General features: G+C 65.2%; 62 protein-coding genes and 1 tRNA gene (2 of these 63 only partly in view). 39 read left to right on the top strand and 24 right to left on the bottom strand.

The annotated features are described in order from the left end of the window. Both QU595_RS22830 and QU595_RS22825 read left to right on the top strand, forming a co-directional pair. Positions 1-892 carry the 3' portion of a GGDEF domain-containing protein gene (locus QU595_RS22830; RefSeq protein WP_315926237.1) on the top strand. The gene continues 299 nt to the left of window position 1, outside the view, so only the last 892 of its 1,191 coding nucleotides appear in the window; its start codon lies beyond the left edge, outside the window; it ends in the stop codon at positions 890-892. A 77-nt stretch (positions 893-969) separates the two neighbouring features. Further along, complete coding sequence (locus QU595_RS22825) at positions 970-2,181, top strand: GGDEF domain-containing protein (protein WP_315926235.1); 1,212 nt, start codon at positions 970-972, stop codon at positions 2,179-2,181. On the opposite strand, the gene QU595_RS22820 is transcribed toward QU595_RS22825, so the two are convergent. Next, entirely contained in the window at positions 2,165-2,524 is a 360-nt protein-coding gene (locus QU595_RS22820; protein ID WP_315926233.1) for a hypothetical protein, read from the bottom strand. The genes QU595_RS22825 and QU595_RS22820 overlap by 17 nt on opposite strands. Before the next feature lie 270 nt (positions 2,525-2,794). Here QU595_RS22820 and QU595_RS22815 point away from each other — a divergent pair, with 270 nt between their 5' ends. The 6 genes from QU595_RS22815 to QU595_RS22790 all read left to right on the top strand — a co-directional run bounded on the left by QU595_RS22815 (position 2,795) and on the right by QU595_RS22790 (position 7,571). Next, positions 2,795-3,184: a hypothetical protein gene (locus tag QU595_RS22815; RefSeq protein ID WP_315926231.1), complete on the top strand. Its 390-nt coding sequence runs from the start codon at positions 2,795-2,797 to the stop codon at positions 3,182-3,184. A 232-nt stretch (positions 3,185-3,416) separates the two neighbouring features. Then, a complete protein-coding gene (gene sdhC, locus QU595_RS22810) occupies positions 3,417-3,821 on the top strand; it encodes a succinate dehydrogenase, cytochrome b556 subunit (protein ID WP_315926229.1) in 405 nt (134 codons plus the stop codon). A gap of 2 nt (positions 3,822-3,823) precedes the next feature. After that, on the top strand, positions 3,824-4,207 hold the full coding sequence (sdhD, locus tag QU595_RS22805) for a succinate dehydrogenase, hydrophobic membrane anchor protein (protein WP_315926227.1): 384 nt from the start codon (positions 3,824-3,826) through the stop codon (positions 4,205-4,207). A 3-nt stretch (positions 4,208-4,210) separates the two neighbouring features. Next, complete coding sequence (gene sdhA, locus QU595_RS22800; RefSeq protein WP_315926224.1) at positions 4,211-6,046, top strand: succinate dehydrogenase flavoprotein subunit; 1,836 nt, start codon at positions 4,211-4,213, stop codon at positions 6,044-6,046. A gap of 13 nt (positions 6,047-6,059) precedes the next feature. After that, positions 6,060-6,839, top strand: a complete 780-nt coding sequence (locus tag QU595_RS22795; protein ID WP_315926222.1) for a succinate dehydrogenase iron-sulfur subunit — start codon at positions 6,060-6,062, stop codon at positions 6,837-6,839. Between the two features lie 99 nt (positions 6,840-6,938). After that, positions 6,939-7,571, top strand: a complete 633-nt coding sequence (locus QU595_RS22790; protein WP_315926220.1) for a YceH family protein — start codon at positions 6,939-6,941, stop codon at positions 7,569-7,571. 81 nt (positions 7,572-7,652) lie between these two features. Here the strand turns inward: QU595_RS22790 and QU595_RS22785 are convergent, their stop codons facing one another. Continuing rightward, positions 7,653-8,090: an OsmC family protein gene (locus QU595_RS22785; RefSeq protein WP_315926218.1), complete on the bottom strand. Its 438-nt coding sequence runs from the start codon at positions 8,088-8,090 to the stop codon at positions 7,653-7,655. A gap of 195 nt (positions 8,091-8,285) precedes the next feature. Between QU595_RS22785 and QU595_RS22780 the strand changes: the two genes are divergently transcribed. Further along, the gene (locus QU595_RS22780; RefSeq protein WP_315926216.1) at positions 8,286-8,648 is read left to right on the top strand and encodes a YciI family protein; all 363 of its coding nucleotides are present in this window, start codon (positions 8,286-8,288) and stop codon (positions 8,646-8,648) included. Between the two features lie 6 nt (positions 8,649-8,654). On the opposite strand, the gene QU595_RS22775 is transcribed toward QU595_RS22780, so the two are convergent. Both QU595_RS22775 and QU595_RS22770 read right to left on the bottom strand, forming a co-directional pair. Next, on the bottom strand, positions 8,655-9,881 hold the full coding sequence (locus QU595_RS22775) for a Xaa-Pro peptidase family protein (RefSeq protein WP_315926214.1): 1,227 nt from the start codon (positions 9,879-9,881) through the stop codon (positions 8,655-8,657). Between the two features lie 47 nt (positions 9,882-9,928). Next, positions 9,929-11,188, bottom strand: coding sequence for a ubiquinone biosynthesis hydroxylase (locus tag QU595_RS22770; RefSeq protein WP_315926212.1), 1,260 nt, complete (start codon positions 11,186-11,188; stop codon positions 9,929-9,931). Between the two features lie 113 nt (positions 11,189-11,301). On the opposite strand from QU595_RS22770, the gene tesB reads away from it, so the two are divergent. From tesB to QU595_RS22725, 9 genes are all read left to right on the top strand, one after another. Beyond that, on the top strand, positions 11,302-12,177 hold the full coding sequence (gene tesB, locus QU595_RS22765) for an acyl-CoA thioesterase II (RefSeq protein ID WP_315926210.1): 876 nt from the start codon (positions 11,302-11,304) through the stop codon (positions 12,175-12,177). Between the two features lie 214 nt (positions 12,178-12,391). Continuing rightward, a complete protein-coding gene (locus QU595_RS22760; protein ID WP_315926208.1) occupies positions 12,392-12,730 on the top strand; it encodes a P-II family nitrogen regulator in 339 nt (112 codons plus the stop codon). Between the two features lie 95 nt (positions 12,731-12,825). Beyond that, entirely contained in the window at positions 12,826-14,091 is a 1,266-nt protein-coding gene (locus QU595_RS22755) for an ammonium transporter (protein WP_410000558.1), read from the top strand. 136 nt (positions 14,092-14,227) lie between these two features. Next, positions 14,228-14,596 (top strand): phospholipid-binding protein, encoded by a 369-nt coding sequence (locus tag QU595_RS22750; protein ID WP_315926204.1) that lies wholly within the window; start codon positions 14,228-14,230, stop codon positions 14,594-14,596. A 342-nt stretch (positions 14,597-14,938) separates the two neighbouring features. Next, the gene (locus QU595_RS22745; RefSeq protein ID WP_315926202.1) at positions 14,939-16,231 is read left to right on the top strand and encodes an NCS2 family permease; all 1,293 of its coding nucleotides are present in this window, start codon (positions 14,939-14,941) and stop codon (positions 16,229-16,231) included. 258 nt (positions 16,232-16,489) lie between these two features. Further along, the gene (locus QU595_RS22740) at positions 16,490-17,230 is read left to right on the top strand and encodes a porin family protein (protein ID WP_315926200.1); all 741 of its coding nucleotides are present in this window, start codon (positions 16,490-16,492) and stop codon (positions 17,228-17,230) included. Between the two features lie 231 nt (positions 17,231-17,461). Then, the gene (locus tag QU595_RS22735) at positions 17,462-20,104 is read left to right on the top strand and encodes a DNA translocase FtsK (protein ID WP_315926198.1); all 2,643 of its coding nucleotides are present in this window, start codon (positions 17,462-17,464) and stop codon (positions 20,102-20,104) included. A gap of 112 nt (positions 20,105-20,216) precedes the next feature. Continuing rightward, positions 20,217-20,900, top strand: a complete 684-nt coding sequence (locus QU595_RS22730) for an outer membrane lipoprotein carrier protein LolA (RefSeq protein ID WP_315926196.1) — start codon at positions 20,217-20,219, stop codon at positions 20,898-20,900. A gap of 125 nt (positions 20,901-21,025) precedes the next feature. Continuing rightward, positions 21,026-21,832 (top strand): exodeoxyribonuclease III, encoded by an 807-nt coding sequence (locus tag QU595_RS22725; RefSeq protein ID WP_315926194.1) that lies wholly within the window; start codon positions 21,026-21,028, stop codon positions 21,830-21,832. Here the strand turns inward: QU595_RS22725 and QU595_RS22720 are convergent. The 3 genes from QU595_RS22720 to QU595_RS22710 form a co-directional block, all read right to left on the bottom strand. Then, positions 21,807-22,322 carry a GNAT family N-acetyltransferase gene (locus QU595_RS22720; protein WP_315926192.1) on the bottom strand — a complete coding sequence of 172 codons (516 nt, stop codon included), beginning with the start codon at positions 22,320-22,322 and terminating at the stop codon, positions 21,807-21,809. The two genes, QU595_RS22725 and QU595_RS22720, sit on opposite strands and share 26 nt — an antisense overlap. A gap of 7 nt (positions 22,323-22,329) precedes the next feature. Continuing rightward, positions 22,330-22,785 carry a cyclic nucleotide-binding domain-containing protein gene (locus tag QU595_RS22715; protein ID WP_315926190.1) on the bottom strand — a complete coding sequence of 152 codons (456 nt, stop codon included), beginning with the start codon at positions 22,783-22,785 and terminating at the stop codon, positions 22,330-22,332. A 126-nt stretch (positions 22,786-22,911) separates the two neighbouring features. After that, on the bottom strand, positions 22,912-23,595 hold the full coding sequence (locus QU595_RS22710) for a response regulator transcription factor (RefSeq protein ID WP_315926188.1): 684 nt from the start codon (positions 23,593-23,595) through the stop codon (positions 22,912-22,914). A gap of 154 nt (positions 23,596-23,749) precedes the next feature. Here QU595_RS22710 and QU595_RS22705 point away from each other — a divergent pair, with 154 nt between their 5' ends. Then, entirely contained in the window at positions 23,750-24,283 is a 534-nt protein-coding gene (locus tag QU595_RS22705) for a L,D-transpeptidase (RefSeq protein ID WP_315926187.1), read from the top strand. A gap of 37 nt (positions 24,284-24,320) precedes the next feature. Here the strand turns inward: QU595_RS22705 and QU595_RS22700 are convergent, their stop codons facing one another. Beyond that, the gene (locus tag QU595_RS22700) at positions 24,321-24,569 is read right to left on the bottom strand and encodes a hypothetical protein (RefSeq protein WP_315926185.1); all 249 of its coding nucleotides are present in this window, start codon (positions 24,567-24,569) and stop codon (positions 24,321-24,323) included. 132 nt (positions 24,570-24,701) lie between these two features. Between QU595_RS22700 and gcvA the strand changes: the two genes are divergently transcribed. Then, entirely contained in the window at positions 24,702-25,619 is a 918-nt protein-coding gene (gene gcvA, locus QU595_RS22695; RefSeq protein WP_315926183.1) for a transcriptional regulator GcvA, read from the top strand. Here gcvA and QU595_RS22690 read toward each other — a convergent pair whose 3' ends face one another. The 5 genes from QU595_RS22690 to tsaD form a co-directional block, all read right to left on the bottom strand. Continuing rightward, positions 25,620-26,303: a methyltransferase gene (locus tag QU595_RS22690; RefSeq protein WP_315926181.1), complete on the bottom strand. Its 684-nt coding sequence runs from the start codon at positions 26,301-26,303 to the stop codon at positions 25,620-25,622. Between the two features lie 65 nt (positions 26,304-26,368). After that, entirely contained in the window at positions 26,369-26,794 is a 426-nt protein-coding gene (locus QU595_RS22685) for an EVE domain-containing protein (RefSeq protein ID WP_315926179.1), read from the bottom strand. Between the two features lie 17 nt (positions 26,795-26,811). Continuing rightward, positions 26,812-27,108 carry a YciI-like protein gene (locus tag QU595_RS22680; protein ID WP_315926177.1) on the bottom strand — a complete coding sequence of 99 codons (297 nt, stop codon included), beginning with the start codon at positions 27,106-27,108 and terminating at the stop codon, positions 26,812-26,814. A gap of 8 nt (positions 27,109-27,116) precedes the next feature. Further along, on the bottom strand, positions 27,117-28,121 hold the full coding sequence (locus tag QU595_RS22675; protein ID WP_315926175.1) for an NAD(P)H-dependent glycerol-3-phosphate dehydrogenase: 1,005 nt from the start codon (positions 28,119-28,121) through the stop codon (positions 27,117-27,119). Beyond that, positions 28,118-29,233 (bottom strand): tRNA (adenosine(37)-N6)-threonylcarbamoyltransferase complex transferase subunit TsaD, encoded by a 1,116-nt coding sequence (tsaD, locus tag QU595_RS22670; protein WP_315926487.1) that lies wholly within the window; start codon positions 29,231-29,233, stop codon positions 28,118-28,120. The genes QU595_RS22675 and tsaD overlap by 4 nt, the downstream gene beginning before the upstream one ends. A 97-nt stretch (positions 29,234-29,330) precedes the next feature. Here tsaD and hemC point away from each other — a divergent pair, with 97 nt between their 5' ends. From hemC to QU595_RS22640, 6 genes are all read left to right on the top strand, one after another. Further along, the gene (hemC, locus tag QU595_RS22665; protein ID WP_315926173.1) at positions 29,331-30,257 is read left to right on the top strand and encodes a hydroxymethylbilane synthase; all 927 of its coding nucleotides are present in this window, start codon (positions 29,331-29,333) and stop codon (positions 30,255-30,257) included. Continuing rightward, a complete protein-coding gene (locus QU595_RS22660) occupies positions 30,258-30,974 on the top strand; it encodes a uroporphyrinogen-III synthase (RefSeq protein ID WP_315926171.1) in 717 nt (238 codons plus the stop codon). Positions 30,975-31,084: 110 nt separating this feature from the next. Then, a complete protein-coding gene (locus QU595_RS22655) occupies positions 31,085-32,485 on the top strand; it encodes a phage tail protein (RefSeq protein ID WP_315926169.1) in 1,401 nt (466 codons plus the stop codon). Positions 32,486-32,492: 7 nt separating this feature from the next. After that, positions 32,493-34,067: a heme biosynthesis protein HemY gene (locus QU595_RS22650; RefSeq protein WP_315926168.1), complete on the top strand. Its 1,575-nt coding sequence runs from the start codon at positions 32,493-32,495 to the stop codon at positions 34,065-34,067. A 39-nt stretch (positions 34,068-34,106) separates the two neighbouring features. Next, positions 34,107-34,589 carry a TerB family tellurite resistance protein gene (locus QU595_RS22645; RefSeq protein ID WP_315926165.1) on the top strand — a complete coding sequence of 161 codons (483 nt, stop codon included), beginning with the start codon at positions 34,107-34,109 and terminating at the stop codon, positions 34,587-34,589. 14 nt (positions 34,590-34,603) lie between these two features. Next, complete coding sequence (locus QU595_RS22640) at positions 34,604-35,314, top strand: glutamine amidotransferase (RefSeq protein ID WP_315926163.1); 711 nt, start codon at positions 34,604-34,606, stop codon at positions 35,312-35,314. An 18-nt stretch (positions 35,315-35,332) separates the two neighbouring features. Here QU595_RS22640 and QU595_RS22635 read toward each other — a convergent pair whose 3' ends face one another. Both QU595_RS22635 and QU595_RS22630 read right to left on the bottom strand, forming a co-directional pair. Further along, complete coding sequence (locus QU595_RS22635) at positions 35,333-36,574, bottom strand: MFS transporter (protein WP_315926161.1); 1,242 nt, start codon at positions 36,572-36,574, stop codon at positions 35,333-35,335. 194 nt (positions 36,575-36,768) lie between these two features. Continuing rightward, the gene (locus tag QU595_RS22630) at positions 36,769-36,963 is read right to left on the bottom strand and encodes a DUF1059 domain-containing protein (RefSeq protein ID WP_315926159.1); all 195 of its coding nucleotides are present in this window, start codon (positions 36,961-36,963) and stop codon (positions 36,769-36,771) included. Between the two features lie 301 nt (positions 36,964-37,264). Here QU595_RS22630 and QU595_RS22625 point away from each other — a divergent pair, with 301 nt between their 5' ends. The 7 genes from QU595_RS22625 (at position 37,265) to QU595_RS22595 (ending at position 40,994) form a co-directional block, all read left to right on the top strand. After that, positions 37,265-38,527, top strand: coding sequence for a tyrosine-type recombinase/integrase (locus QU595_RS22625; protein WP_315926157.1), 1,263 nt, complete (start codon positions 37,265-37,267; stop codon positions 38,525-38,527). A gap of 160 nt (positions 38,528-38,687) precedes the next feature. Continuing rightward, entirely contained in the window at positions 38,688-39,413 is a 726-nt protein-coding gene (locus QU595_RS22620) for a hypothetical protein (RefSeq protein WP_315926155.1), read from the top strand. Positions 39,414-39,588: 175 nt separating this feature from the next. Continuing rightward, positions 39,589-39,768, top strand: a complete 180-nt coding sequence (locus QU595_RS22615; RefSeq protein ID WP_292837875.1) for a helix-turn-helix domain-containing protein — start codon at positions 39,589-39,591, stop codon at positions 39,766-39,768. Position 39,769: 1 nt separating this feature from the next. Continuing rightward, positions 39,770-39,982, top strand: a complete 213-nt coding sequence (locus QU595_RS22610) for a hypothetical protein (protein ID WP_315926152.1) — start codon at positions 39,770-39,772, stop codon at positions 39,980-39,982. After that, a complete protein-coding gene (locus tag QU595_RS22605; protein ID WP_315926150.1) occupies positions 39,979-40,272 on the top strand; it encodes a hypothetical protein in 294 nt (97 codons plus the stop codon). Before QU595_RS22610 ends, QU595_RS22605 begins: the two co-directional genes overlap by 4 nt. Continuing rightward, positions 40,273-40,539 (top strand): hypothetical protein, encoded by a 267-nt coding sequence (locus QU595_RS22600; protein WP_315926148.1) that lies wholly within the window; start codon positions 40,273-40,275, stop codon positions 40,537-40,539. Continuing rightward, positions 40,536-40,994, top strand: coding sequence for a hypothetical protein (locus QU595_RS22595; RefSeq protein ID WP_315926146.1), 459 nt, complete (start codon positions 40,536-40,538; stop codon positions 40,992-40,994). The genes QU595_RS22600 and QU595_RS22595 overlap by 4 nt, the downstream gene beginning before the upstream one ends. Before the next feature lie 769 nt (positions 40,995-41,763). Here QU595_RS22595 and QU595_RS22590 read toward each other — a convergent pair. Further along, positions 41,764-41,839, bottom strand: a tRNA-Ala gene (locus QU595_RS22590). A 200-nt stretch (positions 41,840-42,039) separates the two neighbouring features. Here QU595_RS22590 and QU595_RS22585 point away from each other — a divergent pair. Beyond that, positions 42,040-42,330 carry a YggT family protein gene (locus QU595_RS22585; RefSeq protein WP_315926144.1) on the top strand — a complete coding sequence of 97 codons (291 nt, stop codon included), beginning with the start codon at positions 42,040-42,042 and terminating at the stop codon, positions 42,328-42,330. Positions 42,331-42,491: 161 nt separating this feature from the next. Here the strand turns inward: QU595_RS22585 and ppa are convergent, their stop codons facing one another. From ppa to QU595_RS22560, 5 genes are all read right to left on the bottom strand, one after another. Then, positions 42,492-43,031: an inorganic diphosphatase gene (gene ppa / locus QU595_RS22580; RefSeq protein WP_315926142.1), complete on the bottom strand. Its 540-nt coding sequence runs from the start codon at positions 43,029-43,031 to the stop codon at positions 42,492-42,494. Positions 43,032-43,180: 149 nt separating this feature from the next. Then, positions 43,181-43,687, bottom strand: a complete 507-nt coding sequence (locus QU595_RS22575) for a GNAT family N-acetyltransferase (RefSeq protein ID WP_315926140.1) — start codon at positions 43,685-43,687, stop codon at positions 43,181-43,183. A gap of 95 nt (positions 43,688-43,782) precedes the next feature. After that, entirely contained in the window at positions 43,783-44,421 is a 639-nt protein-coding gene (locus QU595_RS22570) for a TPM domain-containing protein (protein ID WP_315926138.1), read from the bottom strand. An 8-nt stretch (positions 44,422-44,429) separates the two neighbouring features. Further along, entirely contained in the window at positions 44,430-45,176 is a 747-nt protein-coding gene (locus QU595_RS22565; protein WP_410000557.1) for a TPM domain-containing protein, read from the bottom strand. Between the two features lie 138 nt (positions 45,177-45,314). Then, a complete protein-coding gene (locus tag QU595_RS22560) occupies positions 45,315-45,947 on the bottom strand; it encodes a LemA family protein (RefSeq protein ID WP_315926136.1) in 633 nt (210 codons plus the stop codon). Positions 45,948-46,094: 147 nt separating this feature from the next. Here QU595_RS22560 and QU595_RS22555 point away from each other — a divergent pair, with 147 nt between their 5' ends. From QU595_RS22555 to QU595_RS22540, 4 genes are all read left to right on the top strand, one after another. Next, positions 46,095-46,361, top strand: coding sequence for a hypothetical protein (locus QU595_RS22555; RefSeq protein ID WP_315926134.1), 267 nt, complete (start codon positions 46,095-46,097; stop codon positions 46,359-46,361). Positions 46,362-46,367: 6 nt separating this feature from the next. Then, positions 46,368-47,237, top strand: coding sequence for a pyridoxal kinase PdxY (gene pdxY / locus QU595_RS22550; protein WP_315926132.1), 870 nt, complete (start codon positions 46,368-46,370; stop codon positions 47,235-47,237). Between the two features lie 106 nt (positions 47,238-47,343). Next, complete coding sequence (locus QU595_RS22545) at positions 47,344-47,985, top strand: carbonic anhydrase (protein WP_315926130.1); 642 nt, start codon at positions 47,344-47,346, stop codon at positions 47,983-47,985. Positions 47,986-48,074: 89 nt separating this feature from the next. Further along, complete coding sequence (locus QU595_RS22540; RefSeq protein WP_315926128.1) at positions 48,075-50,129, top strand: M3 family metallopeptidase; 2,055 nt, start codon at positions 48,075-48,077, stop codon at positions 50,127-50,129. A gap of 39 nt (positions 50,130-50,168) precedes the next feature. Here the strand turns inward: QU595_RS22540 and QU595_RS22535 are convergent, their stop codons facing one another. Next, positions 50,169-50,783 carry a TetR/AcrR family transcriptional regulator gene (locus QU595_RS22535; protein ID WP_315926126.1) on the bottom strand — a complete coding sequence of 205 codons (615 nt, stop codon included), beginning with the start codon at positions 50,781-50,783 and terminating at the stop codon, positions 50,169-50,171. A 71-nt stretch (positions 50,784-50,854) separates the two neighbouring features. Between QU595_RS22535 and QU595_RS22530 the strand changes: the two genes are divergently transcribed. Beyond that, positions 50,855-52,138: an MFS transporter gene (locus tag QU595_RS22530; RefSeq protein WP_315926124.1), complete on the top strand. Its 1,284-nt coding sequence runs from the start codon at positions 50,855-50,857 to the stop codon at positions 52,136-52,138. A 100-nt stretch (positions 52,139-52,238) separates the two neighbouring features. Here the strand turns inward: QU595_RS22530 and QU595_RS22525 are convergent, their stop codons facing one another. Next, positions 52,239-53,357 (bottom strand): ABC transporter substrate-binding protein, encoded by a 1,119-nt coding sequence (locus QU595_RS22525; protein ID WP_315926122.1) that lies wholly within the window; start codon positions 53,355-53,357, stop codon positions 52,239-52,241. 134 nt (positions 53,358-53,491) lie between these two features. Further along, positions 53,492-53,732 carry the 3' portion of a DUF6867 family protein gene (locus tag QU595_RS22520; RefSeq protein WP_315926120.1) on the bottom strand. The gene runs 107 nt beyond the window's last position, so the window shows 241 of its 348 coding nt (coding positions 108-348); its start codon lies off the right edge, out of view — the gene reads right to left on this strand; it ends in the stop codon at positions 53,492-53,494.

Here is a 53,732-nt window from a genome sequence, read left to right as displayed (position 1 = left end):
CGGCATGGCCGCATTCTGCTGGTTCTTTCTCGTCAGGCCCGATCTGGTGTGGCGCATCTATTCGCTGAACTTCGCCTTCGGCGGCATCTGCCTGCTGGTGGCCGGTGAACTGCGCGCGATACGCCACAAGACGCCGACGGCTCGCATCCTGCTTGCGCTGACGCTCGTCGAGGGCATGAACTTCATCGTCCGCACCATCGTGTCCATCAGACTGGGCGGCCCGCCGACCGGAGAAACCGCCTTCGGTCATTCCACCTACTGGATGACGGCGCTGCTCACCCACGCCCTGCTGGGCCTGCTGCTGGCCCTCGCGCTGATGGCGGCGGTGGCGCTTGAAATGCTGACCGGTCTCAGGACCGATGCGCTCACCGATCCGCTTTCGCGCATCCTCAACCGGCGGGGATTCGAGGAGCAGGCGGCCAAAGCCTTGGCGCGGGCCGCCAGGTCGGACATGCCCGTCGCGCTGGTCCTCGCCGATCTCGATCATTTCAAGACCATCAATGACCTCTATGGGCACGCCGCAGGCGATCGCGTCATTGCCGATTTCGCCGCGCGCCTGCGGACCGCGGCAGGCGACAACGGCATTGCCGGCCGCATCGGCGGCGAGGAATTCGCCGTGCTGCTGCCGCTCGCCGATCTGGCCGCAGCGCGGCTGTTCGCAGAAGCGGTGCGCACCGCGTTTTCGTCCGGCGCCGTCGACGGGCTGCCGGCGCACGCGCGCGCAACCGCCACCTTCGGCGTGGCCGCGCGCTCCGGTTCGGAAGACCTTGCCGGACTGATGCGGCGCGCCGACGAGGCCCTCTACCGCGCCAAGCAGAACGGCCGTGACAGCGTGCGCCTGTCCTACCAGCGCCCGCAGACCGTCTTCGTCAACGCCGCCCGCCCGGCATGACGTCCGCTTCGCCGAAGCGCCCGTTAACCTGTTCTTGGCGGTCGCCGGTTTAACTGTTCCCGCAAGGGCGGGGCCTCATGAGCGGCGCAAGTTTCATACTGGCAATCAATCTTTTCATGGCGGGATTGCTGGCGTCCGCCTTCATGATCATCGCCGCCCATGACGTGCGGCGCATCTCGGCCCGCTGGCTCGGCTTCGCCTACCTGCTCGGCATGGTCTATTTCGTCATCGAGTTCAGCATTCCTGCGTTCGACGACGCCCGCCTGCCGGTCGTGGCGGCCTTCGCCTCTTTCCTTGCCGCCACCCTCGTCTACAACGCCGGCCTGGCGCACAAATACGATGTCGCACGACCCTGGTGGCCGATGCTGCTCCTCCTGCTCGCCGCCAGTGTCGTCGTCTTTTTCGCGCAGGACCTGCCGCGTCAATCGCTGGCGCGCATGATGGCCTATCAGCTTCCCTACGCCGCCATGCAGCTTGTCGGCGCCGGCATCATCTGGTCCACGAGGCAGCGCCTCGATCGGCTGGACCGGATGCTGATGGGCGTTCTGGTGGCAAGCGCGGCGCAGTTCGCCAGCAAGCCGTTCCTGGCCCACATGCTGGGCGGCTGGGGTGCCGAGCCGCAAGCCTATGTCCAGACCGTCTATGCGATGGCGTCGCAGTCCTTGGGGACCGTCTTCGGTATGACCGTCGCCCTGCTCACGCTCGTGATACTGGTGCGCGACGTGATGTCGGACGCCACGTCGCGCTCGGAGATCGACGCGCTGTCGGGGCTGCTCAACCGGGGCGGCTTCCAGCGCCGCGGCGAGGCGACGCTGCACGATGCGACGCGCCTCCGCATTCCGGTCTCGCTGGTGCTGGCGGACCTCGACCATTTCAAGCTGATCAACGACAATTTCGGCCATGCCGCAGGCGACCACGTCATCGAGACCTTTGCCGGCTTCCTCCGGGATGCAGCCGCCCGCAGCCACGTCGCCGGGCGCATCGGCGGCGAGGAATTCGCCATATTGCTGCCCGGCGCCAACCTGGCCGCCGCCAGGCTGTTCGCCGAGGGCGCCCGCAGCGCTTTCGGCGCGATGTCGATCCGCGGCTTGCCGTCGGACCACCGCTGCACGGCGAGTTTCGGCGTCGCCGAGCTGCAATTGCAGGAAGGTTTCGCAGAACTGATGCGGCGCGCCGACGAAGCGCTCTACAGCGCCAAGAAAGGCGGCCGCGATCAGGTCAGGGCCGCCGGACCCTACGGGCTGGCCATTTCCGGCACCGGCGTGACACGTTTCAACGGCAGGGGCTGAGTTCCGGCATCTCGCCGTCGGAAAGGCCGTACATGTAGCTGCGGCCCTTCACAAAGACCGGCGGCCGGTAGCAGTCGGCGACCAGTCCGCCCTCTGGATAGAGATATTCCACGCGCGGGGCGCTTTCCGCAGCGATGTAGCCGGCCATTTTTCTGGCCTGCGCGCCCTCGCCCACGATGATGCGCTTGTAGCCCGCCGCGCTTTCGACCACCAGGTTTCCGAACGAGTCGGCATAGACATGGTCGTGCTGGCGCGACCAGGCCGAGGCTGGCTGCGCATCCAGCGCAACCCCGCCGGCCACCATCAATGCTCCGAGACAGGCGCTTCTTGCAACCGCACGCATGGCGTTTCCTCCTCGCCCCGGAACAGCACTCCGGCCAGAGCCGCTGCCCGTTCTTTCTTGCCCGGAGAACAGAACCGCCGGCAAACCGTTCCGGTGCCAGAGGCCGCTGTCTTCGATTCGAGTAAATTAACCTTTTATTAACCATTGTTAAGTGGTTTGGCCGCCAGCAGGGCAGCGTTCGCGCAACATGGTTAACCGCCGTGGACAATGCGGCGCCGCCTCTTGATTCCTCGCCGCACCGGCGGCTAGTTTCGACATCTGGAGGCCTTCATGGCTCTATGCCGCACAGCCCGGGCGACACTCGCCCTCCTGTCGCCCATCCTCATAGCCGCCTGCGTGTCGGACCCAGGCCCCTCCGCCTTCAACGACAAGCCGGCGTCGGCATCGCTCACGGCGGGCGCCCCGGCTATCGCAATCGCTCCCGACAAGCCGCAGCCGGGCAGAGCCACCTACAATTGCGCCGATGGCGGCATGATGACGATCGAGAATCTCGGCAGTTCGGTGCGCGTGCTCGGCCCCGACGGCGTCGACGAGGAGCTTCCGGCCTCTCCCGCCAACCAGAACAGCCGATTCGGCGCCAATCACGACGCCATCGTGATCGACGGGCGCGAGGCGCTGGTGATGAAAGCCGGGGCGACGCCGATCACCTGCACGCGATGATTCTTTTCGCCGGCCGCTCCCTGAACTGCTGCCGATATCCGGCCTTCAAACCGATTGAAGCCGCCCGACCTGCCCAACCCGCTCATAAATCAGACTAAATGACGTTTCCGAAACGATTTTCCGGCTTTGACGCAATGCAAAAAGCGTTTTAGAACGCCGCTGTTCGAAGTCGCACCGGCACTTGGCGATGTCGCATTTCGCATCGTTTTCAGGGGCCGAAGCCGGGGGAGCCATGATGTCATCTCCAGCCACCCGAAACAGGCCGTTGTCGCCGCATTTGACGGTCTACCGGCCGCCGATCACCATGACGATGTCGATCATGCATCGCATCACCGGCGGCGCTCTCTATTTCGGCACGCTCCTGGTCGCATGGTGGCTGACGGCCGCCGCCGGCCCGCAGGGCTATTTCGACTTCGTCAACGGCATTTTCGGCTCCTGGTTCGGACGGCTCGTCCTGTTCGGCTACACCTGGGCGCTGATGCACCACATGCTCGGCGGCGTTCGCCATCTGGTGTGGGACACCGGGGCGGGGCTGGAAAAGCACACCGCCTCGAAGATCGGCTGGGCCACCGTCGTCGGTTCGGTGGTGCTGACGCTGGCGATCTGGATCGTCGGCTACATGGTTCGGGGAGGCTGATCATGGCGGACATGCGCACGCCCCTGAAGAAGGTCGAAGGCCTTGGCTCGGCCCATGAAGGCACCGGCCATTTCTGGCGCCAGCGGCTGACGGCGGTCGCCAACATCCCGCTGACGCTGTTCTTCGTCATCTTCCTGATCTCGATGAACGGTGCCGGCTATGCCGAGGTTCGCGCAGCGCTCGCCCATCCGCTCGTCGCGCTTCTCATGATCCTGATGCTGGTCTCCGCGCTCTACCACATGCGCCTCGGCATGCAGGTCATCATCGAGGACTATGTCCATGGGGAGGGCGGCAAGCTGGCTCTTCTCACCCTCAACACGTTCTTCACCATAGCGGTCGGCGTCGCCTCTCTCTTCGCCCTGCTCAAGCTGTCGTTCGGAGGCTGAGCCGTGGCCAGCGAAACCAGGAACCAGGCGGGCTCCGCCTACACTTTCGTGGACCACCAGTTCGACGTGGTCGTCGTCGGCGCCGGCGGCGCCGGGCTGCGCGCCACGCTGGGCATGGCCGAGCAGGGCCTGCGCACGGCCTGCATCACCAAGGTCTTCCCCACCCGCTCCCACACGGTTGCAGCGCAGGGCGGCATCGCCGCCTCGCTCCAGAACATGGGGCCGGACAGCTGGCAGTGGCACCTCTACGACACGGTCAAGGGTTCCGACTGGCTGGGCGACGTCGACGCCATGGAGTACATGGTGCGGCAGGCTCCGGCTGCCGTCTACGAGCTGGAGCACTATGGCGTACCCTTCTCGCGCACCGAGGAAGGCCGGATCTACCAGCGCCCCTTCGGCGGCCACATGATGAATTTCGGCGACGGCCCGCCCGTGCAGCGCACCTGCGCGGCCGCCGACCGCACCGGCCACGCGATCCTGCACACGCTTTACGGCCAGTCGCTGAAGCACCATGCGCAGTTCTTCATCGAATATTTCGCGCTCGACCTGATCATGGATCCGGACGGCACCTGCACCGGCGTCGTCGCCTGGAACCTCGACGACGGCACCATCCACCGCTTCTCGGCCAAGATGGTGGTGCTGGCGACGGGCGGCTATGGCCGCGCCTATTTCTCCGCCACCAGCGCCCACACCTGCACCGGCGACGGCGGCGGCATGGCTGTGCGCGCCGGGCTGCCCTTGCAGGACATGGAGTTCGTGCAGTTCCACCCGACCGGCATCTACGGCGCCGGCTGCCTCATCACCGAGGGTGCCCGCGGCGAAGGCGGATATCTGGTCAATTCGGAAGGCGAGCGCTTCATGGAGCGCTACGCCCCCTCGGCCAAGGACCTTGCCTCGCGCGACGTCGTCTCGCGCTGCATGACGCTGGAAATCCGCGAAGGCCGCGGCGTCGGCAAGAACAAGGACCACATCTTCCTGCACCTCGACCATCTCGACCCCGCGGTGCTCGCCGAGCGGCTGCCGGGCATCTCGGAATCGGCGAAGATCTTCGCCGGCGTCGATGTGACCCGCGAGCCGATCCCGGTGCTGCCGACCGTCCACTACAATATGGGCGGCATCCCGACTAATTATTGGGGCGAGGCGCTGAACCCGACGCCGGAGAACCCCGATCGCGTCACGCCCGGCCTGATGGCGGTGGGCGAGTCCGGCTGCGCCTCCGTCCACGGCGCCAATCGGCTCGGTTCCAACTCGCTGATCGATCTGGTCGTGTTCGGCCGTGCCGCCGCCATCCGCGCCGCCCAGGTCATCGACCGCGACGCCGCGGTCCCCTCGCCCGACAAGGCCTGCGTCGAGCGCATCATGGCGCGCTTCGACCATCTGCGCCATGCCAACGGTTCGACGCCGACCGCCGTGCTGCGCGAGAAGATGCAGAAGGCCATGCAGGAAGACGCCGCCGTCTTCCGCACCCAGGAATCGCTGGAGGCCGGCTGTCGCCGCGTCTCCGAAATCTGGGGCGAGCTGAAGGACCTGAAGGTCACCGACCGCTCGATGATCTGGAACTCCGACCTGGTCGAGACGCTGGAGCTGGAGAACCTGATGGCCAACGCCATCGCCACCGTCTACGGCGCGGAGGCCCGCAAGGAAAGCCGCGGCGCTCATGCCCGCGAGGACTTCGCCGAGCGCGACGACACGAACTGGCGCAAGCACACGCTGGCCCAGGTGGCGCCGGACGGCAAGGTGGCGCTGTCCTACCGGCCCGTCCACACCGAAACGATGCTGCCGGCCTCCGAAGGCGGCATCGATCCGGCCAAGATCGCGCCCAAGGCGCGGGTGTACTGAGGATCGCACGGCAATGGTCGAACTCGCACTCCCCAAGAACTCGCAGATCCGGCAGGGCAAGACCTGGCCGAAGCCGGAAGGCGCGACCAATCTGCGCGAATACCGCATCTACCGCTGGTCGCCGGACGACGGCGAAAACCCGCGCATCGACACCTATTTCGTCGATATGGACGATTGCGGGCCGATGGTTCTGGATGCGCTGCTGTGGATCAAGAACAAGATCGACCCGACGCTGACGCTGCGCCGCTCCTGCCGCGAGGGCATCTGCGGCTCCTGCGCCATGAACATCGACGGCTCCAACACCCTGGCCTGCACCAAGGGCATGGACGACATCTCCGGCCCGGTGAAGGTCTATCCGCTGCCCCATATGCAGGTCATCAAGGACCTGGTGCCCGACCTCACCAATTTCTACGCCCAGCACGCCTCGATCCAGCCCTGGCTGCAGACCGTTTCGCCCGAGCCGGCGAAGGAGTGGCTGCAGAGCCATGAGGACCGGCAGAAGCTCGACGGGCTCTATGAATGCATCCTGTGCGCCTGCTGCTCCACCTCCTGCCCGAGCTACTGGTGGAACGGCGACCGCTATCTCGGCCCCGCGACGCTGCTGCAGGCCTATCGCTGGCTGATCGATTCCCGCGACGAGGCGACAGGCGAGCGGCTCGACAATCTGGAAGATCCGTTCCGGCTCTATCGCTGCCATACCATCATGAACTGCGCGCAGACCTGCCCGAAGGGCCTCAACCCGGCCAAAGCGATCGCGGAAATCAAGAAGATGATGGTGGAGCGGCGGGTATGACCGCAATCGCCACCTTGACTTTGCGTGCCTGCGGCAGCGCTGGTGCCGCAGTCAGGAAGATGGTGGTGGAGCGGCCAGCCTGATACGGTCCGGATTGCCATGACGAGCGAAGACCTTCCCATTCTCACGCCTGCCGAAGCCCGCGTGCTCGGCTGTCTGATCGAGAAGAAGGAACTGACGCCGGACGTCTATCCGCTCACGCTCAATGCCGCGCAGGCCGCGGCCAACCAGAAGACGGCGCGCGACCCGGTGATGGCGTTGGAACAGGTCGAGGTGCATCGCGCGCTGAAGCTGCTCGAACAGAAGGGCCTCGTGCGGCAGATCTTCGCTTCCCGCGTCGAGCGCTACGAACACCTGGCCAGCCAGCATTTCGCCCTCACCACGCCGCAGACGGCGATCCTCGGCCTGTTGCTGCTGCGCGGGCCGCAGACGGCGCACGAATTGCTGGCGCGCGGCGAACGCATGGCGCGCTTTTCCTCGGTCGAGGACCTGCGCGGCGAGCTGGACATGCTGATCGGCAAGCGCCCGCCGCTGGTGGTGGAAATCGGCCGAGGTCCCGGCCAGCGGGAGGATCGTTTCGCGCATCTCCTGTCCGGCCCGGTGGATGTTTCCGCACTCGCGCCGCAGCGGCCGGCGGCAGCCGTGCCCGCGTCGGACCTGGAGGCGCGCATCGAGGCGCTGGAACAGGAAGTCGCGGCCCTTCGCGCGCGCCTCGACGCGCTCGGCGCCTGACCGGCAAGCGCCCTGCCGAACGCAACCTGAAAGACCGAAGGCGGCGAAAACCGCCGCCCTGCGATCCCCTTCGCGTGGTATTCAAGCCAGCTTGGCGTCCAGAGTGACCTTGATCGCACCCAGCGCCTTCGACACAGGGCAGCCTGCCTTGGCCTTCTCGGCCAGTTCCTTGAACTTGGCGGCGTCGATGCCGGGCACCTTGCCGGTCAGTTTCAGCGCGCTCTCGGTGATCTCGAACCCACCCTGCGCCGCCGGGCCGTAGGTGACGACCGCCTCGGCGTCGAGCTCGGAGGCCGGCGTGCCGTTCTCGGCCAGGAAATGCGAAAGCTGCATGGCGAAGCAGCCGGCATGCGCCGCCGCGATCAGTTCCTCGGGATTGGTGCCCGACTTGCCGCTCTCGTCCTGGAACCGGCCCTTGAAGGAATAGGGCTGCTTGTTGAAGGCACCGCTCTGCGTATCGAGCGTGCCGCTTCCCTCCGTCAGCGTGCCTTTCCAGATGGCGTTAGCGTGTCGGTTCATGACGATCTCCCTTCGCTGTGACAAAGCCGGTCCCAAGCCAGTGCCGCCAGAACTATAGCGCGCACCGGCCCGATGACCACTGGGAAGCGACCGCGGCAACACTTCGAAAAATCGGCGTGCAAAAATGTCGGTCCGCCTTGGCCGTCGCCGTCCTTGGACAATTCCGCTACCGAGCGTCAGATGGAGGAATGGCAAATGAAATATATCTGTCTGGTATATCACGAGGAGGAGGCTCTCCGGGCCTTGTCGAAGGCGGATTCCGCCAAGCTGGACGCGGATTCGCTCGCCTATGACAGGCAGCTCGACAAGGCAGGGCATCTGGTCGCGGCGGAAGCGCTGCAATCGGTCCGGACGGCCAAGACGGTGCGCAAGCGCGGCGGCAGGGCTCTGGTGACCGATGGCCCCTTCGCCGAGACGAAGGAGCAACTGCTGGGTTTCGTCATGATCGAGGCAAGCGATCTCGACGAAGCTGTCGCCATCGCCGCAGACATTCCGCTCGCCTTGATGGGCATGGTCGAGGTTCGCGCGATCCATGACATACCGGAACCCGGTAGGTAGAAGGACCTATCCTCGCGCCGTTTCGTAGCCGAACGGATCGTCTATCGAGGCAGACGGCTCGGTGAACCAGTGCGGGCCGTCCCCGGCCATGTAGATGTGGTCCTCGAGACGGACGCCGAACTCGCCATAGACGCAGATCATCGGCTCGTTGGAGAAGCACATGCCGGCGGCGAGCGGGGTTTTGTTGCCTTCGACGATATAAGGCTCCTCATGCACGTCGAGGCCCAGGCCGTGGCCGGTGCGGTGCGGCAGGCCGGGCGTTTCATAGCCGGGGCCAAGGCCGGCCGCCTCGATCTCGCCACGCGCCGCGCGGTCGACCGCCTCGCAGGGCGCGCCGGGCTGCGCCGCGTCGAAGGCCGCCTGCGTCGCCCGCTTGGCGATGTTCCATATCTGTCGTTGACGCGCGGAGGGCTCGCCGAAGACATAGCTGCGCGTGAGGTCGGAATAATAGCCGTGCAGCTTGGCGCCGACATCGACCAGCACCATGTCGCCGCTCTTGAGCGTCTGCGGATAGGGAACGCCGTGCGGATAGGCCGTCGGTTCGCCGAACAGCACGATGCTGAAATCCGGCGCGCCGTCGAAGCCCAGCCGTAGATGCGCCTCCGATATGAAATCCGCCACTTCGGTGGTCGTGATCCCTTCGCGCAATATGCGGGCGGTGGCCCGCTGCGCCTCGAGCGTCAGGTTCATCGCAGTCCTGATCAGCGCGATCTCGTTTGCCGACTTGATGCGGCGACAGGCATCGGTCACCACCCCGCCATTGACGAAATCATAGGCGCCGCCTGCCCGGCGCATCGCGTCGAACCGGAAAAGGGGCGTCATCGGGTCCACGGCCACCCGGCCGCCGGAATGGCCCATGCCGCGAAGCACGTCGGTGACCAGCACGGCCGGGTCTTCGTTTTCCTGCCAGCAGCGCACCGTGGCCGGACCCGTCATCATCGAGCGGAGCTTGGCTTCCTCGAAAGTGGGGCTGATGTGGACGAGTTCGCCTTCGGCGGGAATGATAACGGCGTGCATGCGCTCGCTGCCATGGAAGCGCAGGCCGGTGAAGTAGAAGGTGCTGGTGGAAGCGTCGAGGTAAAGCGCGGCGATGCCTTGCGAACGCATCAGCGATTGCGCCCTCGCGACGCGCTCCCGCAATTCGGCCTCTCCGATGGGCGCGACGCTGTCGCGCTTCGAAACGAGCTTGCGCAGCTCCTGCTCGGGGTTCGAACCACCAACGCCGATCGTCATGCGGCACCTATCCTGTCTCGACAGTTTCAACGATGGCCGGCCGGGCTTCAGATCGCTTCGCCGCGCAACAGGCGGGGCGTTCCCGGCGAAAGGCCCGAAGCCTGGCGGATGAAAAACTCCTTCAGCCGCGGCATGCGCTCGACCAGGCCGAGCCCGATGTCGCGCACGGTGCGCACCGGCCCGATATCGTTTGAGAACAGGCGGTTGAGCACGTCGGTGGTGACGCCCATCTGGACCGTGTCGAAGCGGCGCCATTGCTGATAGCGCTCCAGCACGTCGAGCGCGCCGATATCCTGGCCCAGCCGGTCGGCCTCGACCAGCACCTCGGCCAGCGCCGCCACGTCGCGGAAGCCGAGATTGAGCCCCTGCCCGGCGATCGGGTGGATGCCGTGCGCCGCGTCTCCTGCAAGCGCGAAACGCGGCGCCACGAAGGCGCGCGCCAGCGTCAGGCCCAGCGGCCAGGCGCGCGGCTTGTCCATCACCCGGATCTCGCCGAGCTTCAGGCCGAAACGCTGCTCCAACTCGCTTTCGAAGACGAGTTCGTCGCCGTTGACCAGCTTGTCGGCGTCCTCGCTGCGTTCGGACCAGACGATGGAAGAGCGGTTGGTGCCGTCCTCGTCCGGCTTCAGCGGCAGGGTGGCGAAGGGCCCCGCGGGCAGGAAATGCTCTTCGGCGCGGCCGTTGTGCGGGCGTTCATGCGCCACCGTGCAGACGATGCCGGATTGGCCATAGGCCCAGCGTACCGTCTTGATGCCGGCCATGTCGCGCAGCCTGGAATTGACCCCGTCCGCCGCAACCAGCAGGCGCGCATTGAGCGTCGCGCCGTCGCCGAGATGCACCGTGACGGCGCCGCCATCCGCGTCGAAGCCCTGGACGGCTATGCCCTCCATGATGTCGATGCCAAGCTCAGCGGCGCGGCGCCGCAACGCGCCGTTCAGGTCGCGGTTGAACACCATGTGTGCGAAGGGCTCGCCCGGCGCGACCTCGCCGCCGAAGGTCAGGAACACCGGCCGAACCGGATCGGACGTGCGCGAATCGGTGATGACCATGTCGGTGATCGCCTGCGCTTGCGGGGCGATCTCGTCCCAGACGCCCAGGCATTCCAGCATCCGGCAGGCCGCCGCCGCGATGGCCGAAGCCCGGCTGTCCCTGCGCCACGCCTCGGCGGGCGCGGCATCCACCACGGCCACGGCGAGGCTCGGCCGCGCCTGTTTGAGCGACACGGCGGCCGCCAGCCCCACATAGCCGGCCCCGGCGATCAGAACGTCGAGCCGAGCCCGGTCGTCGGCCTGTCTGTTGCGTTCCATCGCCTCTGTTCCTTTCCTGCATGCCGGCCGATCCACGCTTGGGGCCGGCTGACACTTGACTGGCCGCCGCTCCTGTCGGAAACCCCGCACGGATTTCCTGACGAGGCGCCGGCATGACGACACCCATGGAGCAGCTTCTCGGCATTCTCGACCTCGAGGAACTGGAACACAACCTGTATCGTGGTCGCAGCCCCCAGGTGGAGTGGCAGCGGGTCTTCGGCGGACAGACCATCGCGCAGGCACTGGTCGCGGCGCAACGGACCGTCGATGCCGACCGCGGCGTGCACTCGCTGCACGCCTATTTCATGCTCCCGGGCGACATCAAGGTGCCGATCATCTATCAGGTCGATCGCATCCGCGACGGTCATTCCTTCACGACCCGGCGCGTCACGGCCGTGCAGCACGGCCAGGCCATCTTCTCGCTGGAGGCTTCCTTCCAGGTGCCCGAGCAGGGGCTGGACCATCAGCTACCGATGCCTATCGACGTTCCGCCACCGGAAACGCTGCTGTCGCAGCGGCAGCTTCTCCAGAAGATCGAGCATATACCGGCGGCCGTGCGCAAGTTCTGGGCGCGCGAACGCCCCTTGGATATCCGCCCGGTCAATCTCGAGCACTATTCGAGCCGCGACAAGCTGCCTCCCCGCCAGAACGTGTGGATGCGTCTGACCGGCCCCATACCGGACGGCGACAAGCGGCTACGCTCGGTGCTGCTGGCCTATCTGTCCGACATGACGCTGCTCGACACCTCCACCTTCGCCCACGGACGCGGCCTGTTCGATCCCGACATCCAGGCCGCCAGCCTCGACCATGCCATGTGGTTCCATCGCGAGCACCCGCTGGACGACTGGCTGCTCTACACCCAGGACAGCCCCTCCGCCTCCGGCTCGCGCGGCTTCAACCGCGGCTTGATCTACGCCCGTGACGGCACGTTGATCGCCTCCGTGGCGCAGGAAGGCCTGATCAGGCTGCGCCGTCAGGCCGAAAAATAGGCACGCGCGCAAACCTGCATATTTTTTAAGCCTAACTTCCGGCTTCGCGACTTTCGCCGATCGGTGGTGAGCGCGAAATATCCTTTGTTTTCAATTATCTGATCCGCATCTCCGGCAATTGGCACGGAGCTTGAATCCCCGCTGGAAGGATTCCCTCGGGAACAGGCGACGCCTGCGCTCGTGGAACTCCGCAACAGCAAAGGGCGAAAACCTCATGAAGATAGTGATGGCAATCATCAAGCCGTTCAAGCTGGACGAGGTGCGGCAGGCGCTCACCATGGTCGGCGTCGAGGGGCTGACCGTCACCGAAGTCAAGGGCTACGGGCGGCAGAAGGGGCACACCGAAATCTATCGCGGCGCCGAATACGCTGTCAGCTTCCTGCCCAAGATCAAGATCGAGGTCGCGGTGGCGTCGGACATGGCCGACAGGACCGTGGAAGCCATCGCCGCGTCGGCGCGGACCGGCCAGATCGGCGACGGCAAGATCTTTGTCTACGGCATCGACCAGGCGGTGCGCATCCGCACCGGCGAAACGGACACGGACGCGCTGTGAGCGCGCCGATGCAATTCTCAACGGAGAGACATATGCAGATCCATCCCAGACTGAAGTCGCCGCTGCAGCGCGTTTCGCTCGGCGCCCTGGCATATATGGCGCTGGGGGCGGCCGCCGCCCTTGCCCAGGAGGCCGCCCCCGCCGCCGCACCAGGACCCAAGCTCGATTCCGGCAACACCGCCTGGATGCTGACATCGACGGCGCTGGTGCTGATGATGACCATCCCGGGCCTTGCGTTGTTCTACGGCGGCATGGTGCGCAAGAAGAACGTGCTGGCCACTGTCATGCAGAGCTTCGCCGTCTGCTGCCTGGTCACGGTGCTGTGGTTCGTCGTCGGCTATTCGCTGGCCTTCACCGACGGCGGCGCGTTCAACGCCTATATCGGCGGCCTGTCGAAGGTGCTGCACAGGGGCATCACCGTCTCCACGCTGTGGACGACCGGCAATATCCCTGAATTCGTCTTCTCGACCTTCCAGATGACCTTCGCCATCATCACGCCGGCGCTGATCGCCGGCGCGTTCGCCGAACGCATGAAGTTTTCGGCGCTCCTGCTGTTCACCGCGCTGTGGCTGCTCGTCGTCTATGCGCCGGTCGCGCATTGGGTATGGGGCGGCGGCTTCCTCGGTACCGCCGGCGTGCTCGATTTCGCCGGCGGAACGGTGGTGCATATCAATGCCGGCGTGGCCGGCCTGGTCACGGCGCTGGTGCTCGGCAAGCGCGCCGGCTACGGCACCGTCAACATGGCGCCGCACAACCTCGTCTATTCCGTCATCGGCGCGGCCCTGCTGTGGGTCGGCTGGTTCGGCTTCAATGCCGGCTCCGAGCTTGCCGCCGACGGTCTCGCGGGCGCCGCCATGCTTAACACGCAGGTAGCCACGGCGGGTGCCGCGCTGGCCTGGATGTTCGCCGAATGGGTCGTCGCCAAGAAGCCCAGCGTGCTTGGCATCATTTCCGGCGCGGTGGCGGGTCTGGTGGCGGTGACGCCCGCCGCCGGCTTCGTCAATCCGGGCGGCGCACTCGTCGTGGGCATCGTGGCCGGCGTCGTCTGCTATGTCGCCGCCGTCAAGATCAAGCATGCGCTCGGCTATGACGATTCCCTGGATGCCTTCGGCGTGCATGGCGTGGGCGGCATCGTGGGCGCGCTGCTGACCGGCGTGCTGGCCGACACGGCCATCAATCCCCTCGGCAAGGACGCCTCGATCGTCACCCAGGCCTACGGCATCGTCTTCACCATCGTCTGGACGGCGCTCGCGACCCTGGTGATCCTGTTCGTGGTCAAGGCTGTGGTCGGCCTGCGCCCCAGCAAGCAGGAAGAGATCGAAGGGCTCGACATCACCCAGCACGGCGAGGTGGTGCCGTAAGGCCCTCCGGCCGTCTTTGCCGAAAGACAGGATGGCAAGCGCTCACGCCTTGAGGCCCGGTCCGTCCGGGCCTCCTTTTTTCCTGCCGCCGCCCTATCTTCCGAACCGGGACATGGCTGATGAAGGAGTGGCTGCAATGCGCGCGATGTTTGCCATCTTCGCTTTCCTGGCCATGACGGGAACGGCTCATGCTGCGATGAACGTCAGCTTCGACTGGGGCCCCACCAAGAAATGCTTCGACGACAAATCGCCGCCGATGAAGATCACCGGCGTTCCGGCAGGCACGAAGATGCTCGATGTCGTCATGGTCGATCGCGATGCACCCGACTTCCACCACGGCGGCGGAAAGGTGGCCTACCAAGGACAGAGCTTGCTGCCCTATGGTGCTTTCCGGTACAAGGGACCCTGCCCTCCCGCCCCGCACCGTTACCGTTTCACCGTGAAGGCGCTGGATGTTGCGGGGAAGGTGCTGGCGACCGCCAGCGCGGAGAAGCGATTCCCTTGAATCGCCGCATGCCGGAAGCAAATCCCATTACCCTCCGGCCCATAGAAAATCCGGCGCCACATTCAATAAAAATAAGAAACAGCTTCGAATAGAAGGGGGGCAGTAACCCCTTGCGCCGACCAAGCAACCGGAAGAAGTTGCACCGGTATCGGGTGGACCAGTGTCTCGCGGCAATCGCCGGCACTGTTGGCGCGGATGCGAGCAGCGTCCCGCCCTGACGAAGGTGAGGATCAGTCCCAGTCAAGGTCAAGCGGCGGCTCGCCATTCGCGAACCGTCCGGCCGTGCCGGCGCCGCACCTGGCCAGCCACCCGTTGGAGGAAGCGAGAACGGAGGAGCCACAGGTGCTCGAATCATTTTTCAATCCGGCGAAGGAAGGCTCGTCCATTCGCACGGAAATCATCGCGGGCGTCACGACGTTCCTGACGATGTCCTACATCATCTTCGTCAACCCCGAGATCCTGTCCTCGACGGGCATGGACCGCAACGCCGTGTTCGTGGCCACCTGCCTTGCCGCGGCGCTCGGCTCGCTGATCATGGCCCTGGTGGCGCGCTGGCCGATCGGCATGGCGCCCGGCATGGGCCTCAACGCCTTCTTCGCCTTCACCGTCGTCGGCGCCATGGGCTTCACCTGGCAGCAGGCGCTGGGGGCGGTCTTCATCTCGGGCGTGATCTTCATGATCCTGACGGTCACCGGCGTCCGCAGATGGCTGGTGGAAGGCATACCGCATTCCATGCGCAGCGCGGTTGCCGCCGGCGTCGGTCTCTTCCTCGGCATCATCGCGCTGAAGAGTTCCGGCATCGTGGTCGCCAATGAGGCGACGCTGGTCGGCATGGGCGACGTGACCAAGACCGGTCCGCTGCTCGCCATCCTGGGCTTCTTCATCATCGCCGCACTCGACGCGCTGAAGGTGCGCGGTGCGATCCTGATCGGCATTCTGGTCATCACGGTGCTATCGATGGCCCTGGGCGTCAGCCAGTTCGGAGGCATCGTATCGATGCCGCCCTCCATCGCGCCGACCTTCCTGCAGCTCGACATCATGGGCGCGCTGCACAGCGGCCTCGCCCATGTCATCCTCGTCTTCGTGCTGGTGGAAATCTTCGACGCGACCGGCACGCTGATCGGCGTGGCTAAGCGCGCCGGGTTGATGCCGGAAGGCAAGCCGAACCGCCTCGGCCGCGCCCTTCTGGCCGACAGCACCGCCATCCTCGCCGGTTCGCTGCTCGGCACCTCGAGCACGACCGCCTATGTGGAAAGCGCTTCCGGCGTACAGGCCGGCGGCCGCACCGGCCTGACCGCGCTGGTGGTCGGCGTGCTGTTCCTGGCCGCGCTGTTCTTCTCGCCGCTGGCGGGCGCGGTTCCGGTCTATGCGACGGCGCCGGCGCTGCTCTACGTCGCCTGCCTGATGATGCGCGAACTGGTTGATGTCGAATGGGCCGACATCACCGAGGCGGCTCCCGCCGCGCTGACGGCGCTGATGATGCCCTTCACCTATTCGATCGCCAATGGTCTGGCCTTCGGCTTCATCAGCTACGCAGTGCTGAAGACGCTCACCGGCCGCATCCGCGAGGTGCATCTGGCGACCTGGCTGGTGGCGATACTGTTCGTGATCCGTTTCGCGATGGTGGGATCCTGACGTTCTCCACACCATAGTTGAAACCTACCCAACCGCCCGGCACCGACCGGACGGTTTTCGTTTGCGGGACCGGGACTGCCTAGTGGCGTTTGCCCGAATTTTACGGTGCGCAGGATGATCTGCGTCCCGCCGGAAAAAGCCCTGTCGAACTTCCGCCGCACCGCAACATCACGCCACGTTTCATTGTGATATTTTTGTTACAGACTTTGTGACGACTCACGGATAGGTTGCGGCCATCATTTGGGTAAGGGCAACATTATGAAGTTCAAATTCCTCGCTGGCGCCTCTTTCGCGGCTCTCGTTTCCTTCGGCACCAACGCCTATGCGGCCGATGTTGTGATGAACGAGCCGCCCGCACCGGAAGCGGTCGCGCCGATCTTCACCTGGACCGGCGGCTATGTCGGTGTGAATCTCGGCGGCGGCTTCGGCAAGTTCAAGCATCCGCTCGAGGTTACCGATCCGACCACGACGCCGCCGACCGTGCTCGGCTCGGGCTCGCTCGACATCACCGCCGGCGGTTTCCTGGGCGGCGTGCAGGCCGGCTACAACTGGCAGCAGGAAAACTTCGTGTACGGCGTCGAGGCTGATTTCCAGGGCTCCGCGGTGAAGGCCGAGGACACCATCGACGTCACCGGCATCGGTTCGCTCGACGGCGGCACCAAGGTTGACTGGTTCGGGACCGTCCGCGCTCGCATCGGCTACACCCCGGTTGAACGCTTCATGGTCTATGGCACCGGCGGTCTCGCCTATGGCCACGTCAAGAGCTACATCAACGGCTTCGGCATTGATGAAAGCACCTCCAAGACCAAGGCCGGCTGGACGGTCGGCGCCGGCGCCGAATATGCGTTCACCAACAACTGGACGCTGAAGTCGGAATACCTCTACACCGACCTGGGCAAGACCACGCTGATCGACGACGACTTCGGCGCCAATCACGTCACGCTCAAGAACGACGTCGCGTTCCACACGGTGCGCGTCGGGATCAACTACAAGTTCTAATTCGCAACTGCGAAGACAGCATCGAAACCCCGGCCCTGCGCCGGGGTTTTTTTCTTGCTGAGCCTGCTAGGCCCTTTTGCCGAAATGCCATTCAGGATTGCCGGCGGCCGCCCTTCCTCCACGGCTTCTCCGGCATGGTTAATGCGCCCTTAACCTTCCCCGCAATAGTCTGGGCCCGATCCGCCGGACGCGTTCTGCGTCGGCGCCGCAATGACGGACGGGGTAAGAGGAATGCGTTCAGGGGCATCGGCACCGCCCGTGCTGGGCATCGGGCAGGGCATCCAGGTTTTCGCACGCCGGCAGGTGGGGCGCATGACGGGTGCGGCGCTCTTTGCCGGCACCGTTTTCGCCGTCGCGAGCCTCGCCACCTGGAATGTCGCGGATCCCAGCTTCTCGCATGCCACCGCCAACCCGGTGACCAACGCCATGGGCTACCCCGGCGCGGTCTTCTCCGACCTCGCCATGCAGTTCTACGGCCTGGCAGCCGTCGCGGCGCTGGTGCCGGCGGTGGTCTGGTCCTTCTTCCTGTTCACGGCGCGCGGCGTCGACAAATTGCCCCGGCGCGGGCTTGCCTGGTTCGGCTTTTCGCTGTGCGCGGCGGCGATGGCGGGCTGCGTAGTGCCTCCCCCCACCTGGCCGCTGCCGGCCGGGCTTGGGGGCGTGTTCGGCGACATGATGCTGAAGCTGCCCGGCCTGTTCACTGGCGGCTATCCGACGGGAATCCTTGCCGGAGTGATCACTGCCCTGTTTGCCGCGCCCTGCCTCTGGTTCTTCGTCTACGGCTCCGCCTTGATTTCGCGCCGCAACGGCTTCGCGGTTCAGGAGGCGCAGGCCCCGGCACCCGAAGCCGAAGATCGCGATGCGGTGCTGTTCGAAGCCGATGACGAGGATGACGACAACGAAGGCATGTTGGCGCTCGGCGCGCTGACCCATTGGTGGCTTTCGCTGCGCGCCTGGATGCATCGCCGCGCCGCTGCCCGGCAGCGCGATCGCGACAGCTTCGAGCCGCCGATGGAGCCGCGCTCCAGCGCATGGCGCCGCGCCGCCGAGCGCGTCGAATCGGCCGAACTGGCGGAAGCGCGCATGAGCGCCGGCGGGCGCGCCCGCGTGGAGCCCGAGTTCTTCGCTTCGATGGTCAACGAGCGTGCGCCCTCGCTCGACCCGCAGGACACCGATTTCTACGGCGACGACGAGGACGGCGTGGATTTCGCGCCGGAGCCCATGCTTTCCCAGCCGGCGACGCGGCAGCCGGGCAACGCGACACGCGTCGCCGCGCCCGCCCCCCGTCCCGCGCAGGGTGCGCGGGTGCAGCGCGAGGCGCAGACATCTCTGATCGCCTCGCATCATTTCGAAATGCCCAACCTGCATTTCCTCGCGGAACCGAAGAACGTGGCGCGCGATCCTTCCCTGTCGAAGGACGCGCTGGAACAGAACGCGCGCCTGCTGGAGGGCGTTCTGGAGGATTTCGGCGTCAAGGGCGAGATCATCCAGGTGCGGCCGGGGCCCGTCGTGACGCTCTATGAGCTGGAGCCCGCGCCCGGCATCAAGTCCAGCCGCGTCATCGGCCTTGCCGACGACATCGCGCGCTCGATGAGCGCGATCGCCGCGCGCGTCGCCGTCGTACCGGGGCGCAATGCCATCGGCATCGAACTGCCCAATGCCAAGCGCGAGATGGTCTATCTGCGCGAAATCCTCGCCAGCCGCGACTTCGAGCAGACCAAGGCCAAGCTGGCGCTGGCGCTCGGCAAGACCATCAACGGCGAGCCCGTCATCGTCGACATCGCCAAGATGCCGCACGTGCTGGTGGCCGGCACCACCGGCTCCGGCAAGTCGGTCGCCATCAACACCATGATCCTGTCGCTGCTCTACCGGCTCCGTCCGGAAGAGTGCCGCCTCATCATGATCGACCCGAAGATGCTGGAGCTCTCCGTCTATGACGGCATCCCGCACCTGCTCACGCCTGTCGTCACCGACCCCAAGAAGGCCGTCGTGGCGCTGAAATGGACCGTGCGGGAGATGGAGGACCGCTACCGCAAGATGTCCAAGGTGGGCGTGCGCAACATCGACGGCTTCAATGCCCGCGTCAGCGAGGCGCAGAAGAAGGGCGAACAGATCCAGCGCACCGTGCAGACCGGCTTCGACCGCCAGACCGGCGAAGCGATCTACGAGACCGAGGAACTCGATCTCGAGCCGATGCCCTATATCGTCGTCATCATCGACGAGATGGCCGATCTGATGATGGTGGCCGGCAAGGACATCGAGGGCGCCGTGCAGCGCCTGGCGCAGATGGCGCGTGCCGCCGGCATCCATGTCATCATGGCCACCCAGCGCCCGTCGGTGGATGTCATCACCGGCACCATCAAGGCCAACTTCCCGACCCGCATCTCCTTCCAGGTCACGTCGAAGATCGACAGCCGCACCATTCTGGGCGAGCAGGGCGCCGAGCAGCTATTGGGCATGGGCGACATGCTCTACATGGCCGGCGGCGGCCGCATCCAGCGCGTGCACGGCCCCTTCGTTTCCGACGACGAGGTCGAAAAGGTGGTGGCCCACCTGAAACTGCAGGGCGTTCCCGAATATCTGGACGCCATCACCGAGGATGACGACGAGGACGACGACGCCCCCGCCAAGGGCGGCTCGGGCGGTGCCGGCGGCGGCAATTTCGAGGATTCCGACGATCCGTACGACCAGGCCGTCGCCGTGGTGCTGCGCGACGGCAAGGCGTCCACCAGCTACATCCAGCGCCGCCTTGGCATCGGCTATAACCGCGCCGCCTCGATCATCGAGCGCATGGAGCAGGAAGGCATCGTCGGCGCGGCCAACCACGCCGGCAAGCGCGAAATCCTGGTGCCGACGGAAGACGACAAGATGTGAGGAACCGCAAGGCGCCTGGCATGTTAAGATAGATGCCAAACTTAGGCCCAACTGGGGGACCATAGGCAGCAGGGCACCGCAAGGCGCCTGAAACGAGAAGAAAGCGACCGGCATGAACGACGATCTTACCGCAACGACCCGCAGCTTTTCGCCCACGCGCCGGCAGGCGTTGGGACTGGGCCTCTCGCTGGTCGGCGCGGCTGCCCTGAACCTGCTGCCGGGCTTCGACCTGCTGGCCGAGGCCGACGCGGCCATCCCCGAAGCGGCGCAGAAGATCGCCGATCATTTTTCGTCGGTGAAGACCATGACCGGCGAATTCGTGCAGTTCGGGCCCAAGGGCGAACAGACCGGCGGCAAGTTCTTTCTGGAGCGCCCCGGCAAGATTCGTTTCAACTATGACGGGGCCGCCCGCTTCCAGGTCGTCTCCGACGGTCAGTCGGTCGTCATCCTGAACAAGAAGATGAACACGTCCGACCTCTACCCCTTGTCCAAGACGCCGCTGAAGCTTTTGCTGGACGAGCGCATCGACCTGTCCGGCAACAAGGTGCAGAGCGTGAAGCAGGAAGAGGACCTGACCACGATCCAGCTTGCGGACAAGTCGGTGTTCGGCAATTCCAAGATCACCATGATGTTCGACCCCAAGTCCTACGAACTGCGCCAGTGGACGATCACCGACGCACAGGGCAAGGACACCACGGTGATGATCTTCAACACCAAGGAAGGCGTGAATTTCGCCGCCGACACGTTCAAGATCGACTATACGGCGAACCGCGAACTGAACACCAAGCAGCGCTGACGGCGATCCGGCCTGTGGAAAGCGGCGCCTCCCGGACGCCAGACCGGCCGGGATCGCCGCATCGAGCTTGTCATTGACGGTTCAGGCTGGCAGGGTCCCGGCGACTTCCCTGCCGGACCTTTCCCATGCCTTTGACGATCGCCACGTGGAACATCAATTCCGTGCGCCTGCGCCTGCCGCTGGTCGAGCGGCTGCTGCTGGAGCGTGCGCCCGACGTCCTGTGTCTTCAGGAAACCAAGTGCCCGGACGAGCTGTTCCCCATCGAGGCCTTCGGCAAGCTGGGCTACCGGCATGTCGCCTTCCACGGGCAAAAGGGCTATCACGGCGTCGCCACCATCGCGCGGCGGCCGATCGAGATCGTCGAGAAGCGGCGCTTCTGCGAGATCGAGGACAGTCGCCACCTCTCCGTGCGCTTCAGCGCCGGCGGCAAGTCGGTGCTGTTGCACAATTTCTACGTTCCGGCCGGCGGCGACGAGCCAGACCCGGAAATCAACCGCAAGTTCCGCCACAAGCTCGACTTCGTCGCCGAGATGAACACCGTGCGCGGCGAATACGATGATCTATCCGCCTCGATCCTGGTCGGCGACCTCAACATCGCCCCGCTGGAGCACGATGTCTGGTCGCACAAGCAGCTTCTCAATGTCGTCAGCCACACGCCGGTCGAGACCGAGAATTTCGAGGCGATGCGCAAGGCCGGCGCCTGGGAGGACCTGATGCGCCTGGGCATTCCCCACGAACAGAAGCTCTATACCTGGTGGAGCTATCGCGCCAAGGACTGGGAAGCCTCGGACCGTGGCCGCCGGCTCGACCATGTCTGGTCGTCGGCCAATCTGGTGCCGGCATTCAAGGGCTATGAGATCCTGCGCGAGGCGCGCGGCTGGGAGCGCCCGTCCGACCATGTGCCGGTCATCGCGCGCTTCGATCTGGACTGATTCCCGTCACGCGGGCTTCCCACTCCGGCCTGAGCAGCGACATGACGAGTTCGTCGCGATACTCGCCATGGAAAAACGCGCTGCCGCGCGAGACGCCCTCCGCCTGGAAGCCGACCGCCTCATAGGCGCGGCGCGCACGCAGATTGTCCGGAAACAGGCCGATCTGAAGCCGATGGACAGGCGTTTCGCTGAAGGCTCGTCGCACCACCGCCGCAAGCAACCGTCGCCCGCGGCCCTCGCCCGGCGTCACCACCGCGACGCGGCGGATCAGGGTGGCTCTTTCGGGCGAGTCCCAGAACCGCAGCAATGCGAAGCCGACGGGATCGCCGCCCTCGAAGCCGACGAAATAAGCGTGGCTGCCGTCCTCGAAGGCTGCCCGATGCCGCGCTTCGTCCCAGCGCCCGACCAACTGCTCGTAGCCTTCGCCGCGCTCGGTGGCCATGATGAAGGGCAGATGTTCTTGCCCGGCGCGCACGAGCGTCAGTTCCATGCCGGGTTCACCCGTTGAATTTCGGAGCAAGCGCCTCGATGCGAGCGATCAGTGCCTGCAATTCCTCTGCGATGCGCTGGTGCAGTTGCATGGCCAGATCGGGATATTCCTCCAGTATGCGCCGGAACATCTTGCGGTTGAGGCGCAGCACCTGCGAATCGGTCGCGGCGGAAGCGCTGGTCATGCGCTTCGTGTCGGCGATCAGCGCCAGTTCCCCGAGGATGGCGCCGGCCCCCACGACGGCGATGGGCGTATGAGCCTTGTCGGCCTCGCGATAGAGCACGATGCTGCCCCTGATCACGACATAGGCCGAATCGGCCTCGTCGTCCTCGAGATAGAGCTTGCGCTCGGCCGGCAGGGAGGCGGTTTCCGCGCCGAAGGCGAGCAGGCGCAATTGTTCCTGCGTGAAACCCTCGAAGAGCCCCACGTTGGACAATGCGCGGATATCGTCATCCAGCGCCATCAGTTCATGACCAGCGTTGAATGCATGTCTTACGTCCCCGGACCGACAGGTCGTACCCTCCAGTAAGCGACCCCGAGCCCCAAATCGCCATTAGGTCAATAGATTGATTAATATTTTAAGGTCGGCCTAGGGAACCAGCTTGTAGCCGCCGCTTTCGGTCACCAGGATTTCCGCATTGGAAGGATCGCGCTCGATCTTCTGGCGCAGCCGGTAGACATGGGTCTCGAGCGTGTGCGTGGTGACGCCGGAATTGTAGCCCCAGACCTCCTCGAGCAGCACGTCCCGCGTCACCACCTTCTGGTCGGCGCGGTAGAGATACTTGATGATCGAGGCTTCCTTCTCGGTCAGCCGCACCTTGGCGCCGCGCTGGTCGATGAGCAGCTTCTGGCTCGGCTTGAACGTGTAGGGTCCGACCGAGAAGGTGGCATCCTCGCTCTGTTCGTGCTGGCGAAGCTGCGCGCGGATACGCGCCAGCAGCACGGCGAAGCGGAACGGCTTGGTCACATAGTCGTTGGCGCCGGCTTCCAGCCCCAGGATCGTGTCGGAATCGGTGTCGTGTCCCGTCAGCATGATGATCGGCGCCTTGTAGCCGCCCTTGCGCAGGATCTTCACCGCCTCGCGGCCGTCCATGTCCGGCAGGCCCACATCAACGATGAGCAGGTCGACCACACCGCCGCGTGCCGCCGCCACGCCCTTGGCCGCGGTTGCTTCCTGCAACACGTCGAATTCCTCGTAGAGCGACAATTGCTCGACCAGCGTCGTACGCAGGTCCTCGTCGTCGTCTACAATCAGGATGGTGCGAGAGCTCATGGGACAGTCCGTTGTTTTAAAATAAAGATCAGCCGCCTGTTGACCGTCGTCGGTTTATGCGGAAGCTGCCCGGCAAGAACAGCCGATCACCGAGATTTGTTCCGTGACACGATCATACAGGAAAAAACGCGGAAGCAACGGGTCGGCGGCATTTTTGCCAACAGGTCTTCGCGTGCTGACGGTTCGGCAGAAGCCGGGCAACCGCAGCAAGGGGCTGCTCAGGGCGGGACCGCTGGTGTTTCCCTGCGCGCTCGGGCATGGCGGCATCTCCGCCAACAAGCGCGAGGGCGACGGCGCGACGCCGCTGGCCTCGATGCGCATCCTGTCGGGATATTTCCGCGGGGATCATTTCGCCGCCGCCCGGCGCACGCGGCTCGGCATGGCACCGATCAGCGCCGATCTCGGCTGGTGCGAGGTGCCGGACGACCGGAATTATAATCGCCCGGTGAAGCTGCCCTATCCGGTCAGCCACGAATATATGAAGCGCGACGACCGGCTCTACGACGCCTGTCTCGTACTGGACTGGAATATCCGGCCGCGCCGCCGCAGATGCGGCAGCGCCATCTTTTTCCACCTCGCGCGGCCGAATTTCACGCCGACGCAGGGCTGCGTGGCGGTGAGCGCGCGCACCATGGCGCGCCTGCTGCCGCTGCTTTCGCAGCGCACCACGCTGAAAGTGCTGCGCTGAAACGCCAGGCCGGCGCCCTTTGTCTCGACGACCGCAATCAACGGCGCGGCAAGCGCCGCGGTTGCCAGCCGCGGTCGAGCAGACCCAGCCTGTCGGCCTGCTGCTCGGCCGGACGGGCGACATCGCGGGGATCAACGCCGATATCGATAAGAATATGGTCGGGAAGTTCCAGCAAGCTTTCCTGCGGGAGGCCGCGTGGGGCACGCGGAGCCAGAAGTCGCCTGAAGAAGGCCCACAGGTCGCTCGCAGGGGCGGGACGGACGGGGGTCAGGACACAGTCGGACATTGGGGTTGTCCTTTCATTCGGGGCATCAAGTGCCGCTTTGCGTTTTTCGACTGATCCGACGATGACGCATTGAAGTAAAACAGGGAAACGAGTAGTTCTTTTCAGATCATCAAGTTTTCCTTGAAGGCCGCCATGCGCCTGATACCGGGGACCCGTGCGTTGCGGACGCTCGAAGCGGCGGGCAGGCACCTCAACTTCACGCGCGCGGCAGACGAGCTCGGCCTGACCCCGGCGGCGGTGAGTTACCAGATCAAGGAGATCGAGGAACAGCTCGGCGTCGTCCTGTTCGTGCGCAGCAGCCGCTCGATCCGCCTTACCGAAGCAGGGCTCGTGCTGTTCGAGGCGGCCGCGGATGCGCTTGCCCTGGTTGGGCGGGCAGTCTCGCGCGCCCGCAAGCTGTCGCGCGGCACCGCGTTGCTGAAGGTGACGGCGGATGCCCAGTTCGCCGCCAAATGGCTGATGCGCAGGGTCGAGCGATTCCGCGCCCTGCATCCCGATATCGAACTGCGATTCGACATTTCCTACGAAGTGCGCGACTTCGACCTGGACGATGTGGACGTGGCGATCCGTTTCGGCACCGGCAAATATCCCGGCCTTGCCGCAGACCGGCTGTTCGACAACGTCATCATTCCGGTATGCAGCCCGCGCCTGCTCGAAGCGGGTCCTCCGCTGAAGGCTCCCCGCGACCTGCTGAACCACACGCTGGTGCATATCGAGTGGGCGCGCCAGGGCGTGACCTGGCCGAACTGGCGCATGTGGATGGCGGCGGCCGGCATCGAGGATTATGACGACAGCCGCACCGTGGTGTTCGGCACCTCTTCCGACGCGGTGCAGGCGGCGCTGGACGGCAGCGCCGTGGCTTTGGCCGATTTCGCCATGGTCGCCAACGACCTGTCGGAAGGGCGGCTCGTGCGCCCCTTCGATCTCGGCATCCGGGTGCCGCCCGAATTCGCCTATTTCCTCGTCTATCCGAAGGAAACGGCGACGGACCCGCGCATCCTGTCCTTTCGTGCCTGGATCATGGACGAGGCGGCGAAGACGAACACCTGATCAGCCGAAACGCCAGACGGTGGTGCGTTTCACCTCCGAATCCTCGAGCGCGCGCGTCACCGGCACCTCGTAGACGGCAAGCCTGGTCAGGCCGGCCTTCGGCAGGTAGGCCCGGCCGGGGTCGCCGACCAATATCTCCGCACCCCGCGTCTTGAGCTTCGCGAACCATGGAACCAGCCGTTCGGCGAACGGCCGGTCGTAGAACACGTCGCCGGCTAGCACCACGTCCCAGCCATCGTCCGTGCCGATGCTGTCCGCCCCGTGGAATTTCACCGCAACGCCGTTCGCGGCCGCGTTCAGCCGGATCGCCGTCTCGCAGAACGGGTCGATGTCGGCTGCAATCACTTCGGCGGCGCCGGCCTTGGCCGCAGCGATGGCCACCAGTCCCGAGCCTGCGGCGAAATCCAGCACGCGCCGGCCGCGCACGATCTCGGTATGGTCGAGCACGTAGCGGGCAAGCCCCTGGCCGCCGGCCCAGGCAAACGCCCAGAAAGGCGGCGGCAGGCCGATTTCCGCCAGCTCTTCCTCGGTGCGCTGCCACAATTCATGCGCCTCGTCGGCCAGCCGGAGCGAAATCTCCGGCACATGCGGCGGTGCCCCCGGCGCCGTGTTGTCGAGGATGAAACGCTCGGCCGTCTGCGGCGTGAGGGCATGATCCCGAAAAGTTGCAGGCTTTTCAGGCACGGTCAGGTTCCTAAAGCCAGAGCCTGGAATGGGACGCCGAGGCCGGGGAGACATGCGATTCAGCCTCACGGCGCCGGATCGACCCCGCCCATGCGGCAGACTTCCTTCCACTCCGCCGGGGTCACCGGCTGCACGGAAAGCCGTCCGAGCCGCACCAGCGCCATCTCCGAAAGCTTCGGGTTGGCCTTGACGTCGGCCAGCGTCGGCGGATTGGGCACATCGCGCACGGCGCGGATGTCCACGCATTCCCAGCGCGGATCGTCGGTGGTCGTGTCGTGGTGCGCCAGCGCGCAGACCTCGGCGATGCCGACGATGTTCAGTCCCTCGTTGGAATGATAGAAGAAGCCGAGGTCGCCGACCTGCATGGCTTTCATGTTGTTGCGCGCGGCATAGTTGCGCACGCCGTCCCATTGCGTGCCCTTTGTGCCCAGCTTCTTCAGGTCGTCGAAGGAGAACTTGAACGGCTCGGACTTGAACAGCCAGTAGTTCATCGCGGCCCCTCCCTCCGTCACGCGGCGGCCGGCTTGTTGAACACCCAGTTCCATGGCCGGATGTCGACGCTCTCGAACAGCCCCGCCTTGGCATAGGGATCCGCCGCCGCGATCGCCTCGGCCTCCGCCCTGTCGGCGACGTCGAACACCGCCAGAGTGCCTTCCGGTTTGCCGTCGGCATCCAGGAACGGGCCGGCGAAGGCGAGCTTCTTTTCCGCATTCAGGCCGTCGAGGAAGGCAACATGGTCGGGCCGCGCGTCGAGACGTGTCTGGAGATGGCCTGGCTTGTCCTTGCAGATCAGTGCGAACAGCATGTTTGTTCCTATTCCTCGGTTTCGGTTTTCAGCGGCCTCGTCATCAGGGCGGAAACGGCCTCGCCGATGCTGACCTTGCCGTCGAGTATCGCTGCTACGGTGGTGATGATCGGGGCGTCGATGCCGCGTTCGGCGGCAATGCGCGCGGCGATCGCGGCCGTCGGCACGCCTTCCGCCAGCGGCCGTCCGGCAAGCGGCTCGCCGCGTCCCAGCGCCAGCCCGTAGCCGAAATTGCGCGACTGCACAGACGAACAGGACAGGAGCAGGTCGCCGAGGCCGGAAAGCCCCATCAGCGTTTCCGGGCGGGCACCGAAGGCGGCGCCGATACGGCGCAGTTCCACGAAGCCGCGCGTGACCATGGCCGCCTGGGCGCTGGCGCCGAGCGCGGCACCCGTCACCGCGCCGGCAGCGATGGCGAAGACGTTCTTCAGCGCGCCGCCAAGCTCGACGCCGACGAGATCGTCGCTGGAATAGCAGCGCAGGTTCCGCGCCGAAAAGCATGCGGCCAATTCGGCGGCCAGCGCCTCGGCGCGTGCCGCGACCACCACCGCGGTCGGCAGGCCGCGGGCGACATCCGCCGCGAAACTCGGTCCCGACAGCGCCGCGATGGGATTGTCGGGCAGCATGTCCTCCACGATGCCGGACATCAGCGCGCCGGTGTCGCGCTCGATGCCCTTGGCGCACAGCACCAGCGGCGCGCCCTGCGGCATGTGGGCCTTCGCCGTGCCGAGCACGGCGCGCAACGACTGCGCCGGCGTCACCGCCAGCACGCAGTCGGCGCCGGCAAGCGCCTTTTCCATCTCGGTCGTGGCATCGATGCCGACATCGAAAGCGATGCCGGGCAGATAGCGCGGATTCTCGCCGCGCCGCACGGCGGCGACCATTTCGGCATCGCGGGCCCACAAGCGCACTTCATGGCCGGCGCGCAGCATGGCCAGCGCCAGCGCCGTGCCCCAGGCGCCGCCGCCCAGCACGGCCATGCGAGAAGCGTCCTTGCCCTTCTTGCCGGTCATGCCTTGGCTCCCCTGCGGCCGGACCCGACGACGGGGGCCGAAACCTGATCCAGCGGCCAGCGCGAACGCGGCACGAAATCGAACGCGTCGTCCTGTTCGAGCCCGGCGCGCAGCCGTTCGATGCCCGCCCAGGCGATCATCGCGGCATTGTCGGTGCACAGCTTCAGCGGCGGCGCGAGAAAGCGGAAGCCGGCACCCCGGCACAGGTCCTCCAGCGTGGCCTTCACCGTGCGGTTGGCCGCCACGCCGCCGGCCACCACCAGAACGGCATCGGCGACGGCAGGGAACTCCGACCGGAACCGCTCCAGTGCGCGACGGACCCGGTCCGCCAGCGCGGCGGCGACCGCCGCCTGGAAGGAAGCGCAGATGTCTGCCACGTCCTGCTCCGACAGCGGCGCGATGGCCGTTGCAGCCTGCCGCACGGCGGTCTTGAGGCCGGAGAAGGAGAAATCCGGCTGCGCGGCGCCCTTCATCGGGCGCGGGAACGCGAAACGCGTCGCATCGCCTTTCAGGGCCGCTTTCTCGACATTCGGGCCGCCGGGATAGGGCAGGCCGAGCATCTTGGCGGTCTTGTCGAAGGCTTCGCCGAGCGCGTCGTCTATGGTCGTCGCCCAGCGCTGATAGTCGCCCACGCCGCGCACCAGCAGGATCTGGGTGTGTCCGCCGGAAACCAGCAGCAGCAGATAGGGAAAGGCAACGCCGTCGGTCAGCCGCGCAGTCAGCGCATGGCCCTCGAGATGGTTGATCGCCAGCAATGGCTTGCCTGCGGCGGCCCCAATGGCTTTGGCCGTCATCAGCCCCACGATCAGCCCGCCGACGAGGCCGGGACCGGCCGTGGCGGCGACGGCGTCGATTTGGTCAAGCTCGGTGCCGGCATCCGCAAGTGCGGCCTCGACGATGCCGTCCAGCGCCTCGACATGCGCGCGCGCTGCAATCTCCGGCACGACGCCGCCGAAGGCCGCGTGCTCCTCGATCTGGCTGAACACGACATTGGACAGGATTTGCGGGGACGGGATTTGCGGGGACAGGTTCCCGGGCGCACCGCCGCCGTCCAGCGCCACCACGCTGGCCGCCGTTTCGTCGCAACTCGTTTCTATGCCCAGCACCCGGATCAATTTGCCGCCAGCCTCGAACATTGCCCGCCGGTGCTTTCCCGGCTAGGAGAAGGCCGGCAGGATTTGCCGCCTCGGGTATCACGGACCGCGCGACATGCAAACAGCCTTGAAGATCGGAACACGGGCCAGCCAGCTCGCGCTGGCGCAGGCGCATGAGGCCCGCGCCCGGCTGATGGCGGCGCACGGCCTGCCCGAAGACGCCTTCGAGATCGTGCCTCTCACCACCACGGGCGACCGCATCCAGAACCGCCCGCTTTCCGAGGCCGGCGGAAAAGGCCTGTTCACCAAGGAGCTGGAAGACGCGCTCTACGACCGCCGCATCGACATCGCCGTGCACTCCTCCAAGGACATGCCGACGCAATTGCCGCACGGCCTGGAGCTTTCCGCCTTCCTGCCGCGCGAGGACGTGCGCGACGCCTTCATCGGCAAGGCGGCGGCGCGCATCATGGACCTGCCGCGCGGCGCCAGGGTCGGCTCGTCCTCGCTCCGGCGGCAGGCGCTGATCCGCCGCATGCGGCCGGATCTCGACGTGGTCATGTTCCGCGGCAACGTGCAGACGCGCCTGCGCAAGCTCGAGGAAGGCGTGGCCGACGGCACCATCCTGGCGCTGGCGGGGCTGCGCCGTCTCGGTCTCGAGCACGTCGCCACCGACATCATGCCGGTCGACCTGTTCCCGCCGGCACCCGGACAGGGCGCGATCTGCATCGAAAGCCGCGTCGGCGATGGCGAGATCGCTGCCATGCTGGCGGCCATCCATGATGTTCCCACCGGCCGGGCATTGGCCTGCGAGCGGGCCTTCCTTGCCGCGCTCGACGGGTCCTGCCGCACCCCGATCGCCAGCCATGCGATCGTGGAAGGCGAAAGCCTGTCCTTCTCCGGCCTGATCGCCCGGCCGGACGGCACCGCCGAACATGCGATCGCCGCCACCGGCGCCAGTGTCGATGCCGCCCGGATCGGCCGCGAGGCGGGAGAAGAAGTGCGCGCCAGGGCCGGCGAAAATTTCTTCGAGGGCTGGAGCTGAATGCTCCGCGTGCTGGTGACCCGGCCCGGACCCGGCGCCAGCCGAACGGCGGCCGTCCTCAAGGCGCTGGGCTATGAACCGGTGCTGCTGCCCCTTTCCGAAACACGTGCAACGCCGGTCGATTCGGCAGCCTTGCCCGAGGTGATGAACGCCGTGGCCGTCACCAGCGCCAATGCGCTGCGCCACGCGCCCGCGCACATCGTCCGGCGTTTTTCGGCCTTGCCCTGCTATGCCGTTGGAGCGAAGACCGGCGCCGCCGCCCGAACCGCCGGCTTTTCCGATGTCGTCGAAGGACCGGGCGACGCCCTCTCCCTCGCCGACCGCATTTCGCAAACCATGGCCGGCAGGAGCATCGCCTACTTGTGCGGGCGCGTGCGGTTTCCCCGTTTCGAGGAACGCCTGGCGGCGGCGGGCGTTCATGTTCGACCCGTCGAAACCTACGACACCGTCATGATCGACCATACGAGCGAAACAGTCACGGCACGGCTCGACGGCAGGCCCATCGATGCCGTGCTGCTCTATTCGGCCCAGGCCGCGCAGGCAGCCGGCAGGCTCATGGCTCGACCAGAGCTTCGTTCGCTGCTCGGGAAAGCCGATGTGCTGGCGCTTTCCGGTCGCGTAGCTGCCGCCTTCGGTCCGGACATGAGAGGCGCCACGCGCATCGCCGAGGTCCCGACCGAGGAGGCGCTTCTGGCACTGCTGCCGGCACCGCGCTGAGATGTTGCCATCACACCGCCCCTTTTCAGGGTGTGAAGGTGTGGTAGACCCTTATCCAAGCCATTCTTGCCGCCCAGCGGCCGAACCGAAGCGAAGAAGCGGAGCCAAGCATGGTCAAGACGCCGAAGACGCGGCACTCCAGGAACCGGCGCGAGCCGGTGACGATAGAGCTTGAACCAGACGCCGTGTCGCGCATCCCGCAGGACCAGCCAGAGACCGATTCGCAAGCGGCCGAGGCCCTGTCGGCCGACCAGAAGGCAGCCGAACCGGCCGCGTCTCCGGAGCCCGAAGCCGCCGGGGTGGATACACAAGCGCCAACGGGAAGTGACGAACACACCCAGGCGGCCGAAGCGGCGCAGCCGAGCGACGAACCGTCCGGGATCGGCGCCGAAGGCTACGGTTTCGCCGAGCAGCCGCAGCCTGCCGGGTCGGCGCAGGACACCGCACATGAGAGGGAATATGCGACGACGCCTCCACCTCGGGAGCGTGGCGGCATGAACGCGGTGGTAGCCGGTTTGGCCGGCGCGGTCATCGCGCTGGTTGGCGCCGGCGCGTTGCAATATGCCGGGCTCATCGGTGGACCGGGCAGTTCGCTCGACGGCGTCAACAGCCAGATCGCCGCGCTGAAGGGCGAGATGGCCGCTGCAAAGCAAGGCAACTCCGCCAACGACGCTCTTGCACGGCTGAACGACCTTTCGGCCGCGTTGGACAAGGTCCGTGCCGACCTCGCCGCCGTGAAGAAGACCGCCGAAGCCGGCAGCGGCGGCGACACGGGGACTGCCCTGGATGCGCTTGGCGACAAGGTGGCGGCGTTGGAGACGACCGTGGCCGCGCTCAACCAGGCGGCCGGCCAGCAAGTCGATCTCGGTCCCGTCAACGAGAAGCTCGCTGCGCTGGACACGCAGGTGAAGTCGTCGGCCGACGCCGTCGCCCGCGAGGACGGCCGTCTCGGAGCGCTGGAGCAGTCGGTCTCGCAGCTGACCGGCAAGGTCGAAGCGCAGGCATCGCAGCCGAAGATCGCGCTCTCCATTGCGGCTTCGGCGCTGAAATCGGCGCTCGAGCGCGGCGCGCCCTTTACCGCGGAACTGGACACCTTTGCCGCCATTTCCCCGGATGCGCCGCAAGTCGCGGCTCTGCGTCCCTACGCGGAAAAAGGCGTGCCGAGCCGGGCCGACATCGCCACGGGGATGGACGCGGCCGCCAACGCGATGGTCGGCGCCAGCGAACAGGTGGACGAGAATGCCGGCCTGTTCGCGCGTCTGATGTCCAGCGCCGAGTCGCTGGTGAAGGTGCGCCCCGTCGGCGCCATCGCCGGGCCCGGCGTGCCCGAAACCGTGGCACGCATGGAAGTGGCGGTGAAGCAGGGCGACTATGCGAAGGCGCTCGCCGAATACGGCACGCTGCCGGAGGCGGTAAAAGCTGCCGGCGCCGGTTTTGCGGATAAAATAAAAGCACGGCTCGAGGCCGAGACCCAGGTCGATGCGCTGGTTTCCAGCGCCATGAAGGCGTGAGGGCCAGATGATCCGCATCCTGTTCTTCCTGCTGGTCGTCTTCGCGCTCGGCCTCGGCTTCGCGTGGCTGGCCGACCGGCCCGGCGACATGGTGGTCACCTTCGGCGGCTATCAGTACCAGGTCAGCCTGATGGTGGCGGCCGTTGCCGTCGTGGCCGCCGTGGCGGCGGTGATGATCGTCTGGTGGCTGGTAAAATCGATCTGGAACAGCCCCTATGCCATCGCCCGCCATTTCCGGGTGCGCCGCCGCGATCGGGGTTACCAGGCGCTGTCCACCGGCATGATCGCCGCCGGCGCCGGAGACGGCGCGCTGGCCCGCAAGAAGGGCAAGGAAGCGGCCAAGCTGATCCGCTCCGACCAGGAGCCGCTGATCCATCTGCTCGATGCGCAGGCGGCCCTTCTGGAAGGCGACCATGAAGGGGCGCGCAAGAAATTCGAGGCGATGCTGGACGATCCCGAGATGCGGCTGCTCGGCTTGCGCGGCCTCTATCTCGAAGCGGAACGCCTGGGCGACCGCAACGCGGCACGCCACTATGCCGGCCGCGCCGCGGCAGCCGCGCCGCAACTTGCCTGGGCGGCGGAATCGACCATGGAGGAACTGGTCGCGCGCGGCGACTGGGATGCAGCGCTCAAGCTGGTGGACGCCCAGAAATCGACCCGGCAGGTCGATCGCGCCGCCGCCGACCGCCGCCGCGCCGTGCTGCTCACCGCCAAGGCCGAAGCCCTCTTCGATTCGGAGCCGGATACGGCCAGGACCGCCGCGCAGGAGGCCAACCGGCTGCAACCGGCCTTCTCGCCTGCCGCCATCGTTGCGGCGCGGGCGCTGCTGCGTCAGAACGATGTTCGCAAGGCTTCGAAAACGCTCGAAACCGCATGGCGCGCCGAGCCGCACCCCGATGTCGCCGACCTCTACATCCACGCCCGCCCCGGCGACGCCGTGCTCGACCGTCTCAACCGCGCGCGCAAACTGCAGGAAATGAAAAAGAACCATCCCGAATCCTCGCTCGCCGTGGCCCGTGCCGCGCTGGAGGCGCAGGACTACGGGCTCGCCCGGCGGGAAGCGGATGCCGCCATCCGCATGGATCGGCGCGAGGGAGCCTACCTGCTGCTCGCCGACATCGAGGAGGCCGAGACCGGCGACGTCGGCAAGGTGCGCCAGCTTCTCGCCAAGGCGGTACGGGCGCCGCGCGACCCCGCCTGGGTGGCGGACGGCGTGGTGTCGGAACGCTGGATCCCCGCGTCGCCGGTCACCGGCAGGATCGACGCCTTCGAATGGCGCGCACCCGCCGAGCGCGTCGCCCAGCTGATCGAAAGCGCGGAGCACGATATTTCCGCCCCGCCGGTCCTCGCCGTGACGGCGCAGGACGCCCATCCGGTGCCGCCGGAGGACGTGGAAGACGCCGTCATCGAGGCGCCGGCCGCCGGGCAAGCACACAAGCCAACCGTCAGGAAAGCACCCGAACCGGCCTATGCTGACGCTGCGGAACCCGAGGCGGAGCAGCCGCGCCTGCCGGACGATCCGGGCGTCGAGCCGCAAGATGCGGAAACGGACCCACCGCAAAGCCGTTTCCGTCTGTTCTAATCCCTTCAAACCATGTCCAAGCCGACCGGAAATCGCTCGATGTTCGAACGCATGCTTTCGTTTCTCAAGGACCTGCCGGGCGCGACCGGCCATCGTCCCGGGCGGGAAGATGACGCGCGCATTGCCGCCGCCGCCCTGCTCTATCACGTCATGGCGGCGGACGGCGTGCGCCATGACGCCGAATGGGAACGTTTCAAGACGATCCTCGCCGAAACCTATTCCGTCAGCGGCGCCGAACTGGACGCACTGGCCGCTGCCGGCGAAAAGGCCGACTCCGAAGCGGTCGACCTCTACGCCTTCACCAGCGTGCTCAAGCGGCACCTCGATCATGACGCCCGCAAGGCCTTCATCGGGCTGATGTGGGAACTGGTCTATGCCGACGGCGAACTGAACGAGCTGGAGGACAATACCGTCTGGCGCGTCGCCGAACTGATCGGCGTCGAAAGCCGCGACCGCGTCGAGGCCCGCCGCAGGGTTGCGGCGCATAGCCCGAGCGCGAAAAAACCTTCCGGCGACGAATAGCTCCGACAGCCGCCATGCGAGCCAACGCGCGACCGAAAATACTGATCGTGCTGCATCAGGAAAGCTCCAGCGCCGGCCGCGTCGGCCACATGCTGGTGGAGGAGGGCTTCGACCTCGACATCCGCCGACCGCCGCTCGGCGACGCTCTACCCTCGACGCTGGACAACCACGCCGGCGCGGTGGTGTTCGGCGGCCCGATGAGCGCCAATGACGACGAGGAATTCGTGCGGCGCGAGACCGACTGGCTGGCGGTGCCGCTGAGCGAGAACCGGCCGTTCCTGGGCATCTGCCTCGGCGCGCAGATGCTGGTCAACCATCTCGGCGGCAAGGTCGAAGGCCACGGCGAAGGCCTGGTGGAGATCGGCTGGTATCCGCTGAAGCCAACCGAAGCGGGCCGCAAGCTGATGCATTGGCCCGAAATGGTCTACCAGTTCCACCGCGAGGGCTTTTCGCTGCCGAAGGACGCCACCTTGCTCGCCACGGCGGAGACCTATCCCAACCAGGCGTTCCGCTACGGCGAAAACGCCTGGGGCATCCAGTTCCATGCCGAACTGACGCGCCTGATGATGCAGCGCTGGGTAGTGCGGGCCGCCCAGCGTTTCGAGTTGCCGGGCGCGCAGCCCGGACGCGACCATCTCGGCGGCCGACTGATCTGGGACATGCATCTGAAACGCTGGCTGGGCGACTTCCTCGCGACGGTGTTCGGAAGGCCTGAAAAAAACTAGATCTCGGAAAGCCTGGATCTATGTCCGGCCATCCAGCCGCCGCACGCTGCGCAATTGCGGGAACAGCACCAGCCACAGGCCCGCGACGACAACGGCCCCGACACCGCCGAACACCACCGCCGGCACGGCACCGACAAGGGCCGCCATGGTGCCGGCGCGGAATTCGCCGACCTCGTTGGACGCCCCGACGAAGACCTGGTTGACCGCGTTGACGCGTCCGCGCACCCGGTCCGGCGTCCACAGCTGGATCAGCGTCTCGCGCACATAGACGCTGACCATGTCCGTGGCGCCCAGCACGACCAGCGCCGCGATCGACAGCCAGGTCAGCGTGGACAGGCCGAACACCACTGTGAAGGCGCCGAACAGACCGACGAAGAACAGCATCAGCAGGCCGGCATGGTCGCGGATCGGGTGTCCGGCGAGCCACACGGCGACGCCGATGGCGCCGATGCCCGGCGCTGCGCGCAGCAGGCCGAGGCCCCATGGGCCGAGTTCCAGAATATCGCGCGCATAGACCGGCAGCAGGGCCGAGGCTCCCGAAAGCAGCACCGCGAACAGGTCGAGCGAGATCGCGCCGAGCACGATCTTCTCGCTCCAGATGTAGCGGAAGCCGGCAAACAATGCCTCCAGAGAGCGCTTCTCGGTTTCGCTGCGCTGCGCGGGCTTCGGAATGGAGAATACGAGCAGCGCGGCACCCAGCATGAAGGCCGCCGCCGTTCCGTAGGCGGCTTCCGCGGCAATGCCGTAGAGCAAACCGCCCGCCACGGGGCCCACGATGGTCGCCGTTTGCCAGGCGGAGGAATTCCAGGCAACGGCATTGGCGAAATCTTCCGGCGGCACCAGATTGGCGACCAGCGAGGCCGAAGCCGGTCCGAAGAAGGCGCGGGCGGTGCCGAAAATCGCAAGCACGGCAAAGATCGGCAACGGACTGGCCACGCCGCGCAAGGCCAGCATCAGCAGCGCCGCCGCACACAGCGCCTCCATAAGCGCGGCGATCGCCATGACCAGCCGGCGCCCGAACCGGTCGGATACGGCGCCTGTCACCAGAACCAGCAGCAGCGACGGCGCGAACTGGACGATGCCGACCAGTCCGAGGTCGAACGGATCGCGGGTGAGGTCGTACATCTGCCAGCCGACCGCGACCGAAACCACCTGGGCCGCAAAGGTAGTGAAAAAGCGGGCCACCCAGAAACGCAGGAAGGCTCCATGGCGGAAGGCGGCGTAACGGTTTTCAGGCGATGCGGCTGATTGAGCGGTCATGAATTCCGGCCCCGTTGGCAGATGCGGCCGACGGGGCACTTCCACAGGGCGCTGGTTCGGCCAGCGCACCTTTAGCGCAAATCCTTCCGTTCCGCGCGCGAAAATTTAAGATCTTCGCGACGCTTCTTCGCAGTGCCTTCGCACCGGACCGGCAGGATGAGGCCGCCCCGCAATGCCGGGACGGCCTTGGCGATTCACGCCACTGGCATGCCTTCGTGGATCGCCTTTCTCACTTCGGAGCGGAATTCAGGCGTGTCCTTTGCGCCGTGGACGGCCACCGCATGCTGCACGGCGGCGGCGATCAATTCATCTTCCCTGTCTGCGGAGATCGCCACGGTGCATTTGCTTTCACTCGGGAACTCACGGCAGTCTATGTATTTGCGTGCCATTTCCTCCTCCCGATCATCGCGCCCTCACGGGCGGGGCGGATATATTAAACCTCGCTAATCTCACGGACAAATCACGAAAGCCTGCGCCGGCGTTCCGACCATCGTCATGGTCGCATCACGCAGGCGGGTTTGCAGTGCCGGCACAGTGTTCGGGAGCCGAATCCGCTGGTGGAGCTGAGGTCCACCTAACTACTATCCGACTGCATCCCGTTCCGTCCCAGCCGTCCTTGGAAAATAAGGGGGAAATGAAATTTTATGTCTCGTTCTGTCCGGCTCCGTCCGGTATCATCCCCACTTCGAAATGGGGAAAGAAGTGGGGATGGCCCGAACCCTTAACAAACTATCTGACGTAGCCGTGAAGGCGACGAAGAAGCCCGGGCGTCACTCTGACGGGGGCGGGCTCTATCTCAACGTCTCCCCTACTGGCACCAAGTCATGGCTGTTCATGTGGGTGGTGGATGGCAAGCGCCGGGAGATGGGCATGGGTGCCTATCCGGCCATTTCGCTCGCCAAGGCGAGAGCGACCGCCATCAATTGCCGGGAGGCAGTAGCAGAAGGGCGCGATCCGATAGCTGAGAAGGCCAAGGAAGCCGAACCGACCTTCGGGGAATGCGTAGACAAGCTCATAGAAAGCATCAAGGCCGAATGGCGAAGCGACAAGCACGCTTACCAGTGGCGTCAGACGCTCGGGGATAGCTATTGCCAATCCCTCCGGTCCAAGCGCGTGTCGCTGATCACCACGGAAGACGTGTTAAAGGTCCTGACACCGGTATGGGCGGCAAAGAGCGAAACCGCCTCCCGCCTACGGGGACGGATAGAGCGCGTCCTTGAGTATGCCAAGGTGAAGGGCTGGCGCTCGGGAGAGAACCCGGCAGCCTGGCGCGGCAACCTTCGCAATCTCCTGCCTCGCCGTCAGAAGCTCCAGCGCGGCCATCAGCCTGCCATGGCCTACGACAAGGTGCCGGCCTTCATGGTTCGGCTGCGGGCATCCGAGGCCATGGCGGCGCGGGCATTGGAATTCACGATCCTGGCCGCTGCCCGATCCGGTGAAACCATCGGGGCCAAGTGGCAGGAGATCGACTTTGAACGCAAGGTATGGACGGTGCCGGCCGAACGGATGAAGGGAGGCGAAACCCATGTGGTTGCCCTGTCATCCGTCGCCATTGATCTGCTCAAGGCTTTGCAGGAAGTCCACCCCGGCGGGGACTTTATCTTTGCCGGCGATCCACGGCCCGGAAATAAGCAGGACGCCAAGCACGGCCGGCCACTGTCCAACATGGCGATGATGATGCTGCTTCGACGCATGAAGCTCACGGATATCACCGTTCACGGCTTCCGTTCGGCCTTCCGCGATTGGGCTGGCGACGTTACCAGTTTCCCGCGCGACGTTGCCGAAGCTGCATTGGCCCATAAGGTCGGGAATGAGGTCGAGCGGGCCTATCGCCGCTCGGATGCGCTGGAGAAGCGCCGGAAGCTGATGCAGGCGTGGGCCGATTATCTGGCCCCCACCAAGGCCAACAATGTTTCGAAGCTTAGCGATGCGAGGAAGGCGAAAGCATCGTGAAAAATCGGAAAACTCCTAAACGCCGAACTGACAAAACTGACAGACCTCCCAACAGCGGGAGGATTGATCGAACCCGCAGGGATAGGCCGGCCAGCCGACAAGCCGGGGTGCACCTCCCGGTTTCCCTGCGGTCCCTATAGGTGCATCGCGAAGGTGTGCGATGGATTGGCGAGATAAGGCGGATTACGACCGCTGGAACAAGGAATTTTGGGACACTCCAACAGAGTGGCCGCGTGATTTGCTGGGAATGGTATTCCTCGCCCGTGCCGTCCGCGAAGTTGGCTGGAGGCAATTCGGAGATAAATGGGATGCGTCTCTGTCTCCCTACTCGGACAGGCGGGAAGACCGCGAGCTTTTCAAAGGGGCAGCTGAAACCCTTGCAACAGCCTTGGCGGAAGGGAAAGTGTCCTATGTCCTACGAGGGCTTAGCGGCGGCGCATATTCAAAGCCCCTCCCGGCCGAGCAATGGATAAGAGACGACCTGACGGCCTATTTCGATAGCTGCAGAATGGACGGCCGGATTGTCGGGCGAACACTCTCGGATTTGTGGATATTCGTGTCACGCCAATCTCTAGATAGCTTCCTCGCAAGCCTCGCGCTCGATGTAACGCCGAGCCGGCTACCGACGCAGGACGATATCAATGCGCTTATGCGCGCGGTTCTGAAGAACTGGCAGGATCACGGTAAGAAAAACGATTGGCGAGTGGGGAGGGAGCATTTCCACACAATCGCGGATTGGAAGTGGCCTGGCGTATCAACGACGGCCACACGAAAGGCATTTGAGGACTTCCAGCCGACCGAATGGGGCAAGCCGGGGAAGTTTAATTCGCTACCCCTCGAAAAAATTGCAGAGAAAGTGGGAATTTCTGCACAAAATAAAGTGTAGTTATTTCAATGTTTTGCGGGATTGTCTCCCCTTTGCGGAATTCTGCGGAATTGCTTTAGGGCTTGCGGAATTCTGCGGAAATCGACTGCGGAAATAGCTCTCATCATTCTCAGCATCGTCACCAACCGGACGCATTCGGATCAATCGGATGCCAAACGAAAGGACGATGCAGACAATGACTTTCTCTCTGAACGTCAGGCAGGCGGTCGAAGCAAGCGGGCTCACGCGCTCGCACCTCTATGAAGCCATGAAGCTAGGTGACCTCCCCGCCCGCAAGGCCGGCCGCCGCACCATCATCATGGCCGAAGACCTTCGCCGCTACATCGAAAAGCTGCCCTCCGCAAAGGAGGCGTAATATGCGCCTCCATAGCGAAACGCCGCCCCTGCGGGCAAACGCAGGGAACGGCGGATCGGTATTCGATAAGGTTTGGACCCCTTCTGAATACCGCAATCCGCCTCTCTCCGCAACGGATATGGCCGCTTCGATCATCTCGCGCCGGTTCCGTCTTTCTATTTCAACCGCCCGGCTGGTCTGCGAGCTCGCCGGCATCGGAGGGTTGCGCACATGAGCGACAAACTTCGCCTTATCGCCAAGATCGAGCCGGATGGCGGCACCCATGAAGTCATCGGGCGTGATGCCTGGGCACTCAAGAACCTCATGGACGCCGGCAAGCAGGGCTGCACCCCGATTGACCATCCCGGCCCGCGCTGGAGCCATTATGTCTACAAGCTGCGCGGCATGGGCTTCATCATCGAAACCGTTCATGAGGATCACGGCGGCCCGTTCGCCGGCACCCATGCCCGGTACGTCCTGCATTCGCAGGTGACGATCCTCCGTGAGATGGGGAGGGCGGCATAGATGGGCATAGTTCCTTTCCCGAACTTCGTCGGCGTCGAGATCAACGGCGGTGTTGTGCAGTCGGAAACAGTGACCGACGCGCGCGGCACCCGGGCCGTCCTGACCAACATCGGCAGCTTCCTCTACTATGTCGATGTGATCGAGGACGACGGCACCCGCATCAGCATGTGGGACGGCACCGATCATGCTGAAGCTGTCCGGCAGGCCAATCTTCTCGCTCTTGATTTCGGCGGGAAGGTCCGCGACCGGGCGGGAGGTACACTATGAACCTCCAATTCGCAGCAAGGGCGCTCGGCGGGAATGTTGCTGGCCACGCTTCCGTGGCCTGTCCTGGCCCCGGCCATGGTCGCAACGACCGCAGCCTGTCCGTCACCTTCGATGAAGCCGCACCGGATGGCTTTCTCGTCAACAGCTTCGCGGGCGACGACTTCGCCGCCTGCCGTGACCATGTGCGCTACCTGCTCGGCTTCGGATCGTTCGAACCGCGCCGCCAGAAAGACCAGCAGCGCCGTCCTTTCGTCGTTGCCCATCAGGAGCCTGACACTGGCAAGCGTGTCGAGTTCGCGGCGTCCCTATGGCGTGAGGCACGAGCCATCGGCCGGACACTTGCAGAAACCTACCTGTGTGGCCGTGGTATCGACATTCCTGGCGGACTTTATGCTGGCGACGTGCTGCGCTTCCATCCTGCCTGGAGGGTTTGGTCATTAAAGCTGAAGCTCTGACCGAGTGGAACCGCGTCGGCCCTCGCTGGGGCGACCGGCTCGCGATCCAGTATGGTCAGAACTGGCATGGTCAGATAGCGGCCGCAATCTTGCGTCACGCCAACGGCGATGCCGCATGAAGTGGCAGAGAGCTTGCGAACGGCTCTTCTCTCCAGCAGAATGCAGAAATTACTTCACTGCCGCAGGATATGGACTCAAATGAAAGTCCGCCACTCTAACTCACGAACCCCTTGAGGGAACGTATAGTGTTGAAGGCAAGCGCTTCAAATTTCGCCTGCAATTTGTAGCCAGGGACGGGGAAAAGAAGGCCGTGGCCCTCAAGGATATCGAAAACCATGTGCGTTCAGTAGACGAGCATCTGAAGGCGCTTGAAGCCATCTTGGATCGCTTGTTCGAAAAGTACGAGCAAGCGGAATAGGCCGTAGACCTTCTAGAAATAACGCCACGGCGGTAATTTTGTCATGCACCCATAGGCGGGTCAGAGCGGCGGCAGCGGTGCCGCCGTTTTCATTGTGCCTATAAGGCACATTCAGACATGACGGCCTGAATTGCAGGTATCGCAGTCAGAAGGGTTTTGTCAGCTTTGTCAGTTCGCATTTTGAGCGAATGGGAAAATTGATCCGCCGAAGCCGGATTGCCCGAAAACCTGTTTCATGAGCCTCAAGACCCCGAAAGGGCAGTCACAACCGAGCAAAGTGGGGAAGAAAGTGGGGATGATTCATCCGGCTTCTGGAAAGTGAAGGAAAATCAATGCCGAATGACCCACCGCTGGTGGAGCTGAGGGGGATCGAACCCCTGACCTCATCATTGCGAACGATGCGCTCTCCCAGCTGAGCTACAGCCCCGTTCAGCGGATGGCGCATTTATGGGCCGAGGCCCTGGGCTGTCAAGCGAGCAATTCACGCAGGCAAAATTGCCGTCGGCCGCTGTGGGCGATGCCAGCGTCTGGGCCGGCTCCACGACCTTCCGGTCAGATGCCGGCGAAGACCGGCTCTTGCCGCTTTTCCCGGTAATGGCTACATGTCGGCTACAATCGGAGACCGGCATGCTCGCCCTTATTCAGACCATCATCCTGGCCCTGGACCTCTATTGGTGGATCATCATCGCCGCAGCCATCTTCTCCTGGCTCTATGCCTTCAACGTGGTCAATCCGCGCAATCAGGTGGTGGGCACGGTCGGCAATGCGCTTTACCGGCTGACCGAGCCGGCATTGCGGCCCATCAGGCGCTTCATGCCCGATCTAGGCGGCATCGACATCTCGCCGATCATCCTGTTGCTGATCCTGTTCTTCCTGCGGCAGTTCATCATCACGACCATCGTGCCGGCTGTGATCTGATCTCGGCGGACGGCAGTCCGCTGCGCGCAGACCCGATCGACGTCCAATGCGGCTGACGCCGCAATCCGCATCCGGTGCGCCGAAAGCGTGGACGTCGCCGGCAGAAATGGCCAATCAGGGGCGCCGGCACGCCAGAAAACCCGCCGGCACCATCCCGTGGCTTACTTCGCCTTGGCCTTGTTGGCCCGCTCGATCGCTTCCACGATCATCTTCTTGGCATAGGCGGCGTCCTGCCAGCCGTCGATCTTCACCCATTTGCCGGGCTCGAGATCCTTGTAGTGCTGGAAGAAATGCGACACCTGATCGAGGGTGATCTGCGGCAGGTCGGTGTAGGTGGACACCTTCTCGTAGCGCTTGGTCAGGTGCGGCGAGGGCACGGCGATGATCTTCTCGTCCTGGCCGGCATTGTCTTCCATGACCAGGACGCCGATCGGCCGCACATTGATGATGCAGCCGGGGATCAGCGCGCGCGTGTTGCAGACCAGCACGTCGATGGGGTCGCCATCGTCCGAGAGCGTGTGCGGCACGAAACCGTAATTGCCCGGATAACGCATCGGCGTGTGCAGGAAACGGTCCACGAACAGCGTCCCGGCCTCCTTGTCCATCTCGTACTTGATCGGCTCGCCTCCGACCGGGACCTCGATGATGACATTGACGTCCTCGGGCGGATTGCTGCCCACGGCTATCGCTTCGATGCGCATGCTTCAGTTCCTGTTTCGGTTCGGCGAGACCGATATAGGCAGGCGCGGCCGCGCGCAATATGGCGAATCGGCTAACGCCCGGCCTGACAGGGACGGCGGGAAAGGCATCAAACCATTCCTGCCGTGTCTATGACCTCAGGATATGGCGCCTATTCCCAGACGAAGGCGACCTTCTTCAGCGCCTTCTGCTCGAACACTTCGACGCCTTCGGCCACGTCGCGGCCACCGGCGCCGGCATAGAAGTCGAGCGCGTTCTGGTTTTCTTCGAGGGCCCAGACCACCATGCCCTTCAGCCCATGGTCAGAGAGCGCACGCCGCGCCGCGCCGAAAAGCCGGCTGCCGAGACCGATGCCCTGATATTCGGGACGCAGGTAAAGCTCGTAGATTTCGCCCTGCTGCTTCAGGGCCTTGGCGCGGTTGCGGCCGATCGTGGCGTATCCGGCGATCGTGCCGCCGATCTCGACCACCAGCACCACGGCGGCGCGCCGAATCGCGTTGGCCCACCAGTCGGAACCGCGCCGGTTGATCATGCTCGTCAGGGTCTTGTGCGGGATGATGCCGCTATAGGCGCCGCGCCAGGCCTCCAGATGCACCTCGGCGATCTGGCCCGCGTCGCGGGGTTCGGCCTTCCTGATGTCGATGGTCAGCGTGTTCATGATTTGTTAACCATAAACCCGCTTCCGGCGCTTGCAAAGAGTCAGCCGTTACCCGCCGTCGCAATTTCACACAGGCCGGAACGGTGGACCGGGCTTCAGATCTCGACGAGGTGGTCGTCCAATTCGTTGACGTCGCCGGGCGTGACCGGAAAATGCTCGGCCAGCACCATGCCGATGGCGCCGATGGCGTGGACGAAGCCGTCGGCAAGGCGGTCGTCGCGCGCATGGGCGGTGAGTTCGTCCACCACGCCGTCCCACACATGCTGGCCGACGCGCTCGTCGATGCCCGAATCGGCGACCACCTCGGCGTAGTGCTCGGCGATCGAAACGAAGACCAGCACTCCGGTGCGCGCCGCCGTCACATGGACGTTGCGGGCAAGGAACTGCTTCACCGCATTTTCATGCGCCGCCCGGTAGCGCAATCCGCGCGGCACGAGATGGATGCGCAGCGCGGGCGCAAGCCAGAGCAGCACATAGACCGAAATGAAAGCCAGCATCTGCGCCAGCACGAAATGGGGCAGCCGCAGCGTCAGCCACCAGGCTTCCAGGCCGAAGGCGACGACGAGGCTGGCCAGCAGCATCGCGATGGTGGCGGTGAAGGCGGCCGGAAAGAAATACCCGTCGCTGGAACGGGCGACGACGCAATAGATTTCGCCGTCGGTCTTCGCCTCGGCGGCCCGGATCGCTTCCGTTATGCGGGCATGATCCTCAGCGGTGATGGGTCGTGTCGCCATGATCAGCCTCACCAACTTCCCGAGGCGCCGCCGCCGCCCGACGAGCCGCCGCCGCCGGAGAAGCCGCCGCCACCCGACGACCAACCTCCGCCGCCCGACGACCAGCCGCCACCGGAACCGCCGCCCGACGAGCGCCTGTTGTCGAAGGTCATGCCCAGCCAGCGATAACGGCCGGGACCGATCCTGGTGCCGAAGATCGGGGGCAGGACAGCCATGGCGAAGCCGCCGAAGAAGATGAGGGCCCAGATGGTGATGAAGACGGCGAAGACGAGATCGTCGCTGCTGTAGGCCGATTGCTGGTGGCGCTTGCCGCGCGCCTCCAGCTCTTCCGGATTGCCCTGCAGCACCATGATGATGTCGTCGACGGCCTTGGTGATGCCGCCGTTGAAATCGCCCGCACGGAAGGCAGGCACGAGATCGTTCTCGATGATGAGCTTGCTGTGCAGGTCGGTCAGCGTGCCTTCGAGCCCGTAGCCGACCTCGATGCGCATCTTGCGGTCGTCGCGGGCGATCAAAAGCAATATGCCGTTGTTGTCGCCGGCCTGCCCGAGCCCCCAGGCGCGGAACAGGCGGTTGGCATAGGGTTCTATCTCCTCGCCGCCGAGGCTGGGAACGGTGGCGACGACGATCTGGTCGGACCCCTTTTTCTCGAAATCTGCCAGCTTCTGCGTCAATGCCGCCTTGGTGGCGGCATCGAGCATGCCGGCATCATCGACCACCCGACCGGTGAGCTTCGGCAGATCCGCCTGCGCCATGGCGCCGCTCAGGGCAAGCAGCAGGGCAAGCAGCGCCAGGACGGCGAGCCGCAATGCGGCGGCCCCGCCTTGCACGGGGCGCGGGCCGGCGCCCCTTGCCTCGATCGACGCGATGCTCACGGCGCGAATATCCCGGCGTCAGCCGCCCTGGCCGGTGCCGAAATTCACCTTCGGCACGCCCAGCTTGTCTTCCGGCGCCGAGAAGTTCTGGAAGGGCTGGCTGTTGCGGAACCACAGCGTCGCCCAGATCACCGACGGGAAGGTGCGCAGCGTCAAATTGTAGTCGCGCACCGCCTGGATGTAGTCGCGCCGGGCGACCGCGATGCGGTTCTCGGTGCCTTCCAGTTGCGCCTGCAGGGCCAGGAAATTCTGGTTGGCCTTCAGATCGGGATAGTTCTCGACCACAGCCAGCAGCCGCGACAGCGCGTTGGTCAATCCGGCCTGGCTGTCCTGGAATTTCTTGAAGGCTTCCGGGTCGGACAGATTCTCAGGCGAGATCGTCACCTGCGTTGCCTTGGAACGGGCATCGACCACCGCCTGCAGCGTGTCCTTCTCGTGTGCGGCATAGCCTTTCACGGTCTCGACCAGGTTGGGAATGAGATCGGCGCGGCGCTGGTACTGGTTCTGCACCTCGCTCCAGGCTGCCTTTGCGTTTTCCTCGGCCGTGGGAATGGTGTTGTAGCCGCAAGCGCTGAGCAACGGCAGCAGCACGGCCATGACGAAAATCGTCGGCAGGCTGCGGGGAAGAGGGAGAAGGCGCGTAGAAGGCATATGCTTTTCCTTCAACTGGGACGGGAAACCGAAGCAATAGCATAAACCGCGCCCAAGAAAATGCCCGGCCGCGAACATCGGCTTGGCATCATGCGAGAGCGCAGCTAAGCCTGTTGGCCGGACAATGAACCGTCTAAGGTCAGGCCCATGGCGGCGGACAGGCACGAGCGCGATCGGCAACAGGAGCGGGAATCGCGCCGCATCCTGGATCGCATCGCGCGCGAGACCGAACCCGGGCTTTCTCCGCTGATCTCCCGCGCGGTGCGCAATGCGCGCGATCACGTCGCCGCCGAGGATGCGGACCCTACCGATGCCGTCGAAGTCTGGGGCACGCGCATCGGCCGTGTGCTCGGGCTGGTGCTGGCAGTGGCCATCATGGTCTGGCTCGCCTTCTTTCTCATCAACAACGGATAGCACCTGATGCCCAGCCCTGGCGCCCGGCGACCCGCCGTCATCGTCGTCTCAAGCCATGTCGCGCGCGGTTCCGTCGGCAACCGCGCCGCCGTGTTCGCCCTGGAGGCGCTGGGGTTTCCGGTCTGGGCCGTGCCCACGGTGATCCTGCCTTGGCATCCCGGCCACGGCCTCGCCACAAGGATCGTTCCGCCTGCGGAACAGTTTGCGGCATTGCTGTCCGATCTTGCGGGCTCGCCGTGGCTCGGTGAAGTGGGCGCGGTGCTCTCCGGCTATCTCGGCGAGGCCGGCCAGGCCGAGGCGGTGGCCTCGCTGGTCGACGCCGTGCGGGCCCGGAACCCGGGCGCTCTCTATGTCTGCGATCCGGTAATGGGCGATTCCGCAGGCCTCTATGTGCCGGAGACAACCGCCGCCGCGATACGCGACCGGCTGGTGCCGATCGCCGATATCGCCACACCCAATCGCTATGAGTTGGAATGGATCGTCGGACGCAAGCTGCCGGACATGGGCGCGACCGCGGCGGCGGCCCGCCTGGCCGGGCCTGCTTCCATGCTCGTCACCTCCGCGCCGCCGGCGCTGAACGGCCGTATCGCCAACCTGCTGGTGACCGGCGAAACGACGCTGTTGGCCGAACATGCCACAGTCGCGCGGCCGCCGAACGGGCTGGGCGATCTCACTGCCGCGCTCTATCTGGCCCGCATTCTTGACGGCGGCACGCCGCCGGAAGCCCTTCGCTCGACCACGGCTGCGGTCTACGATATTCTCACCCGCACAGTGGCGCGCGGCGGCGACGAGTTGCAGCTGGAAACCGATTCCGCCTGCCTGTCCCATCCGGCGGCGACGGTCGAATTGCATGAGCTTGCCCACCCGCGCAGGTAGCGGGATTTCCTCTTCGGGTACAATGCGGGTGGTCCCGAAACGATAGTCGCGCTCCAAGCGCATTTCCGCATTGATCGCGAGACGCTTTTCGCCTTAATTGCGGCCGATGTCACATCTGCCCGAACACCTTCTCACCGGCCACCGCAACTTCATGCGCGGGCGCTATGCCGCTGAAAGCGACCGCTATACGTCGCTGGCGCGCGAAGGCCAGTCGCCGCAAACCATGATCATCGCCTGTTGCGATTCGCGCTCGGCGCCGGAGACCATCTTCGATGCCGGGCCGGGCGAGTTGTTCGTGTTGCGCAACGTCGCCAATCTGATCCCGCCCTACGAGCCGGACGGCGAATTCCATTCGACCTCCGCCGCGCTCGAATTCGCCGTGCAGAGCCTGAAGGTGAAGCACATCGTCGTCATGGGGCATGGCCGTTGCGGCGGCATCCGGGCCGCGCTGAGCGCCGATCACGCCCCGCTATCGCCCGGCGATTTCATCGGCAAGTGGATGAGCCTGATCGCCCCGGCGGCCGAATCGGTCGCGGCGACCACCGCCATGACGGCGACCGAACGCCAGACCGCGCTGGAGCGCATCTCGATCCGCTATTCCATCGCCAACCTGCGCACCTTCCCCTGCATCAAGATCCTCGAGGACAAGGGCAGGTTGACGCTGCACGGCGCCTGGTTCGACATCTCGACCGCGGAATTGTGGGCGATGAATCGCGATACCGGCGATTTCGAGCGGGCGCTCGATTAGCATCGTACGGATAGCTTGGCGTTGCGCCGGCGCGACCCCCGCCTTACATCGGAGGTGCCATCCAGTCGTTGTCTCAGCGAAAGCCGATCATGCCTGACACCAAGCCCGCAGACCTTTCCGCCCATCCGCTGACTGCCTGGACCGGACCGCTCGGCCTGCCGGATTTCTCGCGCATCGGCGATAACGATTTCGGCCCCGTCTTCGATGCGGCGCTGAAGGCGCACGAGGCCGAGATAAAGGACATCGCCGGCAACCCGGAAACGCCGACCATCGAAAACACGCTGGCCGCGCTGGAGCTTTCCGGCGACGCGCTCGACCGCGTTTCGTCCATCTTCTGGTGCCGGGCCGGCGCGTACACCAACGAGACGATCCAGGCGCTGGAGCGCGAGGTTTCGCCGAAGATGGCGCGGCATTTCTCGGCCATCTCCATGAACGAGAAGCTGTTCGCCCGCATCGATGATCTCCATCGGCGCCGCGAGCAGCTGCAGCTCGATCCCGAAACGGCGCGCGTGCTGGAGAAGACCTGGAAAGGCTTCGTCCGGTCGGGCGCCAGGCTGGACGCCGCCGGCAAGAAGCGCCTGGCCGCCATCAACGAGGAACTGTCGTCCCTCGGCACCAGCTTCGGCCAGAACGTGCTGGCCGACGAAGCGGATTGGGTCCTGTTCCTCGACGCAGCGGACCTCGCCGGCCTGCCGGACTTCTTGAAAAGCGCCATGGCGGAAGCGGCCGAGGAACGCGGCCGGAAAGGCCGCTATGCGGTGACGCTGTCACGTTCGATCTATGAGCCTTTCACCACCTTTTCCGAGCGGCGCGATCTGCGCGAGACCGCCTATCGGGCCTTCACCATGCGCGGCCAAAACGGCGGCTCCCACGACAATGGCGCAGTGGTGCGCGACATGCTGAAACTGCGCGCCGAGAAGGCGAAGCTGCTCGGCTACGAATCCTATGCCGCGCTCAAGCTCGACGACACCATGGCCAAGACGCCCGGGGCGGTGCACGGGCTGCTCGACCCGGTATGGGCCAAGGCGCGGGAAAAGGCCGCCGCCGACCAGATCGAACTGGAGCGGCTGGCCACACAGGCCGGCAGCAACGAGAAGTTCGCCGCATGGGACTGGCGCTTCTACCAGGAAAAGCTGCGTGCCGAAAAATTCGCTTTCGATGAGGCGGAACTGAAGCCCTACCTCCAGCTCGACCGGGTGATCGAGGCCTGTTTCGACGTGGCCACGCGCCTGTTCGGCATCGCCTTCGAGGAGAAAAAGGGCATAGCCGCCTGGCATCCGGACGTGCGCACCTTCGTGGTGAAGGATGCCGACGGCTCCGAACGCGCGCTGTTCCTGGCCGACTACTTTGCCCGTTCCTCGAAGCGTTCCGGCGCGTGGATGAGCGCGCTGCGTTCCGGCCACAAGCTCGGCGAAGGCGCGAGGCCGGTCGTCTACAACATCATGAATTTCGCCAAGCCGCCGGCCGGTGAGCCGGCGCTCCTGTCGGTGGACGAAGCCAAGACGCTGTTCCACGAGTTCGGCCATGCCCTGCACGGCATGCTGACCGAAGTGACCTGGCCCTCGGTATCGGGCACCTCGGTGAGCCGGGATTTCGTGGAACTGCCCTCGCAGCTCTACGAACACTGGCTGACCGTGCCGCAGGTGCTGGAAAAGCACGCCCTGCACCATCGCAGCGGCAAGCCGATGCCGAAGGAATTGCTGGACAAGATGCTGGCGGCGCGCACCTTTGGGGCCGGCTTCGCCACGGTCGAGTTCACCGCGTCGGCGCTGGTAGACATGGCCTACCACGCCCGGCCGACAGCCCCGGAAGAGCCGCTTCGTTTCGAAACCGAAACGCTTGCCGCGCTGGAGATGCCCGAAACCATCGCCATGCGCCATCGCACTCCGCATTTCGGTCATGTCTTCGCGGGCGACGGCTATTCGGCCGGCTATTACTCCTACATGTGGTCCGAGGTGCTGGATGCCGACGCCTTTTCGGCTTTCGAGGAAAGCGGCGACCCCTTCAATCCGGCGCTGGCCCGCAAGCTGAAGGAGAACATCTATGCGGCCGGCGGCTCGAAGGATCCGGAAGATCTCTACAAGGCGTTCCGGGGCAAGATGCCGACAGCCGAGGCGATGATGGTCAAGCGTGGGCTGGCTTAGCTCCACGGGCCGCGTCGTCCTGCTTGGGCGGCGCCCTTCCTATCGCGCCAGGCTCGCACCGATCAGCAGGTCGGCATTGCGCGCCACCGACTGCGCCGGACCGCCCGCGCCGAAGAGCTGGCCTGAGATATAGGCGCCCTCGATCAAGAGAAGCAGGCCGTCTCCCAGCGTGTCGGGATCGGCCGCGCCCATTTCGGCCGCCATGGCGCGAAGGCGGCGGCGCAGTTCGCGCTTGTTCTCCTCGCTGACCACGCGTGCCGGATGACCGGCTTCCGGATATTCCACCACGGCATTGGTCATGCCGCAGCCACGATAACCCGACATCTGGGTGCGCTTGCCAACGCGCGTCAGGAAGGCGATGACCTGTGCCCGCGGATCGCCGGGATGCGCCGCTACCGCCTCGTCAAAGCGCCCCCAGAACTCGAGGTCGTAGCCGCGCAGATAGGACGCCGCCAGCTCGTCCTTGGAGGAGAACGAACGATAGAGGCTGGGCTTCGTGACACCCGCCCGCTTGACGATCTCGTCGACGCCGATGGCACGGATGCCCTGCCTGTAGAACAGCTCGCGCGCCACGCCGAGGATCTTCTCGGCCGCGCGCGGCGGGGTCGCGTCATCCCGCTTGATCGTCTGATCAATATTATTGTCGCCTGGCATTCCGGTTCCCGATTGACAATGTTACCGATCGGTACGTATAGCTGCCACAACGAAACGTACCGGTCAGTAACATGATAGCCCGATCCCGTCCGTTTGGCCAGCGCTACGCCTTCGTCGTGGTCGCCGTCATCTTCCTGGCGCTGCTCGCCGCAGCCGGGCTTCGCTCGGCGCCGTCGGTCATGATGGTGCCGCTGGAGCAAAGCTTCGGCTGGCGCCGCGACGTGATCTCGCTGGCCGCGGCCATCGGCATCTTCCTCTATGGGTTGGCCGGTCCCTTCGCGGCCGCCCTGATGGAACGCATCGGCCTGCGCCGGACGCTGCTGGCGGCGCTGGCGCTGATGTCGGCCTCGACGCTGGTCAGCCTGTTCATGACGGCCCCGTGGCAGTTGATCGCCACCTGGGGCGTTCTGTCCGGCGTCGGCTCCGGCGCGGTCGCCACGGTGCTCGGCGCGACCATCGTCAATCGTTGGTTCAAGACCAATCGCGGGCTGGTGATGGGCCTGATGTCGGCTTCCAGCGCGACCGGCATGCTGATCTTCCTGCCGGTGCTCGCCTCGCTTGCCGAACACGGCGGCTGGCGGCCGGTGGCGGTCGCCGTGGCGGTCGCGACGGCCCTGCTGGTGCCGCTGGTCTGGCTTCTGGTGCCGGAGCGGCCGGCGGCGATCGGTCTGGTGCGCTATGGCGCGGAACCCGGCGACATGCCACCGGCTTCGCCGGCCGCACAGGGCAATTTCATCGGCCATACGCTAGGCACGCTGCGCCGCGCCGCCGGCAAGCGGGTGTTCTGGTATCTGTTCGCCACCTTCTTCGTCTGCGGCTTCACCACCAACGGGCTGGTGGGCACGCACCTGATCGCCTTCTGCGGCGACATGGGCATACCGGAGGTGCAGGCCGCCGGCCTGCTGGCGCTGATGGGCGTGTTCGACCTGATCGGCACTACCATGTCCGGCTGGCTGACCGACCGCTTCGACCCGCGCAAGTTGCTCGGAATCTACTATGGCGTTCGCGGCCTGTCGCTGATGTACCTGCCCTATTCGGGGTTTTCCGCGACCAGCCTGACCATATTCGCCGTGCTCTACGGGCTGGACTGGATCGCCACCGTGCCGCCGACGCTCAGGCTGACCAACGAGGCTTTCGGCGACCGCAGCGGCCCGATCGTCTTCGGCTGGGTCGTCGCCGGCCATCAGGTCGGTGCGGCGGCCGCCGCCTTCTTCGGCGGTGCGCTGCGCCAGATGCAGGGCGACTACCAGACCGCCTTCCTCATCGCCGGCATGACTGGCATCATCGCGGCTTGTATCTCGCTGCTGATCGACACCAGCCGTCCGGCTTTCGAACCGGAAGGCCAGCCTGCCTGATACTTCTCCCTCGAGAGCCTGTGGTCTGGACTGCGGGGCAGAAGGGACAAAAAAACCCGGCGCGATGGCGCCGGGTTTTCCGTTTGCGACGATCGGGCGATCAGTCGATCTGGAAGTAATTGTACTTGCCGTCGTCGCCCTTCTTCCACTGGTAGATGACATAGTCGGCGTCGGTACGGTCGCCCTTCTCATTGAAGGAGAGATCGCCGAGCACGGTCTTGAACGGGCCCTTTTCCTTGATGGCCTTCGCCACTTCCTGCGGATCGTTGGACTTGGCGGCGTTCGCGGCCTGCGCGACCACCTGCGTGGCGGCGTAGGAGTAGAGCGTGTAGGCCTCCGGCTCGAAACCGGCGGCGCGGAACTTCTCCACCACTTCCTTGGCGGCCGGGTTCTTGCGCGGATCGGGACCGAAGGTGTTGTAGGTGCCTGCGACCGCGTCGCCGGCAATGGAAGCCAGTTCGTTGGAGACGATACCGTCGCCGGAGAACAGCGGCGCCTTCAGGCCCTGGTCGGCCGACTGGCGGATGATCAGGCCGGCTTCGGTGTGCAGGCCGCCCCAGTAGATCAGCGTGACGCCGGCTTCCTTCATCTTGGCGATGAGGGCCGAGAAGTCCTTGTCGCCGACGTTGACGCCTTCATACATCACTTCTTTGATGTTCTTGTCGTTCAGGGCCTTCTTGGTGGCGTCGGCGAGACCCTGGCCGTAAGGGGTCTTGTCGTGGATCACCGCGATCTTGGCATCCTTGAAATGCTCGGCGATATAGGCGCCGGCAACGTCGCCCTGCTGGTCGTCACGGCCGCAGACGCGGATCGTGTTCCACAGGCCGGCATCGGTGAATTTCGGGTTGGTAGCCGCAGGCGTCACTTCCAGGATGCCGTTCTCGGCATAGACCTGGGACGCCGGGATCGACACGCCCGAGTTGAAGTGGCCGATCACGAACTTGACGCCGTCGGCGACGAACTTGTTGGCGACCGAGATGCCCTGCTTCGGATCGGACTGGTCGTCGCCGACGCTGAGCTTGATCTTCTCGCCGTTGATGCCGCCTGCCGCGTTGATGTCGGCAACGGCCTGCTCGGCGCCCTTCTGCAACTGCGCGCCGAAAGCGGCGTTCGGGCCGGTGATCGGAGCGCCCACGGCCATCAGCACGTCAGCCCATGCGGACCCGCTGAAGGCCATGATCGCGGCGACGGCCACAGCCGACAAAAGTGACTTTTTCATTGAAAGACTCCCATTGACCGAGTGGGCTCTAGGTTGCCTTCATGCGATGCCCACCCATCTCGCAGAAGGCGTAGTTTGCCCATTTTCAGGACCTTGTCACGCCGAATCGATTTCCATTTTTGAAGGCGCTTGCATCAGCCTTTCGACTTCCAGCTCAGCGGCGACGTCTTCTCGTAGAGCCAGTTATATTGAGTGACCATTTGCCGGGTGCGCGTATACCGGAAGCCGATATAGCCGAAGATCATCAAGATGATCGTGTCCACCACATAATATTGCAACGAGAACATCGTACCTTCGAAAAGCGCGTGATGGATGAAGCGCACGGCGATACCGAGCCCCAGAAGATAGAAAAACAGCGTCGTCAGCGTGCGCCAG

The sequence above is a fragment of the Mesorhizobium sp. SP-1A genome, from assembly GCF_032460275.1.
GTDB lineage: Bacteria > Pseudomonadota > Alphaproteobacteria > Rhizobiales > Rhizobiaceae > Mesorhizobium.
Note: the sequence above shows the minus strand (reverse complement) of the source record. Positions and strands in the feature narration are given on the sequence as shown.

What these genes read in the sequence shown, in the direction of transcription:
- QU595_RS22825 (WP_315926235.1), top strand. Translation starts at nt 970, where the DNA reads ATGAGCGGCGCAAGTTTCATACTGGCAATCAATCTTTTCATGGCGGGA.
- QU595_RS22820 (WP_315926233.1), bottom strand. Translation starts at nt 2,524, where the DNA reads ATGCGTGCGGTTGCAAGAAGCGCCTGTCTCGGAGCATTGATGGTGGCC.
- QU595_RS22815 (WP_315926231.1), top strand. Translation starts at nt 2,795, where the DNA reads ATGGCTCTATGCCGCACAGCCCGGGCGACACTCGCCCTCCTGTCGCCC.
- sdhC (WP_315926229.1), top strand. Translation starts at nt 3,417, where the DNA reads ATGATGTCATCTCCAGCCACCCGAAACAGGCCGTTGTCGCCGCATTTG.
- sdhD (WP_315926227.1), top strand. Translation starts at nt 3,824, where the DNA reads ATGGCGGACATGCGCACGCCCCTGAAGAAGGTCGAAGGCCTTGGCTCG.
- QU595_RS22795 (WP_315926222.1), top strand. Translation starts at nt 6,060, where the DNA reads ATGGTCGAACTCGCACTCCCCAAGAACTCGCAGATCCGGCAGGGCAAG.
- QU595_RS22790 (WP_315926220.1), top strand. Translation starts at nt 6,939, where the DNA reads ATGACGAGCGAAGACCTTCCCATTCTCACGCCTGCCGAAGCCCGCGTG.
- QU595_RS22785 (WP_315926218.1), bottom strand. Translation starts at nt 8,090, where the DNA reads ATGAACCGACACGCTAACGCCATCTGGAAAGGCACGCTGACGGAGGGA.
- QU595_RS22780 (WP_315926216.1), top strand. Translation starts at nt 8,286, where the DNA reads ATGAAATATATCTGTCTGGTATATCACGAGGAGGAGGCTCTCCGGGCC.
- QU595_RS22775 (WP_315926214.1), bottom strand. Translation starts at nt 9,881, where the DNA reads ATGACGATCGGCGTTGGTGGTTCGAACCCCGAGCAGGAGCTGCGCAAG.
- QU595_RS22770 (WP_315926212.1), bottom strand. Translation starts at nt 11,188, where the DNA reads ATGGAACGCAACAGACAGGCCGACGACCGGGCTCGGCTCGACGTTCTG.
- tesB (WP_315926210.1), top strand. Translation starts at nt 11,302, where the DNA reads ATGACGACACCCATGGAGCAGCTTCTCGGCATTCTCGACCTCGAGGAA.
- QU595_RS22760 (WP_315926208.1), top strand. Translation starts at nt 12,392, where the DNA reads ATGAAGATAGTGATGGCAATCATCAAGCCGTTCAAGCTGGACGAGGTG.
- QU595_RS22755 (WP_410000558.1), top strand. Translation starts at nt 12,826, where the DNA reads ATGGCGCTGGGGGCGGCCGCCGCCCTTGCCCAGGAGGCCGCCCCCGCC.
- QU595_RS22750 (WP_315926204.1), top strand. Translation starts at nt 14,228, where the DNA reads ATGCGCGCGATGTTTGCCATCTTCGCTTTCCTGGCCATGACGGGAACG.
- QU595_RS22740 (WP_315926200.1), top strand. Translation starts at nt 16,490, where the DNA reads ATGAAGTTCAAATTCCTCGCTGGCGCCTCTTTCGCGGCTCTCGTTTCC.
- QU595_RS22735 (WP_315926198.1), top strand. Translation starts at nt 17,462, where the DNA reads ATGCGTTCAGGGGCATCGGCACCGCCCGTGCTGGGCATCGGGCAGGGC.
- QU595_RS22730 (WP_315926196.1), top strand. Translation starts at nt 20,217, where the DNA reads ATGAACGACGATCTTACCGCAACGACCCGCAGCTTTTCGCCCACGCGC.
- QU595_RS22725 (WP_315926194.1), top strand. Translation starts at nt 21,026, where the DNA reads ATGCCTTTGACGATCGCCACGTGGAACATCAATTCCGTGCGCCTGCGC.
- QU595_RS22720 (WP_315926192.1), bottom strand. Translation starts at nt 22,322, where the DNA reads ATGGAACTGACGCTCGTGCGCGCCGGGCAAGAACATCTGCCCTTCATC.
- QU595_RS22715 (WP_315926190.1), bottom strand. Translation starts at nt 22,785, where the DNA reads ATGGCGCTGGATGACGATATCCGCGCATTGTCCAACGTGGGGCTCTTC.
- QU595_RS22710 (WP_315926188.1), bottom strand. Translation starts at nt 23,595, where the DNA reads ATGAGCTCTCGCACCATCCTGATTGTAGACGACGACGAGGACCTGCGT.
- QU595_RS22700 (WP_315926185.1), bottom strand. Translation starts at nt 24,569, where the DNA reads ATGTCCGACTGTGTCCTGACCCCCGTCCGTCCCGCCCCTGCGAGCGAC.
- gcvA (WP_315926183.1), top strand. Translation starts at nt 24,702, where the DNA reads ATGCGCCTGATACCGGGGACCCGTGCGTTGCGGACGCTCGAAGCGGCG.
- QU595_RS22685 (WP_315926179.1), bottom strand. Translation starts at nt 26,794, where the DNA reads ATGAACTACTGGCTGTTCAAGTCCGAGCCGTTCAAGTTCTCCTTCGAC.
- QU595_RS22680 (WP_315926177.1), bottom strand. Translation starts at nt 27,108, where the DNA reads ATGCTGTTCGCACTGATCTGCAAGGACAAGCCAGGCCATCTCCAGACA.
- QU595_RS22675 (WP_315926175.1), bottom strand. Translation starts at nt 28,121, where the DNA reads ATGACCGGCAAGAAGGGCAAGGACGCTTCTCGCATGGCCGTGCTGGGC.
- hemC (WP_315926173.1), top strand. Translation starts at nt 29,331, where the DNA reads ATGCAAACAGCCTTGAAGATCGGAACACGGGCCAGCCAGCTCGCGCTG.
- QU595_RS22660 (WP_315926171.1), top strand. Translation starts at nt 30,258, where the DNA reads ATGCTCCGCGTGCTGGTGACCCGGCCCGGACCCGGCGCCAGCCGAACG.
- QU595_RS22655 (WP_315926169.1), top strand. Translation starts at nt 31,085, where the DNA reads ATGGTCAAGACGCCGAAGACGCGGCACTCCAGGAACCGGCGCGAGCCG.
- QU595_RS22650 (WP_315926168.1), top strand. Translation starts at nt 32,493, where the DNA reads ATGATCCGCATCCTGTTCTTCCTGCTGGTCGTCTTCGCGCTCGGCCTC.
- QU595_RS22645 (WP_315926165.1), top strand. Translation starts at nt 34,107, where the DNA reads ATGTTCGAACGCATGCTTTCGTTTCTCAAGGACCTGCCGGGCGCGACC.
- QU595_RS22640 (WP_315926163.1), top strand. Translation starts at nt 34,604, where the DNA reads ATGCGAGCCAACGCGCGACCGAAAATACTGATCGTGCTGCATCAGGAA.
- QU595_RS22635 (WP_315926161.1), bottom strand. Translation starts at nt 36,574, where the DNA reads ATGACCGCTCAATCAGCCGCATCGCCTGAAAACCGTTACGCCGCCTTC.
- QU595_RS22630 (WP_315926159.1), bottom strand. Translation starts at nt 36,963, where the DNA reads ATGGCACGCAAATACATAGACTGCCGTGAGTTCCCGAGTGAAAGCAAA.
- QU595_RS22625 (WP_315926157.1), top strand. Translation starts at nt 37,265, where the DNA reads ATGGGGAAAGAAGTGGGGATGGCCCGAACCCTTAACAAACTATCTGAC.
- QU595_RS22620 (WP_315926155.1), top strand. Translation starts at nt 38,688, where the DNA reads ATGGATTGGCGAGATAAGGCGGATTACGACCGCTGGAACAAGGAATTT.
- QU595_RS22615 (WP_292837875.1), top strand. Translation starts at nt 39,589, where the DNA reads ATGACTTTCTCTCTGAACGTCAGGCAGGCGGTCGAAGCAAGCGGGCTC.
- QU595_RS22610 (WP_315926152.1), top strand. Translation starts at nt 39,770, where the DNA reads ATGCGCCTCCATAGCGAAACGCCGCCCCTGCGGGCAAACGCAGGGAAC.
- QU595_RS22605 (WP_315926150.1), top strand. Translation starts at nt 39,979, where the DNA reads ATGAGCGACAAACTTCGCCTTATCGCCAAGATCGAGCCGGATGGCGGC.
- QU595_RS22600 (WP_315926148.1), top strand. Translation starts at nt 40,273, where the DNA reads ATGGGCATAGTTCCTTTCCCGAACTTCGTCGGCGTCGAGATCAACGGC.
- QU595_RS22595 (WP_315926146.1), top strand. Translation starts at nt 40,536, where the DNA reads ATGAACCTCCAATTCGCAGCAAGGGCGCTCGGCGGGAATGTTGCTGGC.
- QU595_RS22585 (WP_315926144.1), top strand. Translation starts at nt 42,040, where the DNA reads ATGCTCGCCCTTATTCAGACCATCATCCTGGCCCTGGACCTCTATTGG.
- ppa (WP_315926142.1), bottom strand. Translation starts at nt 43,031, where the DNA reads ATGCGCATCGAAGCGATAGCCGTGGGCAGCAATCCGCCCGAGGACGTC.
- QU595_RS22575 (WP_315926140.1), bottom strand. Translation starts at nt 43,687, where the DNA reads ATGAACACGCTGACCATCGACATCAGGAAGGCCGAACCCCGCGACGCG.
- QU595_RS22570 (WP_315926138.1), bottom strand. Translation starts at nt 44,421, where the DNA reads ATGGCGACACGACCCATCACCGCTGAGGATCATGCCCGCATAACGGAA.
- QU595_RS22565 (WP_410000557.1), bottom strand. Translation starts at nt 45,176, where the DNA reads ATGGCGCAGGCGGATCTGCCGAAGCTCACCGGTCGGGTGGTCGATGAT.
- QU595_RS22560 (WP_315926136.1), bottom strand. Translation starts at nt 45,947, where the DNA reads ATGCCTTCTACGCGCCTTCTCCCTCTTCCCCGCAGCCTGCCGACGATT.
- QU595_RS22555 (WP_315926134.1), top strand. Translation starts at nt 46,095, where the DNA reads ATGGCGGCGGACAGGCACGAGCGCGATCGGCAACAGGAGCGGGAATCG.
- pdxY (WP_315926132.1), top strand. Translation starts at nt 46,368, where the DNA reads ATGCCCAGCCCTGGCGCCCGGCGACCCGCCGTCATCGTCGTCTCAAGC.
- QU595_RS22545 (WP_315926130.1), top strand. Translation starts at nt 47,344, where the DNA reads ATGTCACATCTGCCCGAACACCTTCTCACCGGCCACCGCAACTTCATG.
- QU595_RS22540 (WP_315926128.1), top strand. Translation starts at nt 48,075, where the DNA reads ATGCCTGACACCAAGCCCGCAGACCTTTCCGCCCATCCGCTGACTGCC.
- QU595_RS22535 (WP_315926126.1), bottom strand. Translation starts at nt 50,783, where the DNA reads ATGCCAGGCGACAATAATATTGATCAGACGATCAAGCGGGATGACGCG.
- QU595_RS22530 (WP_315926124.1), top strand. Translation starts at nt 50,855, where the DNA reads ATGATAGCCCGATCCCGTCCGTTTGGCCAGCGCTACGCCTTCGTCGTG.
- QU595_RS22525 (WP_315926122.1), bottom strand. Translation starts at nt 53,357, where the DNA reads ATGAAAAAGTCACTTTTGTCGGCTGTGGCCGTCGCCGCGATCATGGCC.